This is a genomic window from Rhizobium sp. BK650 (genome assembly GCF_014195325.1).
In the GTDB taxonomy this organism is placed as follows: Bacteria; Pseudomonadota; Alphaproteobacteria; order Rhizobiales; family Rhizobiaceae; genus Rhizobium.
Window position 1 is genome coordinate 1 of record NZ_JACIBK010000001.1, and the last position, 56,987, is coordinate 56,987.

General features: G+C 58.9%; 55 protein-coding genes and 1 tRNA gene (1 of these 56 running past the window's edge). 27 read left to right on the forward strand and 29 right to left on the reverse strand.

All coding sequences use genetic code 11. The features are described 5' to 3' along the window. Positions 1-15: 15 nt before the first annotated feature. Positions 16-92, forward strand: a tRNA-Met gene (locus FHX15_RS00005). A 151-nt stretch (positions 93-243) separates the two neighbouring features. On the opposite strand, the gene FHX15_RS00010 is transcribed toward FHX15_RS00005, so the two are convergent. The 8 genes from FHX15_RS00010 to FHX15_RS00045 are packed head-to-tail and all read right to left on the reverse strand — an operon-like array spanning position 244 to position 9,672. Further along, a complete protein-coding gene (locus FHX15_RS00010; protein WP_184392563.1) occupies positions 244-999 on the reverse strand; it encodes a TIGR04290 family methyltransferase in 756 nt (251 codons plus the stop codon). A gap of 34 nt (positions 1,000-1,033) precedes the next feature. After that, positions 1,034-2,089, reverse strand: coding sequence for a UDP-glucuronic acid decarboxylase family protein (locus FHX15_RS00015; protein ID WP_184392565.1), 1,056 nt, complete (start codon positions 2,087-2,089; stop codon positions 1,034-1,036). A gap of 10 nt (positions 2,090-2,099) precedes the next feature. After that, positions 2,100-3,215 (reverse strand): glycosyltransferase, encoded by a 1,116-nt coding sequence (locus tag FHX15_RS00020; RefSeq protein ID WP_184392567.1) that lies wholly within the window; start codon positions 3,213-3,215, stop codon positions 2,100-2,102. Then, on the reverse strand, positions 3,212-4,300 hold the full coding sequence (locus tag FHX15_RS00025) for a glycosyltransferase (protein WP_184392569.1): 1,089 nt from the start codon (positions 4,298-4,300) through the stop codon (positions 3,212-3,214). Before FHX15_RS00025 ends, FHX15_RS00020 begins: the two co-directional genes overlap by 4 nt. Next, on the reverse strand, positions 4,297-5,427 hold the full coding sequence (locus FHX15_RS00030) for a glycosyltransferase (protein WP_184392571.1): 1,131 nt from the start codon (positions 5,425-5,427) through the stop codon (positions 4,297-4,299). The genes FHX15_RS00025 and FHX15_RS00030 overlap by 4 nt, the downstream gene beginning before the upstream one ends. Beyond that, positions 5,424-6,503 (reverse strand): glycosyltransferase family 4 protein, encoded by a 1,080-nt coding sequence (locus FHX15_RS00035; protein WP_184393952.1) that lies wholly within the window; start codon positions 6,501-6,503, stop codon positions 5,424-5,426. Before FHX15_RS00035 ends, FHX15_RS00030 begins: the two co-directional genes overlap by 4 nt. Positions 6,504-6,526: 23 nt before the next feature. Next, a complete protein-coding gene (locus FHX15_RS00040) occupies positions 6,527-8,569 on the reverse strand; it encodes an NAD-dependent epimerase/dehydratase family protein (RefSeq protein ID WP_184392573.1) in 2,043 nt (680 codons plus the stop codon). Continuing rightward, positions 8,566-9,672, reverse strand: coding sequence for an NAD-dependent epimerase/dehydratase family protein (locus tag FHX15_RS00045; protein WP_184392575.1), 1,107 nt, complete (start codon positions 9,670-9,672; stop codon positions 8,566-8,568). The genes FHX15_RS00040 and FHX15_RS00045 overlap by 4 nt, the downstream gene beginning before the upstream one ends. 262 nt (positions 9,673-9,934) lie before the next feature. On the opposite strand from FHX15_RS00045, the gene FHX15_RS00050 reads away from it, so the two are divergent. The 10 genes from FHX15_RS00050 (at position 9,935) to FHX15_RS00095 (ending at position 19,944) form a co-directional block, all read left to right on the forward strand. Continuing rightward, a complete protein-coding gene (locus FHX15_RS00050) occupies positions 9,935-10,921 on the forward strand; it encodes an MDR/zinc-dependent alcohol dehydrogenase-like family protein (protein WP_184392576.1) in 987 nt (328 codons plus the stop codon). Further along, a complete protein-coding gene (locus FHX15_RS00055; RefSeq protein ID WP_184392578.1) occupies positions 10,921-11,982 on the forward strand; it encodes a Gfo/Idh/MocA family protein in 1,062 nt (353 codons plus the stop codon). Before FHX15_RS00050 ends, FHX15_RS00055 begins: the two co-directional genes overlap by 1 nt. A gap of 142 nt (positions 11,983-12,124) precedes the next feature. Then, positions 12,125-12,343 carry a helix-hairpin-helix domain-containing protein gene (locus tag FHX15_RS00060; protein ID WP_184392580.1) on the forward strand — a complete coding sequence of 73 codons (219 nt, stop codon included), beginning with the start codon at positions 12,125-12,127 and terminating at the stop codon, positions 12,341-12,343. A gap of 313 nt (positions 12,344-12,656) precedes the next feature. Beyond that, positions 12,657-15,056: an FdhF/YdeP family oxidoreductase gene (locus FHX15_RS00065; RefSeq protein ID WP_184392582.1), complete on the forward strand. Its 2,400-nt coding sequence runs from the start codon at positions 12,657-12,659 to the stop codon at positions 15,054-15,056. A gap of 20 nt (positions 15,057-15,076) precedes the next feature. After that, positions 15,077-15,682, forward strand: a complete 606-nt coding sequence (locus FHX15_RS00070) for a c-type cytochrome (protein ID WP_184392584.1) — start codon at positions 15,077-15,079, stop codon at positions 15,680-15,682. Further along, a complete protein-coding gene (gene coxB, locus FHX15_RS00075) occupies positions 15,679-16,665 on the forward strand; it encodes a cytochrome c oxidase subunit II (protein ID WP_184392586.1) in 987 nt (328 codons plus the stop codon). The genes FHX15_RS00070 and coxB overlap by 4 nt, the downstream gene beginning before the upstream one ends. Continuing rightward, positions 16,662-18,575, forward strand: a complete 1,914-nt coding sequence (ctaD, locus tag FHX15_RS00080) for a cytochrome c oxidase subunit I (RefSeq protein WP_184392588.1) — start codon at positions 16,662-16,664, stop codon at positions 18,573-18,575. Before coxB ends, ctaD begins: the two co-directional genes overlap by 4 nt. Continuing rightward, positions 18,572-19,174 carry a cytochrome c oxidase subunit 3 gene (locus FHX15_RS00085; protein ID WP_184392591.1) on the forward strand — a complete coding sequence of 201 codons (603 nt, stop codon included), beginning with the start codon at positions 18,572-18,574 and terminating at the stop codon, positions 19,172-19,174. Before ctaD ends, FHX15_RS00085 begins: the two co-directional genes overlap by 4 nt. A 113-nt stretch (positions 19,175-19,287) precedes the next feature. Then, positions 19,288-19,482, forward strand: a complete 195-nt coding sequence (locus FHX15_RS30830) for a hypothetical protein (protein ID WP_246778838.1) — start codon at positions 19,288-19,290, stop codon at positions 19,480-19,482. A 54-nt stretch (positions 19,483-19,536) separates the two neighbouring features. Continuing rightward, complete coding sequence (locus tag FHX15_RS00095; RefSeq protein WP_184392596.1) at positions 19,537-19,944, forward strand: c-type cytochrome; 408 nt, start codon at positions 19,537-19,539, stop codon at positions 19,942-19,944. Position 19,945: 1 nt separating this feature from the next. On the opposite strand, the gene FHX15_RS00100 is transcribed toward FHX15_RS00095, so the two are convergent. From FHX15_RS00100 to FHX15_RS00110, 3 genes are all read right to left on the reverse strand, one after another. Next, complete coding sequence (locus FHX15_RS00100) at positions 19,946-20,926, reverse strand: c-type cytochrome (protein WP_184393954.1); 981 nt, start codon at positions 20,924-20,926, stop codon at positions 19,946-19,948. 34 nt (positions 20,927-20,960) lie between these two features. Next, positions 20,961-22,763, reverse strand: coding sequence for a thiamine pyrophosphate-dependent enzyme (locus FHX15_RS00105; protein WP_184392598.1), 1,803 nt, complete (start codon positions 22,761-22,763; stop codon positions 20,961-20,963). 129 nt (positions 22,764-22,892) lie between these two features. Then, complete coding sequence (locus FHX15_RS00110; protein WP_184394041.1) at positions 22,893-23,066, reverse strand: hypothetical protein; 174 nt, start codon at positions 23,064-23,066, stop codon at positions 22,893-22,895. Positions 23,067-23,453: 387 nt separating this feature from the next. Between FHX15_RS00110 and FHX15_RS00115 the strand changes: the two genes are divergently transcribed. After that, complete coding sequence (locus FHX15_RS00115; RefSeq protein WP_184392600.1) at positions 23,454-23,717, forward strand: hypothetical protein; 264 nt, start codon at positions 23,454-23,456, stop codon at positions 23,715-23,717. A gap of 74 nt (positions 23,718-23,791) precedes the next feature. On the opposite strand, the gene FHX15_RS00120 is transcribed toward FHX15_RS00115, so the two are convergent. The 6 genes from FHX15_RS00120 to FHX15_RS00145 form a co-directional block, all read right to left on the reverse strand. Next, positions 23,792-24,043: a hypothetical protein gene (locus FHX15_RS00120; RefSeq protein WP_184392602.1), complete on the reverse strand. Its 252-nt coding sequence runs from the start codon at positions 24,041-24,043 to the stop codon at positions 23,792-23,794. 70 nt (positions 24,044-24,113) lie between these two features. Beyond that, positions 24,114-24,374: a hypothetical protein gene (locus tag FHX15_RS00125; RefSeq protein ID WP_184393956.1), complete on the reverse strand. Its 261-nt coding sequence runs from the start codon at positions 24,372-24,374 to the stop codon at positions 24,114-24,116. A 110-nt stretch (positions 24,375-24,484) separates the two neighbouring features. Continuing rightward, complete coding sequence (locus FHX15_RS00130; RefSeq protein ID WP_184392604.1) at positions 24,485-25,012, reverse strand: DUF4142 domain-containing protein; 528 nt, start codon at positions 25,010-25,012, stop codon at positions 24,485-24,487. 199 nt (positions 25,013-25,211) lie between these two features. Beyond that, on the reverse strand, positions 25,212-26,051 hold the full coding sequence (locus FHX15_RS00135; protein WP_246778839.1) for a cytochrome c oxidase assembly protein: 840 nt from the start codon (positions 26,049-26,051) through the stop codon (positions 25,212-25,214). 165 nt (positions 26,052-26,216) lie between these two features. After that, entirely contained in the window at positions 26,217-27,215 is a 999-nt protein-coding gene (locus FHX15_RS00140) for an ABC transporter permease (RefSeq protein ID WP_184392605.1), read from the reverse strand. A 37-nt stretch (positions 27,216-27,252) separates the two neighbouring features. Further along, on the reverse strand, positions 27,253-27,993 hold the full coding sequence (locus FHX15_RS00145; RefSeq protein WP_184393960.1) for an ATP-binding cassette domain-containing protein: 741 nt from the start codon (positions 27,991-27,993) through the stop codon (positions 27,253-27,255). A gap of 253 nt (positions 27,994-28,246) precedes the next feature. Here FHX15_RS00145 and FHX15_RS00150 point away from each other — a divergent pair, with 253 nt between their 5' ends. The 3 genes from FHX15_RS00150 (at position 28,247) to FHX15_RS00160 (ending at position 31,231) form a co-directional block, all read left to right on the forward strand. Then, positions 28,247-29,227: an NAD(P)-dependent oxidoreductase gene (locus FHX15_RS00150; protein ID WP_184392607.1), complete on the forward strand. Its 981-nt coding sequence runs from the start codon at positions 28,247-28,249 to the stop codon at positions 29,225-29,227. A 48-nt stretch (positions 29,228-29,275) separates the two neighbouring features. Beyond that, positions 29,276-30,262 carry a substrate-binding domain-containing protein gene (locus FHX15_RS00155; protein WP_184392609.1) on the forward strand — a complete coding sequence of 329 codons (987 nt, stop codon included), beginning with the start codon at positions 29,276-29,278 and terminating at the stop codon, positions 30,260-30,262. A 186-nt stretch (positions 30,263-30,448) separates the two neighbouring features. Then, positions 30,449-31,231 carry a FadR/GntR family transcriptional regulator gene (locus tag FHX15_RS00160; RefSeq protein ID WP_184392611.1) on the forward strand — a complete coding sequence of 261 codons (783 nt, stop codon included), beginning with the start codon at positions 30,449-30,451 and terminating at the stop codon, positions 31,229-31,231. A 90-nt stretch (positions 31,232-31,321) separates the two neighbouring features. Here FHX15_RS00160 and pdxA read toward each other — a convergent pair whose 3' ends face one another. From pdxA to FHX15_RS00180, 4 genes are all read right to left on the reverse strand, one after another. Beyond that, entirely contained in the window at positions 31,322-32,320 is a 999-nt protein-coding gene (gene pdxA, locus FHX15_RS00165) for a 4-hydroxythreonine-4-phosphate dehydrogenase PdxA (protein ID WP_184392613.1), read from the reverse strand. A 27-nt stretch (positions 32,321-32,347) separates the two neighbouring features. Continuing rightward, positions 32,348-33,481 (reverse strand): iron-containing alcohol dehydrogenase, encoded by a 1,134-nt coding sequence (locus FHX15_RS00170; RefSeq protein ID WP_184393962.1) that lies wholly within the window; start codon positions 33,479-33,481, stop codon positions 32,348-32,350. A gap of 182 nt (positions 33,482-33,663) precedes the next feature. Beyond that, complete coding sequence (locus FHX15_RS00175; protein ID WP_184392615.1) at positions 33,664-34,848, reverse strand: sialidase family protein; 1,185 nt, start codon at positions 34,846-34,848, stop codon at positions 33,664-33,666. 10 nt (positions 34,849-34,858) lie between these two features. After that, entirely contained in the window at positions 34,859-35,764 is a 906-nt protein-coding gene (locus tag FHX15_RS00180) for a dihydrodipicolinate synthase family protein (protein WP_184393964.1), read from the reverse strand. A 277-nt stretch (positions 35,765-36,041) separates the two neighbouring features. On the opposite strand from FHX15_RS00180, the gene FHX15_RS00185 reads away from it, so the two are divergent. The 7 genes from FHX15_RS00185 (at position 36,042) to FHX15_RS00215 (ending at position 43,574) form a co-directional block, all read left to right on the forward strand. Continuing rightward, a complete protein-coding gene (locus FHX15_RS00185) occupies positions 36,042-37,676 on the forward strand; it encodes an ABC transporter substrate-binding protein (protein WP_184392617.1) in 1,635 nt (544 codons plus the stop codon). Between the two features lie 135 nt (positions 37,677-37,811). After that, positions 37,812-38,768 carry an ABC transporter permease gene (locus tag FHX15_RS00190; protein WP_184392619.1) on the forward strand — a complete coding sequence of 319 codons (957 nt, stop codon included), beginning with the start codon at positions 37,812-37,814 and terminating at the stop codon, positions 38,766-38,768. Positions 38,769-38,770: 2 nt separating this feature from the next. Further along, positions 38,771-39,730, forward strand: coding sequence for an ABC transporter permease (locus FHX15_RS00195; RefSeq protein ID WP_184392621.1), 960 nt, complete (start codon positions 38,771-38,773; stop codon positions 39,728-39,730). Next, on the forward strand, positions 39,730-40,734 hold the full coding sequence (locus FHX15_RS00200) for an ABC transporter ATP-binding protein (RefSeq protein WP_409526993.1): 1,005 nt from the start codon (positions 39,730-39,732) through the stop codon (positions 40,732-40,734). Before FHX15_RS00195 ends, FHX15_RS00200 begins: the two co-directional genes overlap by 1 nt. Further along, a complete protein-coding gene (locus FHX15_RS00205) occupies positions 40,734-41,726 on the forward strand; it encodes an ABC transporter ATP-binding protein (protein WP_184392625.1) in 993 nt (330 codons plus the stop codon). The genes FHX15_RS00200 and FHX15_RS00205 overlap by 1 nt, the downstream gene beginning before the upstream one ends. Next, the gene (locus tag FHX15_RS00210) at positions 41,723-42,784 is read left to right on the forward strand and encodes a four-carbon acid sugar kinase family protein (RefSeq protein ID WP_184392627.1); all 1,062 of its coding nucleotides are present in this window, start codon (positions 41,723-41,725) and stop codon (positions 42,782-42,784) included. Before FHX15_RS00205 ends, FHX15_RS00210 begins: the two co-directional genes overlap by 4 nt. Before the next feature lie 19 nt (positions 42,785-42,803). Further along, positions 42,804-43,574, forward strand: a complete 771-nt coding sequence (locus FHX15_RS00215) for a FadR/GntR family transcriptional regulator (protein WP_184392629.1) — start codon at positions 42,804-42,806, stop codon at positions 43,572-43,574. A 31-nt stretch (positions 43,575-43,605) separates the two neighbouring features. On the opposite strand, the gene FHX15_RS00220 is transcribed toward FHX15_RS00215, so the two are convergent. Next, positions 43,606-44,493: a LysR family transcriptional regulator gene (locus FHX15_RS00220; protein ID WP_184392631.1), complete on the reverse strand. Its 888-nt coding sequence runs from the start codon at positions 44,491-44,493 to the stop codon at positions 43,606-43,608. 78 nt (positions 44,494-44,571) lie between these two features. Here FHX15_RS00220 and FHX15_RS00225 point away from each other — a divergent pair, with 78 nt between their 5' ends. From FHX15_RS00225 to FHX15_RS00240, 4 genes are all read left to right on the forward strand, one after another. Further along, the gene (locus tag FHX15_RS00225) at positions 44,572-45,354 is read left to right on the forward strand and encodes an MBL fold metallo-hydrolase (protein WP_184392633.1); all 783 of its coding nucleotides are present in this window, start codon (positions 44,572-44,574) and stop codon (positions 45,352-45,354) included. A gap of 50 nt (positions 45,355-45,404) precedes the next feature. Beyond that, the gene (locus FHX15_RS00230) at positions 45,405-46,118 is read left to right on the forward strand and encodes an SDR family NAD(P)-dependent oxidoreductase (protein ID WP_184392635.1); all 714 of its coding nucleotides are present in this window, start codon (positions 45,405-45,407) and stop codon (positions 46,116-46,118) included. A 64-nt stretch (positions 46,119-46,182) separates the two neighbouring features. After that, positions 46,183-46,428: a 4-oxalocrotonate tautomerase family protein gene (locus FHX15_RS00235; RefSeq protein WP_184392637.1), complete on the forward strand. Its 246-nt coding sequence runs from the start codon at positions 46,183-46,185 to the stop codon at positions 46,426-46,428. A 68-nt stretch (positions 46,429-46,496) separates the two neighbouring features. Further along, positions 46,497-47,558 carry a nitronate monooxygenase family protein gene (locus tag FHX15_RS00240; RefSeq protein WP_184392639.1) on the forward strand — a complete coding sequence of 354 codons (1,062 nt, stop codon included), beginning with the start codon at positions 46,497-46,499 and terminating at the stop codon, positions 47,556-47,558. 11 nt (positions 47,559-47,569) lie between these two features. Here FHX15_RS00240 and FHX15_RS00245 read toward each other — a convergent pair whose 3' ends face one another. The 4 genes from FHX15_RS00245 to FHX15_RS00260 all read right to left on the reverse strand — a co-directional run bounded on the left by FHX15_RS00245 (position 47,570) and on the right by FHX15_RS00260 (position 53,412). Beyond that, positions 47,570-49,507 (reverse strand): mechanosensitive ion channel family protein, encoded by a 1,938-nt coding sequence (locus FHX15_RS00245; protein ID WP_184392641.1) that lies wholly within the window; start codon positions 49,505-49,507, stop codon positions 47,570-47,572. A gap of 339 nt (positions 49,508-49,846) precedes the next feature. Then, positions 49,847-51,058: an alpha/beta hydrolase gene (locus FHX15_RS00250; protein ID WP_184392643.1), complete on the reverse strand. Its 1,212-nt coding sequence runs from the start codon at positions 51,056-51,058 to the stop codon at positions 49,847-49,849. 268 nt (positions 51,059-51,326) lie between these two features. Then, a complete protein-coding gene (locus FHX15_RS00255) occupies positions 51,327-52,430 on the reverse strand; it encodes a glycosyltransferase family 2 protein (RefSeq protein WP_184392645.1) in 1,104 nt (367 codons plus the stop codon). Positions 52,431-52,500: 70 nt separating this feature from the next. After that, complete coding sequence (locus FHX15_RS00260; protein WP_184392647.1) at positions 52,501-53,412, reverse strand: glycosyltransferase family 8 protein; 912 nt, start codon at positions 53,410-53,412, stop codon at positions 52,501-52,503. Between the two features lie 239 nt (positions 53,413-53,651). On the opposite strand from FHX15_RS00260, the gene FHX15_RS00265 reads away from it, so the two are divergent. Then, positions 53,652-53,948: a hypothetical protein gene (locus tag FHX15_RS00265; protein WP_184392649.1), complete on the forward strand. Its 297-nt coding sequence runs from the start codon at positions 53,652-53,654 to the stop codon at positions 53,946-53,948. A gap of 29 nt (positions 53,949-53,977) precedes the next feature. Here FHX15_RS00265 and FHX15_RS00270 read toward each other — a convergent pair whose 3' ends face one another. From FHX15_RS00270 to FHX15_RS00280, 3 genes are all read right to left on the reverse strand, one after another. Then, positions 53,978-55,429 (reverse strand): hypothetical protein, encoded by a 1,452-nt coding sequence (locus FHX15_RS00270; protein ID WP_184392651.1) that lies wholly within the window; start codon positions 55,427-55,429, stop codon positions 53,978-53,980. Positions 55,430-55,562: 133 nt separating this feature from the next. Further along, positions 55,563-56,939 carry a polysaccharide biosynthesis/export family protein gene (locus FHX15_RS00275; RefSeq protein ID WP_184392652.1) on the reverse strand — a complete coding sequence of 459 codons (1,377 nt, stop codon included), beginning with the start codon at positions 56,937-56,939 and terminating at the stop codon, positions 55,563-55,565. Positions 56,940-56,947: 8 nt separating this feature from the next. Then, positions 56,948-56,987 carry the final stretch of a glycosyltransferase family 2 protein gene (locus tag FHX15_RS00280; protein ID WP_184392653.1) on the reverse strand. The gene runs 911 nt beyond the window's last position, so 40 of the gene's 951 nt are visible here — the last part of the coding sequence; the start codon falls outside the window, past its right edge; its stop codon occupies positions 56,948-56,950.

Below are 56,987 nucleotides of genomic sequence, written 5' to 3' on the forward strand. Positions count from 1 at the left end.
GGGATTTGCGCTGGACGCGGGGTGGAGCAGCCCGGTAGCTCGTCAGGCTCATAACCTGAAGGCCGCAGGTTCAAATCCTGCCCCCGCAACCAATCTTCCAATATCCCCTCGAACAATCTCTTAAGACCTTGCCGCAAGGCTTCTTGCGCTGCCGCAAAAACTGGTCCGCGCGGCGCTCAACATTGATCGGCTACCGGCCCCAGGTATGGCTTCAATGCCACAAAGAGATTGAAATATCGTCGTCTATAATGACGGTGGCGGCTCGACTGCATAATGGCGTTGGCCCCGACGGCATAGATAGACCTCGCGTTCGGGATGATCGTCGATCCGGAAGCCGGCGCTGCGCAACATTGCTTCGGCGGCGGCCTGGTTGGGGATGAACCAGTTGGTGGGATCAGACGCATAGCGTTCCTCTATGAAGAAAAGTTTTGGATATTCCGGCTGATCGAAGATGCTCCATTCGGAAAAGTCGTAGTCTTCCTTAAGATCGGGAATTCGCTCGTCACCGCGCTGGAGGCACTGAAACAGCATCATGTCGCCGACAGCGTGTTCATAGAGGAGATCCAGCGCCAAGAGTGGATGACGCAGGTGGTAGAGCACACCCATGAAGATCACCAGGTCGAATTTTTCCCCCAGTCGTCCGACATCATAGACCGACATCTGCCTGAACTCGATTTCCATGCCAGCCTGTTCCGCCGCAAAACGCGCCTGCGCCAGATAGTGCGGATCGGGATCGATGCCGACCACGCGGGCGGCGTTGCGCCGCTTCATTTCAAGCGCATAAAAGCCTGCATTGCAGCCGACGTCGAGCACGCTGAGGCTTCCAAGATCGGAGGGAAGCACGTGCTGAAAACCTTTCCACTTGAAGGTCGGGTAATCTCCGAGGAAATGATCGGGCGCGGTCATGTGGCCCTTGATGTTCAAATTCTGAAACCATGGCCCAAGTTCCGCAATTCGCCGCTGCAGATCATCCTGCTTTATCGGGCGTGCAATATCCATATCCATTCTCCTCATTACCGATGCGGCATTCGGCTCAGGCGCCGAGCGAGGCGCGTCCGGCTTTTGAAGGCCGCAGCAAGCTGGTGCGCCGGGCGACCTGCGTGCTATCGAAACGTCCATCAGGGCGCATTGATGCGGTGAACCAATCGGCTGTCAGGTGAAGACCTTCGGCAAGGGAAACTGTTGGTTGCCAGCCGAGAAGTTCTCTTGCCCGCGAGATATCCGGCCGTCTGCGCTGAGGATCGTCTTGCGGTAGCGGCTTGTGGACGACAGCCGATGCCGAGGGCACAATCGTCATAACCATGTCGACGAGCTCGTTGATCGTGAATTCGCCGGGATTGCCGAGATTGACCGGAACGCCGGGATTGGGATCAACATCCATCAAAGCCATGAGACCGGCGACGAGATCGCTGACGAAGCAGAAGGAACGCGTCTGGTTGCCGCTTCCGTAAATCGTAAGTGGTGCGCCGGAGAGAGTCTGGACGAGAAGATTGGAAATGATCCGCCCGTCACTCGGCTGCATCCGCGGGCCATAGGTGTTGAATATGCGGGCTACGCGTGCATCCGACCGGCCGGCACGAAGCATGTCGAAGCAGAGTGCCTCGGCTGCCCGCTTGCCCTCGTCATAGCAGGCGCGCGGACCGGTACAATTAACATTTCCGCGATAGTCCTCTGTCTGTGGATGCTCCACCGGGTCGCCGTAGACCTCGCTCGTCGACGCCTGCAGGAAAGAGGCACGGTTGTGTTCGGCCAGCGAAAGCAAATTGCCCGTGCCTGCAACGCAGGTCATCATCGTATGCACCGGGTCCGCTTGATACTGCGGAGGGGAGGCTGCGCAGGCCAGGTTGTAGATCTGGTTCACGGGCTCGTCGAGACTTTTCAGATGGCAAATATCCTTCTCGATCAAACGGAATTTGGGGTGGTTCATCAGCGGCCGGACATTGTCTTCCGATCCGGTGATATAGCTGTCGACGCAGATCACCCTGTTACCACGTGCCAGCAGCGCATCGCATAAATGAGAACCGACAAAACCGGCTCCTCCGGCAACAAGCACGGTCTTCGCTCTTCCGTTTCGTGTCCTTTGCAGCATTAGGTCTCTCCTAGGCTGAAATGGGTTGGGAGGTGGATCGGGTGTCGTTTATTCCTTCCGGCAATTCTCGCAGCGCGACGACAAGCTCTCGAGCTCGCTTCTCGCCAGTGTGGCGTTGCATGACCGTTGCCTGGGCGGCGGATGCCAATGCACGCCGGTCGGTCGGGTTCATCGTGGTCAAGGGCCCGACCACGTCTTCCGATCGACGAGCGATGATGATCGACCTATTGTCGGTAAAAAGCTCATCGAGCCCGCGCCAAGCGTCGCTGATAATCGGTGTGCCACAGGCTGCCGCCTCGAATAGCCGCACGCTCGGCGACCAGCCGGCTGCGATCATGTCGCTTCGGGTAACGTTCAGCGTAAACCGCTGCCGGCTGTAGAAACTGGCATGATCGGCAGGAGGCAGATGCTCGATCCGCTCGACGTTTGACGGCCAGTCGATATCTTCGGGATATTGGGGGCCGGCAACTGCAAAGCTGAGATGCGGTAGCCGCCTGGCGGGCTCAATCAGCAGCCGCTCGACCGTCGGCTGTCTGTCGGGGCTGTAGGTGCCGAGATAGCCCAAGTCCCAGTGGAAAGCTTCGCCTGTCGCCCGGTACCGGCTTGCATCAACGGAGCAATAGAGCGCCAGCGCCTTGCGCGCGCTGTAGCCGCGTTCAAGTTTGGCCAAAACGTCTCCGCCCGAAAACGAGAAATAGGTATCGAAGATCGGGAGTTGTCGGCGCGCCAGATATTCCTCATCCTTGCGGTCGAGCTTTGCGAGCGTAACTGGTGTGTCGATGTCGTAAAAGCATAGTCGGCGCGGCCTAAGGGCTGCGACCGCGTCGATAACCGTAACACCGGACGGGACATACGATCCCACGATTACGGCGTCTGCTGCTCTCATCAGGCCTGCATGGTTTTCGATCATCTCGCCAATGTCGGCGTAGTAGATGAGCCGGCAGAAGTCGGGCTCAGCCAGGTCGCGATTCGAAGCGTACCAGGGCACGTCTCTCTCCAGGAACGACACTCTATGTCCCTCTGCGTTCAATCCGCGGATGAGCGCACGGTATGTGGTTGCGTGGCCGTTGCCCCAGGACGACGATAGCGACAGGCCGAGAATGACAATATCGAGGGATTCCGTCATTCGGCCGCCTCCATTCGCGCGGCACCGGCGCGGAAGATGGCATCGGCCGTCGCGGCCCGATGCGCGTAAGTATGCTCCTCAAGCACACGTCTCAGCGCCCGCTGTCCTATTTCCTTGGCCCGCTGGCTTGTAAGGCCGGCTAAGAGTTGGGCGACATCCTGGCCGTCGCGTGCCACCAGTATTTCGTCACCGGGCTTGAGAAAGAGATCGATGCCGTCCCAATGGTCGGTAATCAGGCAGGCACCAGCGCCGGCAGCCTCGAAGATCCGGGTTGCCGGCGAAAAGCCGTTTTCCGCCATGCTGGACCGCGAAATATTGAGCACCGCCTTCGGCGTTGCGTTGAAGGCATTATGATCGCCGGTTGGGACATGGCCGAGATGGGTGACGTTCGAAGACAGCGGTTTGTCGCTCCAGCCCGAACCGCCGAGCAGGAACCTTTGCTGCGGCAAAGAGGCCGCCGGCTCCAGAAAGAATTGCTCGACCCGTGCTTCCCGATCAGGCAGGCGGTTGCCGAGAAAAGCGAGCTCCGCAGCGAAGCGAGCCTCTTTTTCCACCGGGTGATGGGTTTCGGGATCAAGCGCGTTATAGATCGGTATGCAATCCGCCGCCCCAAGACTGCGATAGGCGTCGATTACCGGATCACCGCCGCCATAGGTGAGGACAAGATCGATCTTTGGCAGCGACCTGCGAAGCGGGTGTTCGGGGCTCTGTCGCAGCTCGGAAAGCGTTGCCGGCGCATCCACGTCCCAAAATATCTTCAAGGCGCCTTGCCTGGCATGGCGAAGGATCTCCTGCAGAAGGAGATCGTCCTCGAAACCCACACCGCTTGCTTTGACGACGATGTGGGCATCGACTGCTGCCGCCGTCGCCGCCTTCAATGCTTCGGCCGTGCCTGGGTAAACCACGACCTTGCACCATTCAGGTGGATCGATGTCGCGATTCTTTTGCCGGTCATAGACATCGGGCTCGTAGAAGGTGATGTCGTAGCCCTTTTGCGCCAATGCGCGCAGCAAACCGCGATAGTAGGTTGCGGCACCGTTCCAGTAGGCGGAAAGTAGGCTCGATCCGTAAAACGCAATCTTCATTCGGCGGCCTCCTTTGCGGGCAGCTGGCTGACGACGCGCGCTGTGCCGCATCGTTCCAGAATGGCGAATAGTTCATCCACGCGATGCCGGCAGGTATGTCGCGCCCGGATTGTTTCGAGCCCAGAGGCGATAAGGGCAGCCGAAAGGGCATCGTCAGCCAGCACATCGCGCAGCAAGCGCGTCATCTCCCGGCCGTTTCCGGCAACGAGATAGTCTCTGCCGGGCCTGAAAAGTGCTTCGGCATCGTCCCAAGGCGCACAGATCAGCGGAATGCCGCAGGCAAGAGCCTCGAAAACACGGATCGTCGGAATGCCGGGGAGGTTTTCGACGTAGGGCCGTCGTGGAATATGCATCGTGACCTTGTGGCTGGCGAATGCGAGCGGCACTTCAGCGTTGGCGATCCAGCCGCCATAGGCGATGTTCGCGTCCTGAAGAGCGTCGAGCGCCTGCTGAGGGTAGCGTACGCCGCGTACGGTTGTTTTAAGCGTAAGTTCACGAGCGGGGCCGACGAGAAATTCCGCAATCTCGGAGGAGCGCTCGTCGTCGCCCCAATTGCCGATCCAGATAAGATCACCTGTCGTGGCGACCTCCGGCATCGGGCAAAACAGCGCCTCGTCAGCAGCCTCGTGCCAGGTGAAGACCGACCTGCCCCAGCCAGCCTGCAGGTAGCGTTGCCGCAGCGTTTCGCCGAAGGCCAGCACACCATCGTAATCCTCAAGCGTCAGTCCAGCGATGTCGCCCTTTGCCGAGACTGCTCGGTGATGCGTGTCGTGGAACAACAGCGTAAAGCCGGCGCCGTTGCGCCGCGCGCGACCGATCCGCTCCACCAGCGCCGGTTCAGTCCACTCGTGAACGATTACCACATCGGCATCGGCGATCGCAGTTTCATGATCGAATTGCTCTCCGTAGATTTGCGGCCGCAGTTGCGGGAACGCGGCGTGGAATTTTTCGACGGCCTGCGGCCCTTGATCATGCAAAAGATTGCAGCGGCTCCAGGAGTCTACATGTTCTAGCGCCAGTGCCTCGTGATGACGGCGGGTCAGCTCCCGCATCACGCCTCGCAGGAAATGCGCATTGCCATGGTTCCAATCGGAAACCAGCGAATGAGTGTAAAACAGAAATCTCATGATTGCTCCGCGGTTGCCAGATTGAGCGTGTGGTCCGTCAGATGCGCGTATGTCTCGAGCACCGATGCCGCCTGCCGTTCCAGATTGAACGCGCACGCACGCGCGAGCGACCTTGTCACCAGCTCTTTGCGTAGCTCCGCGTTGTCGTTGAGGCGCGTGCAGACAGATGCCAAGGACATCGGATCATAAGGATCGAAGAACAGCGCGCATCCGTCCCATAGCTCGCGATAGGTAGGAATATCCGACAGCACCAATGCTGCCCCGCATCGCGCTGCTTCTAGAGCAGTCAAGCCGAAGGGCTCGTAAACGGACGGCGATACGACGATTCGCGCGCATTGCATCAAGGCAACGGCCTTGGCATGCGACAGAGGACCACGTTCATCGGCGTTGCTGAATCGCAGCCTCTGGCCGGTGGGGCCCACGGAGGAGCCTGCGACGACAACGGGCAGCGACATCATTGCAGCCGCCCTGTCGAGCACCGCACCATTTTTGCCTTCGTCCCACCAGCGGCCGGCTGCGAAGACGAAGGTCTTCTTTGGATGCTGTCCGGCCTCAATCCGGCTGGCGTTGTAGACCACCCTGAGGCGGGAGATCGGGCCATAAGTGGCTTGCAGTGCAATCGCGTGGCTTTCGCTCGGCGAGAGCACCGAATCTGCGCAGTCGAAGCCTTCCCGGTTCACATCACGCTGCCAGGCCCAGTCGGGCGGCACCGGCGTTCCGCGCACGGCGGCAAACCATGTGACGACACATGAATGGGAAACCACGACGACGGGCAGGGGAGTGTCGATGCCAATGGCCTGCGATGGCAGGTTGAGATGTAGCAGATCGACAGCGTTGTCTCTGGCGATCCGAGCGATTTCGTCTGGAGCGCCGGCTATTTCAGCCCTGCTCGTGACCATCCAGTCGAGAGGAGCGTCAAGCCACACTAGTTTTCCTAGCGCCCTGGCCTCGCTGACCTGTGTCTCCGAGGGTGCAGGACCAAGACCCGCAAAGACGATTTCCACTCCTTCGCGCCGAAGTCCGGCCGCGAGATCCATGGCGTAGCGCCAGACTCCTCCGACCGAATCGACGGTCATCAATATGCGGATGCCCCGACCGATCATGCCGAAACCTTTCGATCGCGGCGCAAAACAGGCCGGCCGCCGAAACGGTTCTCGATAAGCCATTCCGCCAGGTGTTGCAGACCGCTCTTCCAGCCGACATGCGCACTCCAGCCCAGCGCGCTTTCCAATCTGCGTGTGTCTGCGACGAAGAAATATTGGTCTCCTGCCCGCCAGTCGCCGAAGGAGGTCTCGATTGGACGTCCCAGCAACCTGCCGATCTCGCGCAGAACCGCGAGGACACTGACGGCGTTTGCCGGGCCACCTCCAAGGTTGAAGGCGTTGCCGTTGATCCCGTCGATGCCGTTGAGCGCCGTGCGATAGGCGGCAACCGCGTCAGCAACATGAAGAATATCGCGGACTTGCTTGCCATCGCCGTAGATCGAGACGGGCTCACCGGCCAGCGCCCGGATGAGGAAGTGCGCCACCCAGCCCTGGTCTTCGGTGCCGAACTGGCGTGGGCCGAAGATACAGCTCATGCGCAGCACGGCCGTTGGAACACCGAAGGATTTCGAATAATCCAGGACATACTGATCAGCCACGCCCTTTGAGCAGCCATAGGGGGTGCAGAAATCGAGCGGCCGGTTTTCGCCGATGCCAAATGCCCGGATGGTTTCATCCACTGGCATATAGCGATCTTCGAACTCGCGCATGGCAAGGTCATCAAGCCCGCCATAGACCTTGTTGGTGCTGGCAAAGATCACGGGCGCGCGGCGTCCCGCCTTCCGCACCGATTCCAGAACGTTGATCGTGCCCCTTGCGTTCGCCTCGAAATCGTCGACGGGATGGATGAGGCTCGTCGTGACCGCGGTCTGGGCGGCGAAATGAAACACTGCCTTGGCATCGGTAAACGCTGCCTCGATGCTTCTGGCGTCTCGCACGTCGGCAAGCACCGGATGCACCCTTGCCCCATGCCGTTCAGTCAGCCAGCCTAGGTTCTGATCGACGCCGGATCGCCCGAGATTGTCGAGAACGACCACGTCTTCACCGTCCTGAAGGTAGCTGTCGGCGAGATTGGAGCCGATGAAGCCGCAGCCTCCGGTAATGACGATCGGTGCAGCTCCCTTGGCGAGGTTCGGAGCGGCAAGCCGCGTGACCTGCTTCAGGCGGTCGACGCCGCCTTCCATGAGCAGCCGCGCAAGCAGTTTCGGCTGGTTGTCATGGGTGACGGCTCCGAGGTGATAGTGCCGAGGGTCGAACCACAGGCCTTCCTGCACCGCAACATCCGGCGGTACGTCGCGCCAGGAATACCAGTACATCCTGTCGGCCGGCACGCTCAAAGCTTTCACGAAACGCCGTGCCTGTTCCATCTCGTCGTTGCGCCAGGTCGAATAGCCGGTTTCGGTAATCCAAATCTCGGCATCGCCATTGAAGCGGTCGATAATCTTTCGCATCTCGCCAAGATGCATGTCCCAGCCGCCCCAGGTGCCTTCCTCGCTGTCCCATGTGCCGGGGAACCCGTGGAAGCCAACGGCATAGACGACGCCAAGTACCCCGCGCTCGCCCATCAGATTGAGCCAATAGGGATCGAATGGGCACGGGCCACCGAGCACCGGTTTCCAGCCGCGATGCTTGGCCCAGTAGGCGGCACCGCCAACCATCTCGCAGAAGAGCAGGAAGTCCTTATCCTCTCGCCAGTCCCAGTCGAGCAGGTTGTTGGGCTCGTTCCACAATTCGATGTGGCCGAAGTACCGGCCGTATCGGGTAAGCACATGGTCGACGAAATCAGCGTATGATTTGAGATCGGCCGGTGGACCCGAAGACCGTCCCGTCCGGGACAAGGACGGCGGCGTGTAGTGAATGCAAGGAAGGAGATCGATTTCGCGCCCGAGCTTCGGGATCAGCCAGTCGAACCAGGCCTCACCACCGGGTGCAAGATATTCGGCCCATGAAAGATGCGTGCGGAGATAGCTTGCGCCGCTTGATCTGATGTCTGCGATCGTCTGTAAGGTCCGCTCGTGTTCACCTGGGCGGAACCACTCCACGAATCCGTAGGATCTCAGGGATCTATCGGCTTTGGCGGTCAATCCGGACTGGGTCATGACACCAGTCCTCTTTCTTCCAACTGCCGTTTCATCTCTCCCCCACGGTCGACCGCCCCAGTATGTCTTACCCAGTCGGCGAAAGGGCCTAGAGAGTTTTCGAGTTTGAAGCGCGACTCGAAACCGAGCAGCTCTCGCGCCTTGGAAATATCTGCGAAGCAGTTGCGGATATCGCCCGATCGTGCCTCGTGCATGATCTCGGGCCCTATCTCCGGCACGCCCATGGCCTCGGCAAGAAGTGTAGCCACCTCAGCGATCGTGTAGGCCTGGCCGCTGCCGATGTTGATTACATGCCCTGATGCATTGGGTTTTTCGAGTGCGAGGCGGAAGGCGCGGGCCACATCGCGCACGTGCACGAAGTCTCGCCGCTGCTGACCGTCCTCGAAGATCATCGGTGGCTGGCCGTTGGCAAGCCTCGAGGCAAAGTTCGCCAGCACGCCGGTGTAGGGATTGGACAAGGCCTGACCGGCGCCGAAGACGTTGAAGAGGCGCAGTGCCACTGCATCGACTTCGTAGGCATCTCCGAAGATCAAAACCTGTTTTTCCTGCGCATATTTCGTCAGGGCGTAGATCGAGGCGAGATCGACAGGTTTCTCCTCGTCCGTAGCGACGGGTCTCAAAGTCTTGCCGTCACCGCCGAGAATATCCCATTGCCCGGCCTTGATGCGATCACTCTTGCGCCTAACCAGGTCGAGCAGCGTGCCGTCGGCGGTTTGATAACGGCCTTCACCATAGACGCTCATCGACGAAGCGACGACGATGCGTTTCGGCCGGCGGCCAATCATCGCTTCCAGAAGAACAGCAGTGCCGAGGTCGTTGCTGCTGACATAACGGGCAATTTCATACATGGATTGTCCGACGCCAACCTCTGCAGCAAGATGGATGACGCCATCGACGCCAGATAGCGCACGCTCCACCGCGTTTTTGTCCCTGATATCGCCGCGCAGGAGTTCGGCAGCCTCGGGCAACGATACTTCAGCATCGCCATGAACCTGGTCGATCAAAGCGTCGAGGACCCGCACGTCGTAGCCATTTTCGAGAAGCTCCTCTACGACATGCCTTCCGATGAAGCCGCAGCCGCCAGTCACAAGGATCATCGCCATCAGATTTCCGTCCGCTCAGGTTGAAGATGACCTGCCGAACCAAGCTCGGCGGAGATTGTTCCTGGTTCAATGACATCTTCTTTGACATGTTCTTTGACATCATCCGGAACATCTGGCGGCGTCTTCGGTTAGACGGCCAATTCTTCGGCGGAATCTTCCTCGAAGATTTGAGAGCGGTAATCAAGGCAGGGTGGCCGGGCCGGGCGCATGTCCCGCAGCAACGATGCCGTCACTGACAATGTTCCAACCGGAGGAGCAGTTCATGACTATGTTGCCGAGACCGTCCGAGGGAAGGATCCGGGCGGCGATCATTACTGGACCGGGAAAGGTGTCCGTGGAGGAGAGGCCTTTTCCTCAGCCTGGACCGGGGCAGGTGAGGATCAGGCTTGAAGGCTCGGGCGTATGCGCCTCCAATCTCGGGCCTTGGGCTGGGCCGGAATGGATGATTTTTCCAACAGAGCCTGGCGCCCTCGGTCACGAAGGCTGGGGGAAGATCGACGCCCTCGGGCCTGGGGTATCGGCCTTCGGTGTGGGAGACCGTGTCGCCGCGCTTTCGTACCATGCCTATGCCACCCACGACATCGCGGATGCCGAGATGATCGTTCCGCTGCCATCAGCACTTGATGGACAGTCCTTCCCGGGCGAGCCGCTCGGATGTGCGATGAACATCTTCCGACGCAGCTGCATCGGTCCGGGCCAAACGGTTGCTATCATCGGGATTGGATTTCTCGGCGCTCTGCTCACGCAGCTTGCCAGCGGCGTTGGCGCGCGCGTCATCGCGATCTCTCGCCGCTCGTTTTCGCTGGAGATCGCCAGGCAGATGGGTGCCGCAGAAACGCTGGCAATGGACGACCACTGGCGGATTATCGAGGCCGTGAAACAATTGACCGACGGTGCCTTGTGTCAATGCGTCATAGAGGCGGTCGGCAAGCAGTGGCCGCTCGACCTAGCCGGCGAATTAACTGCGGAGCGTGGCCGACTGGTTGTGGCTGGATACCATCAGGATGGCCCCAGGCAAGTCAACATGCAGCTCTGGAACTGGCGCGGGCTCGACGTGATCAACGCCCATGAGCGCGACCCGAAGATCTATATTTCTGGCATACGTGAGGCGGTCAAAGCGGTGGTGGCCGGCAGGCTCGACCCGTCACGCCTGTATACGCACGTCTATCCGCTCGAAGGCTTGGGCGAGGCGCTCGACGCGACCCGCGACAGACCCGATGGTTTTCTCAAAGCGATGGTGACCTATTGATGAACACCATCATCGACAAGCGCTTCAACCAGACGAGGCTCAAACCAGCCAGGCTCGGATTCCTCGGTGTCGGCTGGATCGGTCGCAACCGAATGGAAGCGATCCTTCGCTCAAATCTGGCGGAGGCTGTCGCCGTTGCCGATCCCTCCGAAGCCATGGCGAGCGAAGCGCTTCGCCTCGCGCCCGATGCGAAAATCGTCACTGATCTCGACGCGCTCTTGTCACTTGATCTTGATGGCATAGTCATTGCAACTCCGAGCGCTCTGCACGCAGAGCAGTCGATAAGAGCCCTGCAGACCGGCGTTGCGGTGTTCTGCCAGAAGCCGCTCGGCAGATCCGCGACGGAAGCGGCTGCAGTCGTGGCTGCGGCCAGATCAGCCAACAAGCTATTGGGAGTCGATTTGTCCTATCGTCATACCATAGGCATGCAGCGTATCCGCGATCTGATCAGACGTGGAGAGCTCGGCAAGATCTTCGCCGCCGATCTCGTCTTTCACAATGCCTATGGCCCAGACAAATCCTGGTTCTACGACAAATCGCTATCCGGCGGAGGATGCGTGATCGACCTCGGCGTTCATCTCATCGACATGGCGCTCTGGTGTCTCGATTTTCCTCAAGTGGCTGAGATCACCAGCACTTTGATGAAAGCGGGCGAGTTTATCGATAGACTGGAGGACGTCGAAGATTTTGCCGTCGCTACGATCACCTTGGCAAATGGTGCTGTCCTCCGGCTTACTTGCTCCTGGCGACTGCAGGCGGGGTGCGATGCTGTGATCAGCGCCGACTTCTTCGGAACAGCGGGGGGCGCATCTTTCAAAAATGTCGGCGGTTCATTCTATGACTTTGCTGCTCAGCGCTTACGCGGCACTGCCACCGAAAGTCTCACTGAGCCGCCTGATGATTGGGGAGGTCGGGCGGCGGTGGACTGGGCGGCGCGGCTTGCCGGCGGTCAGCCCTACGATCCAGCCTGCGAACGGCTTGTCGACCTCGCGAAAATTATCGAGGACATTTACGGGAGCGCGAAACTGACCAGCATAACGCCAGAGACTGGCCCGATCTGACAGAATTGTTTGATGTCATCGGTGAATCGACTGGAACCGTCAGGCCTTCTGCCGGTTTTGGCGGTCGCAATTCATCTGCGGGATCAACATGGCCTCTCGACCAGCACGGATGACGTCGAAGCGGCGGGCAGCCTCGAGCGACATGCTCGCCCGCAGTAAGATTCCTGTCTGGATCGTAAAGGCACTTCTTTCCAATGGCGTCAAGCGGGTCAGTAAACTGGCGGCGATGACCGACGACGAACTTCTGGCAATTCCGGGTATCGGCAAACGGGCCGTTGAACTCATCCGGTCGGCTCTCAGTTCCCGCGATAGCGGGGAAAAGAAGAGGGTGGGCGGTCAAAAACTACCTGTTCGCCAATGAAGTGGATCCTCGGCCGAGGTGAATAGCAACACGAAACCCTGGATCTTGCGGGGGCGCCGGAATTGCCACGATGTTAACGCTTCTTTTTCTTGGCATTCGCTTCAACAAAGCGACACGCGATGCGCTAAGCCACGTAGCTCGTTCGCGGAACAACCTGCCCTTTCCGGAGTTTGGTAGCAGCACTGCTCCCGGCATCAGAAAGTGCATCGCGGATGGTTCCGTCGGTGTTGGCTTCTCTGCAGGGAGTGCTGTTCCATTCAGCACGTGCGCCGAGGTCCGCCGGGACCGCAACTATCTGCAGGATGTTTCAATCATGACAGCAAGACCTAGAAAGAAACCGAAGATCGGCTTTGATAGCGGACCGGTGGGTGGGTGGGGTTCAGCAAAATCGGTGGGAGAAATTCTTATCCGCGAACACATTCCGGTTTCTGGTCCCGCGCTGCTGTCACATCAAAACAAGCCAGACGGATATATGTGCGTCAGCTGCGCCTGGGCCAAGCCGGCAAAGCCTCATCCGTTGGAATTCTGCGAAAACGGCGCCAAGGCGACGATATGGGAGACGACGAGCCGACGTGCGGATCGCGCGTTCTTCGCGGCGCACTCCCTGACGGAGCTGGAAGGGTGGCTCGATCACGATCTGGAGGAGCAGGGGCGTCTTACCCATCCGATGCGATGGGATGAGGCAACGGACAAATATGTTCCAGTCTCATGGCAGTCCGCATTCGAGGAGATCGGCCGCGAGCTGCGTGGCATTCCGCCGGAGAAGGCAGAGTTCTATACTTCCGGCCGCGCCTCGCTCGAAACCTCATATATGTACCAGCTTTTCGCTCGTATCTTCGGCAGCAACAATCTGCCCGACTCTTCCAATATGTGCCACGAGAGCTCGTCCGTCGCGCTGCCGGAAAGCATAGGCGCTTCCGTCGGTACGGCGGTCCTCTCCGATTTTCAGAACTGCGATTGCATTTTCTATCTGGGGCAAAATGTCGGAACATCGTCGCCGCGGCTGCTTCACGATCTTCAGGATGCTGTCGACCGCGGCGTGAAGATTGTCACTTTCAACCCGCTCCGAGAACCTGGTCTCGAACGTTTCATCAATCCTCAAGCGCCGAGCCAGATGCTGACCGGCAAGGAAACGCCGATCTCCAGCGAATATTATCAAGTGAAAAATGGCGGAGATATTGCGGCTCTCTTTGGCGTCTGCAAAGCGCTGATAGAAGCAGACGATGCCCTGCATAAGCCAGGCCTCAGCAAAGTCTCGGGTTCAGACGCAGAGCCGGACGATCCTGCCAATGCCGCGGCCGTAGCCTTCGCCGCCTCAATGCGGGCGGCAGATAGAAAACATGTCCTCGATCATGATTTCATCGCCGAACATACATCGGGGTTCGAAGAGTTCGCTGCCGCCGCGAGGAACTATGAATGGCGGGAGCTGGAGCAGGTATCAGGGCTCACGCGCGAGCAGATGACGCAGGCGGCCCACACCTATGCCTCTTCCGACGCGGTACTCATGGTCTATGGGATGGGACTGACTCAGCATGTTATGGGCGTCCAGAACGTTCAGATGGTGGTCAATCTCGCCCTGCTGCGCGGTAATGTAGGCAAGCCGGGCGCCAATATTTGCGCTGTCAGAGGCCACTCCAACGTACAGGGGCAACGAACGGTCGGCATTACGGAAAAGCCTGATCTTGCGCCATTGGACAAGCTGGCGGAGCTCTATCATTTCGATCCGCCACGCTGGAAGGGCCATGGCACTGTGGATGTGTGCAAGGCCATTCGCGAAGGGGAAAGTCGGGCCTTCATCAGCCTTGGCGGCAATTTCTTGCGTGCTGCACCTGATACAGTGGCGTTGGAAGCCGCGTGGCGAAAGCTGCGTCTGACCGTGCAGATTGCCACCAAGCTCAATCGGAGCCATGTCATTCACGGTGAGATCGCTTACTTGCTGCCGTGCCTGGGGCGATTGGAAATCGACACGCAGGCGAGTGGCCCGCAAGCGGTCTCCATCGAAAGTTCCGTGGCGCATTTCCATGGTTCACGGGGCAGGGCAGCACCTGCCAGTTCCGAATTGCTATCAGAACCCGCCATTATTGCCGGGCTGGCCAAGGCAACCTTGGCCGAAAGCAGCGTGCCCTGGGATCGCTGGGTCGCAGACTATTCCCAAATCCGCGACGCAATCGAGCGGACATATCCGGAAACCTTTAAGGGATTTAACCAGCGGCTCTTCCAGCCGGGCGGCTTCCCCCGACCGCTGCCAGCGAGGGAGCGCCGATGGGTGACGACGAACGGCAAAGCCAACTTCATCACGCCGCCACGCCTGTTTCCGCAGTTCGAAGGCGTCGAGGATGAAAGTATTCTTCACCTTGCGACCTTGCGTTCGAACGATCAGTTCAACACGACGATTTATGGATACAGCGATCGCTTTCGTGGCGTCGACGGTACTCGCCGCGTCGTTTTTTTAAATTCCGCTGACATCGCCCGCCTAGGCTTCGTCGACGGAGACCGCGTTGATCTCTCGACTGCGATCGAACCGGAGACGAAGCGCATGATCTCAGGCTTCCGGATTGTCCCCTATGACATTCCGAAAGGATGTTGCGCAGCCTACTATCCAGAAGCAAACCCGTTATTCCCGCTCAGCCATCACGACGAAAAAGCAAAAACGCCGGCATACAAGCTGTTGCCCGTGCGCCTCAGCCGGTCTGAAACAGCGCCGCTCGAGTGAATGGCGCAGGGGATCAGGCGATGCCGGAGAAGATCTGGAAGCGGAAACTTGGCTGGTGTTCGGGCATCGTTGTTCTGGTCCTTGCCATGTGTCTGGTTGCTGCGGTCGGGTGGTTGCGTGAGCCGAGGCAATACCGCGCTGATCCACCTGTTGCGGATGCGCTCGGAGGCATACGGTTAATGGCCAACGGAATCGGAGGCACGCCGCCAGAAGTATATTTTGCTCTCAACAAACCATACGAGACGAACGGCTACGATCTTAGCCAGGGAAAGCGGCTCTATGCCTGGTTCGGCTGCTCCTCCTGCCACGGTGACGGCAGAGGCGGAATTGGTCCGTCCTTCCTCGACGGGTGGTGGCTATATGGTCCCTCCATGGTCTCGATCGTCGCCTCCATCCGCGATGGGCGTCCGCATGGGATGCCCGCCTTCAAGGACAAGATGACGATCGATCAGATTTGGCAGCTCGCCGGCTACGTCAAGGCGGTCGGGTCTTATACCGCCAGTTCCGTTGCACCCGGCCGTGACGACGACCGTTACACGCGCCCAGCCGAAAACCGCGCACCGGCTGCCATTTTTTTCGAGCAGGGTCCGACAGCCTTGAAACCTGACCAAGGTCCATCACCGTGAACAACCGCTCTTTGCCCGCGCTCCTGCTCCTGCTTTCCGGATGCAGCAGTCCGCAATCGGTTCTCGACGCATACGGTCAGGCTGCCATCGCTCTGAAGGAGCTGATCGTCTTCATCGTCGCGGTCGCAATCATCATCTGGCTCGCGGTGGTGGTTTTCATGGCGTTTGCGCTTCTACGCCGCCAGCGCCAGCCAGTTCTGGATTCTCGATCAGAGCGGCGGACAATGATTGTCGTGGCAACCGTCACCGCAGCTACCGCTCTCGTCGTTGCCATCCTGACCGTAGCGAGCTTCTATACGACGCGTGCCTTGAATAGCGATGGAACCGCCGATCTCACGATAACTGTTCGTGCTCAGCAGTGGTGGTGGCAGTTCATCTATGCCGATCAGGATCAAAGGCAGATGTTTCAAACCGCTAACGAGCTTCATATTCCGGTGGGCAGAACTGTCCGCCTTCACCTTCAGGCCAGCGACGTGATTCATTCTTTCTGGGTGCCGAGCCTTGCCGGTAAGCTGGACCTTATCCCAGGCCGAGACAATATCCTGACCCTGCGGGCCGAAAAGCCGGGCGTCTATCGCGGTCAATGCGCCGAATTCTGTGGCCTCCAGCACGGCCATATGGCCTTCCTCGTCATCGCCGAAGATGATGACGCCTACCGGCATTGGTCCGACAGGCAACGGCTTGACGGAGCAGCGCCAAGCGGGGCTGATGCCATCGCCGGTCAGGCAGTTTTCCTGGCCAAACCATGCGCAGCCTGTCATACGATACGCGGAACGCTCGCGTCGGGATCGACCGGACCTGATCTCACTCATGTCGGAAGCCGACGCACGATTGCAGCCGGTTTGCTTGAGACCACCCGCGGCTCGCTTGCCGCCTGGATAGCCGATCCCCAAACGTTAAAACCCGGAAACAACATGCCGGTCGTGCCGCTGAGTGCCGACGAACTGCGGCAGCTTTCCGCCTATATGGAAAGCCTCCGATGACACAGGATCAAGCTTCCGCCGCTCCGACAGATATCGGACTCGCCGATGCCGAGGTCGAGCGCCAGCTCTCCGTCACCTGGGGCTCGCAGCCGGGTTTTTGGGGCGCCATTGCGACTGTCGACCACAAGGTCATCGCAAAACGTTATCTCGTGACGGCGTTCGTCTTTCTCATCCTCGGTGGAATGCTTGCGCTTGCCATGCGCCTGCAGCTGGCCCAGCCGGAAGCCCGGTTCATCGGCCCTGACCGGTACAACCAGATCTTCACAATGCACGGGTCGAACATGATGTTCCTCTTCGCTGTTCCGGTGATGGAGGCCATGGGCGTTTACTTCGTCCCCCTCCTGGTCGGTACCCGCAACATTGCCTTTCCGAGACTGAATGCCTTTTCTTATTGGATATTCCTCTTCGGAGGCATCCTGCTCTGGCTATCCTTTGCGCTCGACACGGCCCCCGACGTCGGATGGTTTGCCTACGTGCCGCTGTCGGGACCCGAATATGGCTCCGGCAAACGCGCCGATATCTGGGCGCAGATGATCACCTTCACTGAACTCTCGGCGCTCGCGGTAGCGGTCGAGATCGTGGTCACCGTCTTCAAGCAGCGGGCGCCGGGGATGTCGCTGGACAGAATTCCCGTGCTGGTCTGGGCGATGCTCGTCATGTCGTTTCTCGTCATCATGGCAATGCCGGCGATCATGTTCGCCAGTTCGACGCTGATCCTCGACCGCCTCGTGGGAACGCAGTTTTATAATCCGGCAGAAGGAGGCGACGCGCTGCTGTGGCAGCATTTGTTCTGGTTTTTTGGCCATCCCGAGGTCTACATCATTTTTGTTCCGGCCGTCGGGATGGTGTCGACCATATTGCCTGCTTTCGTTGGACGCCCGCTTTTCGGTTACGTGCTCATGGTGATGGCCCTGATTACCACCGGAATTCTATCGTTCGGGCTCTGGGTGCATCACATGTTCACAGTCGGATTGCCCCGGCTGGGAGAGAGCTTTTTCACCGCCTCCAGCATGGCAATTTCAATCCCAGCCGGCATTCAGATTTTCTGTTGGCTGGCAACGATGTGGGCGGGACGACCGGTCTTTCGAACGCCCTTCCTGTTCGTCATCGGGTTCATTGTCACATTCGTCATCGGTGGCCTCACCGGCGTCATGGTCGCATCGGTCCCCGTCGATACGCAGGTGCACGACACCTATTTTGTCGTCGCACATTTCCACTACGTTCTGATCGGCGGTGCTGTCTTCCCGCTGATCGGCGCCATTTATTACTGGTTTCCGAAGATGACCGGAAGAATGATGAGTGAACGGCTGGGCCGCTGGGCCTTCTGGCTGATCTTCATCGGTTTTCACCTGACGTTTTTTCCGATGCATATACTTGGCCTGGTGGGCATGCCGCGCCGCGTCTACACATACCAGCCCGAGCTGCCATGGGGTGGCTTGAATCTGTTCGTCAGTCTGAGCTCCATCGTCCTGTCGCTTGGTTTCCTGATTTTTTTCATAGACGCGCTTCGCAGTGGGCGCTCTGGCGCACTTGCCGGCCCCAATCCCTGGAATGCAACGACCCTGGAATGGACGACATCCTCGCCGCCGCCCCCTTATAACTACCGACGCATCCCCGTCGTTGACGCGCGGGAATTGCCATTGCCGGCCGATGGCCAGATCGCGGTTGCGAGCGGGCTGAGAACCGATCGCCGCGAGCTGTTGGTGACGAGTGTCGTTGAGGCGCTGCCGGAAGCGCGCGAGTCGTCGCCAGCCGATAGCGTCTGGCCTTTCTGGGCGGCCATTGCCACCGCAATCATGCTGATCTGGTCGATGTTCTCGCCCTGGGCCGTCGTCTGGGGCTCCATCCCGATCGCAATTACCCTCATCGCGTGGTTCTGGCCCAAAGGCAGCCCGGAGGATGAATCATGAAGGACCGGGTCGTGCTCGACGTTTCCCACTTACCGTTGCACGGGATGGGCTCTGCCTCCCCGACCTGGTGGGCAACGGGGGCATTCATGCTGATCGAAGGATCAGGGTTCGGTTTGGCCATTGCGGTCTATTTCTATCTGATGAGCCTGGCGCCGCAATGGCCGATCGATGCGCCGCCTCCTGACTTGCTTCCCGGTACGCTCCTGACGGGACTGCTGCTCGCCAGCGTCATCCCAAACATCATGGTGTCGCGATGGGCTGAGCAGAAGAAATTGAGGAAAGTGCAAATTGGCTTGGTGGTGATGTCACTCTTTGGTATCGCTCCGTTGGCTGTACGCGCGTTCGAATTTCCCGCGCTGCATGTGAGCTGGGACGACAATGCCTATGGTTCGATCGTCTGGACCCTGCTTGGGCTGCATACGACCCATATCCTCACCGATCTGATCGACACGCTGGTGCTGACATGCCTGATGTTTACCCGCCACGGCGACAATGCGCGTCGCTACGGCGACGTTCAGGACAATGCGCTTTACTGGAACTTTGTGGTCATCACTTGGCTTCCCCTCTATATCTGCATCTATTGGGTGCCTCGACAATGAGTGTCGCTATAGCAAGAACTTCCGGATTGACCCTATCGCCGGCTGCCTGGGCGGTGAGCAGCCAACTTGGGCAGATGCTCCCCAACGCAGATTGCGGCAGGGGAACCATATGGATGGTATTCGTGGCCTTCCTCGCGACCACTCTAGCTGTCGCCGGCGCGATAATTTCATGGCATGGCTACCAGTCAACGGCATCGCGCAGTGCGCTCTTCATCAGCAGCGTGGGAGTGCTCTCCGGATTTGGTTTTGCCTTTGCATTGTTTCTTCAGGGGGCAGCCACGCTGCTGCTGAACCCATGCCTCCGGTGATCGCGCCCATCATGCCGATCTCGTCGATCGACGTCGTAAGCAGAGGAGGCGTCCGTGCAAATCGCGTTCACTCGCCTTAACTATGCCTTGGCCGCCCTCGTTCTGGCCCTGGCCTTTATCGGTTTCGCAGCCGATCGACTCAGGGACAAAGAGAAACGCCAGACGGTGGCGACCGCCATGACGTCGGGCGATGCCTCCCGGGCACCAGCAATCTTTCGTCGCTATGGATGCGGGGGATGCCATGTCATTCCTGGCATTCCGGGCGCGGATGGGAAGGTTGGCGGGCCGTTGGCCGATCTGCGGCAACGTATCTATATCGGTGGCGTCGCCAGCAATACGCCAGAGAATCTCATACAGTGGATCGTTCTCCCGCAGCGCTTCTCCGCGAATTCCGCAATGCCCGCAACGGGGATTTCTGAAGCCGAGGCAAGGGATCTGGCTGCCTATCTCTACGCGCAGTAGATCAAGGATGGGGCGTCGGCCGGGGCGGCAGCGACTTGACGTAGCGTGCAATTGCATCTCGGTCACCCTGAGGAAGCTGTGCCGTATTGGCGACGACATCCGCCATCGATGAACCGACCCGGCCGTGGTCCGGCGTCTCGCCGGTGCTGAGCATGGTAGCGATCTGTGCTTCGGACCAGCCGCCAATGCGGCTCGGGGTGATATTGGGCACAAAGCCAGTGCCTTCGGGGTCAGGCCCTCCAGCAAAACGCGTCGAAGGTTTGATTGCGCCCAGCATGTTGCGGGTCGAGTGACATTCGGCGCAGTGACCGAGGGTCTCGACCAGATAGCCACCGCGGTCGTGCATAGCATCGCCGTTGAAGGCAGCCTCGGACTTGCCCTCATGAAAAAACAAAAGCTTCCAAAATGCCAGCGGCCGGCGCAACCTGAACAGCAACGGCAGTTCATGCGGCGGAGGTCGTCCGGTTACCGGCGGCAGCGTTCGCAGATAGGCGTAAAGATCCTTCACATCGTCGAGCGACATTCCAGTGTAGCTTGGATAGGGGAATGCGGGATAGTAATGTTCGCCACGAGGCGAGACGCCGCCGATCAACGCATTTGCAAGATCGGCGACCGACCACGATCCGATGCCATCCACGGGATCGGGCGAAATGTTTGGGGGCCTGAACATCCCGAACGGTGAGGCGAGCGCCAAGCCGCCGCCCAGTTTCAACCTGTCCGGCTGACCGGGTGTGGCGTGGCATGAAGAGCAGTCGGCGGCGAGAAAGACCAGCTTTCCTTTCACAGCGTCGCCTGCCGTCAAGGCGGCATCCTCGGGACTGAAACGAGGATGGGCTTCCGTGACGTAGAAGAAAAGAAGCGCGGCGATCAACGTGCAACCGATTCCGCCTGCAATCAGCCAAACCGCCGCTGATGACAGCAAGTTTCGAACGCGAAGACGAGCGGTGCGGAGATTGCCATCGACTGAAGACGAGCTGCTCATCATGTTCTTCCGCCTGACCGCATCCTCCGGGAGTTCAAGGGGTGCCCGGGAGATCAGTTGTGGTTTCCGATAGGTCCTTTTCCTCCTCTCCCGCAGCCATCATCTCGCGAAGCGGCGAGCGGGACAGATTTTTCTCGATCGCTTCATGACCCGGCGTATCGGGAAGCGCATCGCGGAAGTTCCTGGCGTAATCTTTCGGCATTTTCGGCGGCATCATCGGCTCATATTGGTCGACGAGGGCCTGAATGACGACCGGGCCAGCCACAGAAAACGCGTCTGCAAGCGTTGGCTCTATCTCGTCGAACCGCCTGATCGTAAAGCCACGACCTCCCATTGCTTCTGCCGCCTTGGCAAAATCGATCGGCGCCAGTTCGCAGGCAAATTGAGGGTTTCCGAGAAACATCATTTGCTCCCAGGCGATCTGATTGAGCATTCCGTTGCAGATGACCAGCAATTTCAGGGGAAGGCCGAGGCGAACGGCCGTCGAAAACTCTCCGAGCTGCATGCCGAAGCCGCCATCGCCGACGATTGCATAAATTGGTCGCTTTGGATCGGCTAGGCCGGCTGCGATCGCATAAGGCAAGCCGGAGGCCATCGAGGCGAGGGCGCCGGAGACGGCGAACTGGTTTTCAGTGCCAAGATCTATATGCCGTGCCGCCAGCTCTGTGTTCTGGCCGGAATCGGCTACCACGACGCCATTCATCGTGATGCGCTGCCCGAAAGCTCGAACCACGGCCTGCGCCTTCAACGGGGCGCTCTGATCCGTCTCCATGGTGTTCATTTTTTGGCGCCAGGAGGACATCGCCCTTTGCGCCTGTTCGAGAAATGACCGATCCGCCTTTCTCGTCAGCTTGCTGTTGAGGAGCCGAAGCGATTCTTTAGCATCCCCCACAAGACCGGCATCAACAGGGAAGCGCAGTCCCACCCGTTGGGGGTCGCTATCGATCTGTACGCCGCGGGCGGCCTCGGGCCGTGGGTAGTATTCGATGTAAGGAAACGACGAACCGACGATCAACAGGGCATCGCATTGTTCCATGACCGCTTGCGACGGTTCAGTGCCCAAAATGCCGATACCGCCTGTGGTCAGCGGATCGTCGTCGGAGAGGGCCGTCTTGCCGAGTAGGGCTTTGACGACCGGCGCCGCCAGCAATTCGCCAGTCTGGCGTAGTTCCTCCTGTGCACCGATAGCGCCCCGGCCAGCGAGGATCGCTATTTTGCGCGCATCGTTCAAGATCTTGGCTGCGTGATCGAGTTCGATGTCGTCGGGTACCTGGCGACCCTGGAAATAGCGGTTCGGCACATGTTTTGGCCGATTCCGTTTCGACCGGGATTTCGAATCCATTTCCTGAACGTCGTTGGCAATCGAAAGATGCGCAACGCCGCGGCGCGAGAATGCCGAGCGGCAGGCGAGGCTGGCGACGTTTTCCATGTGCGATGCGTCACTGACATGCGCATTATAGATTGCGACATTGTCAAACACGCGAGTGAGGTCAACGTCTTGTTGCGTAAAGGTTTCGATCAGGTCATGAAACTGCGTCCCGGTAATCGCAAGTACCGGCATCTGGTCGAGCTTGGCGTCATAAAGGCCCGTCAGCAGATGAGTGCCGCCCGGCCCAGACGTCGCGAGACAAACGCCAAGCTTGCCGGTGAACTTTGCATAGGCGCTCGCCATGAAAGCTGCCGATTCCTCATGCCGAACCTGTATGAACCGGATCTGATCCTGGCGTTTGCGCAACGCCTCCATCACGCCGTTAATGCCGTCTCCGGGGAGGCCGAAGATGACTTTGACGTCCCAATCGATCAGGGTATCGATCAATATGTCTGCGGCATTGGGCATCGAACTGGTCCTTTGCTTGTCAAAGACTGCAAACCTCTTTCGCTATCAAAGGTTCCGACGCGCTCACCTGAAGCATCCGCTGGCATGCGACGGGCGAAAAATAGGACAGCAGGATCCCCACCTCTCTGGTCACGTGCTATGCAGCAGGCCGTAGACGAGGATCGCGACGTAGAGCAGGAAGGCGATGGCGGCTACGGTGGCGATCAAAACGACGATCATCCGCCCACCTTTCAGGCTTTTTTGCTGCTGTTCAGCGGTGGGCCGGTTTGCCTGGATGGGATCGTCTTTGGGGTTTTCCATCAAAGGGGCTTTCCCGTCGAGAGCTGTGCAGACTTATCACCTCTGCTGCCTGCTCTCATTGTCCCAGTCTCGAGAGACAGGACGGTTCCGATGTAGGTGATTAGCGGTCGGTTCGATTTGTGGTTCATCTGCCTCTCCTTATGTTCCACGAACCATGGAACCCGCTCAATGTTCCTGGCAGCAGGCCTCAATGTGCTTTCTCCGCGTCGGGTCGCACGCTGCCGGATTTCTTCAATTTGCTAAGTGGCCGGATCAATCGCCCATTGGCTGGAACTTTAGCCGGTGGCATCGGTTCGATTCCGTGCCACGCGATCACGGCGAAAATGCCAAAAACATTGAATCCGAAAGGTGCGCTGGAGGGCGTGGGATGCAAGTGAAATGGAGGCTCCAATGACGACAGCAAATACGACGACCAACCATGCAGCAATTCGCAAGTGGGTGGAGGCGCGCAAAGGGCATCCCTCCCGTGTCAAGGGTGCCAAACAGGGAGGCATATTGCGCATCGATTTTGGGGAGCCGGAAGAAAATCTGGAAGAAATTTCCTGGGATGAGTTCTTCGCCATTTTTGACGAAAACGAACTTGCTTTTCTTCATCAGGAAAAGACGGAGGGTGGTGAGAAGAGCCGCTTCAATAAATTCGTCAGTCGCAACTGACGACGGGACACTGGGCGGCAAGCTCTAGCTTTCTTCCGTCCAGCAGTCGCCCGCGTTTTGCGTGACATCTGGCATTAACGCGGCGCCAACCGATCGGGTCTGTTCTTCCAATCCTTGTAAGGGACCAGCATCTGACCCGGAAACCGCTTTTCGATTGCCGTTTCCGCAAGGACGATTTTTGCGAATACGTCATCTTCTGGCGAGGCTTGCTTCGAAGCTTCACTCCGCCTCTCCAAATCGGCCATCAGTTCGAAAAGTTCCTCATCCGTCATCGTCTCGAGCGCTGAGGCGAATTCACGCTCCGGGATAGTGGCAAAATTCGTCATGAGCACCTCCTGCCGATAGGTCACCTGGTCTCCATCTCATCAGTGCGGGGACCGATGATGTCGAAAGGCATTATTTTTCTGGGTCGTTATTTTCGGTGGTTGCAGCTGCCGGAAGCCTGTTCTGAGTTCCTTCCCTGTCCGGCGGCTGTGAGGGTGCTGTCGGGGCACTGGCGACGTAGAGACCAAGCCCAAGAGCGCCGGCAGCAACGACAAAGGCACCGGCTATCGCCACAACGGATCGCTGCCCGTCCTGCTTGATCATTCCGAAAGCGAGAGCGATTCCAAGGAGTGCTGCTCCGCCTGCGATTGCAAAAAGCCAGAGGTAATTGATCATCGTCAGCCCCAATATCGGTCCCTCAATCTGGAAATGTACGAAGGTTCCCGAGCGTCTTCGTTGGTGGCGCAGCCGGTCGCGAACCATCTACGACCGGTAGTGATCGTCTACTGGTTCAGATCCTTTGCCATCTGCAGATGATGTTCAAGCGCCGGCCTTGTGCCTGCGGCCCAGGCTTTCAGCTCGGCATTATCGCCGCCATCGCCGTAGCGCTTGAAGAGGTCGACCGCGTCCTTGTGCGCGGATTCCTGATCCGAATGATATTGCTTGATGAAATCGTCGCCCTGAAGGCCCTTCAGCTTCGCCAGCATGTCCTGCTGGGCCTTGGGCATAGAACTCGGTAACTGAGCTTGCACCTTCCCGCCGGAAACCAGCGCCTTGAGTTCTCTGCTCGTCTTTTCATGATCCGTCACCATCTGCTGAGCGAAGGTCTTGGTCGCAGCATCACCGCGCTCGAGCGCCAGCTTGCTGGATTGGATCTCGAACATGTCGCTGGCCGCGGCTTCCTGTACAAAGTCTTCCGTCTTCGGTGCCACACCGATCAGCGAGTTGACCCCTGTCTTTTCCGCAGCGGATTGGGCCATGACGGGTCCGGCAAGCGAAACGGCGAGTGAAGCGATGATGACTTTCTTCATGTTTCTGGTCTCCTGTTTGGTGCGACCAGAACTTCAAAAGCGCCAAAGTGTTCCCGGTTCGTGGAGTGCCATTGTCGTGGCTTTGGCATTCTGACTAGGAGAGAGTGCGGCGGCGAGCGTCCACCGCTGCCGTAGCTCCAGCATGCTGTTGCAGGCAAGCGCTGAAAGCTTAATGCAGCAATCTCGACGCGGCTGCGGTTCATCCGGCGAATAGTTCATGGGGTGGTTGCGTGAGCGCTCGAGCGATCCTGAACAGAAATGCTGCTGCAAAGGGTAGTGAAGCCGGTATCCACATCAGAAGTCCGGCGAGTTGCTGATCTTCAAGAGGCGACAGGCCATAGGCTTGCGACGTGAGAAAATGCGGGCTGAAGAGAGGGTGCGATGCAAAGGTCAGAAACGCACCGAGCGCCGTCATCTGCAGGAGCGTTGCGGCGGAGATGATGAGCGCGCCGCCTGCAGGTCGTCTGACGTCAAGAATTTCCTTCCAGAGCCACACGGCCGACAGGAAAAGCGGGAGTTCCATTATCCAGTAGGGAGCATTTCCTGACAGGGCCCAAGCATAAGGGATGGGCAGATGCCATAACCAGAGCATCGTCGTGTGAAAGACGAAGACGAATATCAATGGCACCCGATCCAAGAACGTCTCCCGGCTGAAAATAAAGCGCCAGATAAACGGTGCAGCGAGCGAGATAAGTACGAAGTGATGAACTGCTCTTGCCGAGAACAATGCTGAACTCAGCGCGCACAAGGGAGAAACGAAGGCGACGACAAGGAGAAGGATAGCGACCAGCCATTGCCGGATGCGACTGTCCCGACGTGCCCGGATCCAGGTTAATGCCGCGACGAGGCTTATCGCGAACATCAGGTAAGGATCGACATTCCAATCCGACATCAACAGTTGAGGCGATGGCGCAGTGCCGCAGTATGGATCGAGTTCGAAAGTCATGGCACCGCCAAACATTGTCGCTTCGGCCACTAAACACTGGCTATCAGGGTTTGTTCCGGCGACAACCCTCCAGATACCGATAATAACCGCCAAGGCGGTGCTTCCACTCTGCTGGATCAAGGAACAATGTGTTAAATCGCTCAGGAGAGTGATCGTGAGATGGCCAAGGAATTCGCCGGGCAGGCTGGCAAAGATCGCTGGGCGATAGAGCGACGGAGGCGATGTCGAACCGAATGGCGGCGTAAAGAACGGGTTGGCTTACTCATCGCGTCGCAAGTTGCGAATTCGGTCGAAAAGAACAGCAAGTACAATTGCACCGCCAATAAAACAGCCTTGCCAGAAGGCGTTGATGCCGAGCAAGCCCAGACTGTTGCGGATAACCTCGATGAGTGCTGCACCGATCAACGCCCCAAAGGCGGTGCCGACGCCGCCGGCAAGGTTGGCGCCGCCGATAACCGCGGCAGCTATGACCTGAAGTTCCATCCCCGCGCCGATATTTGTGGTAACAGCACCGAGCCAGCCGGTTTGGATGATGCCGGCAATCCCCGCCGACAGAGCGGAGATCATATATACGATGACCTTGATCCTCTGGACGGGAACGCCTGTCAATGTCGCCGCGTGCTCATTGCCGCCGATGGCAAAAACATAGCGGCCGAACTTCGTCCAGCGCAGCACAAAACCGGTCATGAGCGCCAGCACGATCATGTAAAGCACTGGATTGGCGATACCGAAAAACCAGGCGCCGCCACCCAGCGCCAGCAGCTTGTCGTGATCCGGCCCGAACTGAAAAACGACAGTGTTGTTGGATGCGACCATCGCAAGGCTGCGCGCAATAGACAGCATGCCGAGCGTTACGACGAAGGGCGGAAAGCCTAGATAGGCAATCAACAGGCCGTTGAAGGCGCCCACCACAAGAGCAGTCCCGATCGAAGCAGCGATGCCGATTTCAATGCTATATCCCGCGTGCATGACGACAGCCAGCACCATGCTGCACAGGCAAAGCACCGACCCAACGGACAAATCGATGCCCCCGGTAATGATGACCAGTGTCATGCCCAGCGCGATAATGGCGACGAAAGTGACGTTGCGGGTGATGTTGTAGATGTTTTTCGCTGTTGCAAAGGAATCCGTTGCCATAGACAGGAAAACGCAGGCGAAAATGACTGCGATCAGAACCCAGAATGTCTGGCCGCTCAAAACGGCTGCAAGCCAGCTGCGCTGCTTCTGCCCAATCGTCTGGTCAAGTGTAATCGCCATCGTCAACCTTCTTTTCTGCCGCAACTGATAGCATCGATCACACCTGTTCGATGGCGCCTGTGATGAGCCCCGTCACTTCCTCGGGCGAACTTGCTGCAATTGGCTTGTCAGCTACCTTCCTGCCTCGTCGCATCACGATCACGCGGTCCGCGACCGAAAAGACGTCGGGCATGCGGTGGCTGATCAGGACGACGACGATGCCCCGGTCACGCAATTGGCGGATCAAATTCAGAACTTCGGCCACCTGGCGCACGGAAATGGCTGCCGTCGGCTCGTCCATCAGCACGATTTTCGCTTCCGACAGCATCGTCCGGCCAATCGCGACAGCCTGCCGCTGGCCGCCTGACATTTGCTTGACGAGGTCGCGTGGCCGCGTTTCTGATTTGAGTTCGCGGAAAATCTCGCCAGCGCGTTTGTACATGGTCTTGTAATCGAGGATGCGGAAAGGCCATATGCCACGCCGCAGTTCCCGCCCGAGAAACACATTCGCCGCCGCTGTAAGATTGTTACACAGCGCCAAATCCTGGTGAACGATCTCTATGCCATGCTGGCGTGCCTCTTTGGGCCGATGAAGCACGATCTCGGAGCCGTCGAGACGTATGGTTCCGTGGCTCGGACGAAAGTTGCCCGCTATCATCTTAACCAATGTGGATTTGCCGGCGCCGTTATCGCCCATGAGGCCGACCACTTGCCCCGCCTCAAGTGAGAACGAAACATCGTTAACGGCCTGAATGGCACCGAAATGCTTGGAAATATTGGTGAGTTCAAGAACCGCCACCAGCCACCCGGCCTCCCAAAACACGCAGCTACTCCGCCGCTCCAAACCAATTTTCTTGGCATTAGGCTGAGCGGATTCGCCTTTCCCATATCCTCCCAGGAAAAGCGATTATTAGCATTTACGCAAAACCTAACGAGAGCGTCAACTCATTGTCCAGGGTACTGCGGCATTTGTAGCAAAAATCTGTTTTGTCGGACAAATATCAATTGACGGAAGTCGTGCTCGAATATTAGCTATTGCTGGGAGAGAGAGCATGCTGATCCTTGTTACCGGTGCGACGGGCAAGGTCGGGCGGCGCTTTATTGCGGGGCTGCTTGACGATCCGAGATTTTCCAAAGCCCGTATTCGCGCGCTTTGTCATAACCGTTTGTGCGACGCGACCGACCGTGTCGAAGTCGTTCGCGGCTCGATCGCCAATCGCGATGTCGCGGCAGCAGCGGTGCGTGACGCTACCCATGTCGTGCATCTTGCCACCTGCAAGGAAACCCCTGAAGACATCATGGATGTTGCGGTCAAAGGCCTCTTTTGGCTGCTTGAGGAGTTCCGCACGAACGTCACGGCGCGCCAGTTCATCCTGATCGGGGGCGATGCGGGCATAGGGCATTTCTACTATCGCCATGACGGGCCGATTACCGAGAGCGTCCGCCATTGCGCCTATCCGGGAAGTTATGCGCTCTCCAAGGTGCTGGAAGAGGTGATGCTGGAGCAGTTCGGCATTCAGTACGGCCTCAACGGCTGTTGTCTGCGTGCGCCCTGGATCATGGAAAAGGACGATTTCAAATATTCGCTGTCCTTCGGAGACGACGTCTTTGGCGGCCCGGACTGGAAGACGCTTGTTCCCGAAGAAGCCGCACGGCGCTATGCAGCCATGGGTACGGTGCCATTGCTGCTCGACGCTGACGGCCGTCCGCTGAAACGCAACTTCGTGCATGTCGATGACCTTGTGTCTGCAATATTGGCAGCGATCGACAACCCTCGGGCGGAGCGGCAACTCTTCAACATCTGCATGGATCGACCTGTCGACTATGCTGAAGTCGCTGCCTACCTGTCGCGCACACGAAATCTCGGCTCTGTCGAGATACCAAGCCGCTTTCATTCCAACTGGATGGACAACAGCAAGGCGAAATACCTGCTCGATTGGCGGCCAAACTACGATCTCGAAAAGCTTATCGACTCGGCATGGCAATACGAGCGTTCGGAGGAGGAACCTCGCGTCGTCTGGTATCCGGGTTGATTTCGGATGGCGGGCACGCGATGCCCGTCTGTTTCAAGGGAGGAAACCATGAGGAAGGCATTACTACTTACTGCCGCAGTTTTAGCGCTGACAGCCGGGCAGGCCCTGGCGAAGAAGCAACTCGTCATCGTCGTCAAAGGTCTCGACAATCCGTTCTTCGAGGCGATCAATCAAGGTTGCCAGAAGTGGAACAAGGAGAACCCAACGGCTGAATACGAGTGCTTCTACACCGGTCCGGCATCGACATCCGATGAAGCCGGTGAAGCGCAGATCGTCCAGGATGTATTGGGCAAGGCAGACACGGCTGCGATCGCAATTTCGCCGTCAAATGCAAAGCTCATCGCCCAGACCCTGAAGACCGCTAATCCGACGGTTCCGGTGATGACGCTTGATGCCGATCTTGCAGCCGAGGACGCGGCCTTGCGCAAGACCTATCTCGGCACCGACAACTATCTCATGGGCGCACGCATCGGCGAGTATATCAAGAAGGCGAAGCCGAAAGGCGGTAAGATCTGCACGATCGAAGGCAATCCGGGGGCAGACAATATTCTGCGCCGCGCGCAAGGGATGCGCGACACGCTCACCGGCAAGAAAGGCCTTACCGCGCTGAAAGGCGAGGGCGGTTGGACAGAAGTCGCCGGTTGCCCGGTGTTTACCAATGACGACGGCGCCAAGGGTGTTCAGGCAATGACCGATATTCTCGCGGCCAATCCCGATCTGGACGCATTCGGTATTATGGGTGGCTGGCCATTGTTTGGCGCGCCGCAGCCCTATCGCGATCTGTTCAAGCCGATGGCTGCCAAGATCGCCAGCAATGATTTCGTCATTGGTGCCGCCGACACGATCGGTGACGAGGTTGCTATTGCGAGGGAAGGGCTGGTGACTGCGCTTGTGGGCCAGCGGCCGTTCGAGATGGGCTACAAAGCACCTACGGTGATGATGGATCTGATCGCCGGCAAGAAAGTTGACGATCCGGTGTTCACTGGGCTCGATGAGTGCACGAAGGACACGGTCGATACCTGCATTCAAAAGTAGGCCCTCGGTTGGGGCACCCGGTTCAAAAGGGTGCTCCGGCCTCCCTGGCGAGACGGATCGAAAGATCCGGAGGCTTGACGCGCCCTGAATTCCGCTTCCTTTTGTCAGGGTCAATCGCAGGCGACTTCCTCGTTATTACGATTGTTTTTGCAGACAGTCGAAAGAATGCTGAGGCAGTAGAAATAGATGCCTGACAAGAAATCGGGAAAGCCGATGACTCCGGTCGAGGTGGTGACGGTTGACCACTCGGCCACCACAAGGCGCCCAAATGCTCCCCGCATGACTGGGGCGAGTGTTCATGTGTCTTTGGCAGGCGAGATCGGCCTTCGAATCGTGCGCGGCGATTATCCGCCGGGCACGATCCTGCCCAACGAAGCCAAATGGTCGGAGGTCTTTGAGGTCAGCCGATCGGCGGTGCGCGAAGCCATCAAGATGCTGATGGCCAAGGGGCTGCTTTCGTCCCGTCCGAAAATCGGCAGTTGGGTCGAGCCCAAGGAACGATGGAACCTGCTGGATCGAGATGTATTGGGCTGGTATGCGGTATCTCCCGATCGGGAAGCCTTTCTGAGGACCGTGCAGGAACTCAGACATATGATCGAGCCGGAAGCGACTGCGCTTGCGGCGGAGCGCCGAACCGAGGAGCAGATGAGCGCGATCAGTCAGGCGCTGCATGATATGGGGCAGGCGACGTCACTCCAGCAGCGAACAGAATCTGATACGCGATTTCACATCGCTATCTTGCACGCCTCCGGAAATGATCTGCTTGTGCCGCTCGGCGTGTTGATCGAATCAGCGCTGAACCATCTCTTCACCCATGTCACGCGAGAAGAAGACGACTTGCGATACGTGCTGAAACTTCATGAGAACATTGAGAAAAACATCCGATTGCAGCGACCGAGCATGGCGCGCAATGCAGTCCGCAAGGTGCTGGCAAACACAGACCAACTCATCACGCGTTGGTCACGATAGGTTTTTTATCCTGCCCGGCTGAGGACACTGCTGCCAGCGTTCGTATCTTGAATAGCTACCCGTCAAATGCTGAAATCGAAAATGCGTTGCTCAGGAAGCCAATGTTGTGGTCCCGCGCGGCGATCTCGCCATCAGCCGCGCGTAGGCAATCGCCGAGAGCATGTTGATGTGGTTGGCGCGGCCGGTTCCAGCGATATCGAAGGCTGTGCCGTGGTCGACGGAGACGCGGTCGATTGGCAGGCCGAGGGAGACGTTGACAGCGGTTTCGAAAGCGACGAGCTTGATCGGAATGTGGCCTTGATCGTGATATTGAGCGATGACGAGGTCGAAGGCGCCGTTGTAAGCGCGAGCGAAGACCGTGTCGGCGGAGATGGGGCCGACGACATCGATGCCCTTCGCCTGCGCCAACTCAACGGCGGGCGCCAGGAATTCCGTGTCTTCGGTTCCGAAGAGGCCGCTTTCTCCGCAATGCGGGTTAAGACCGGCAACAGCGATGCGCGCTTTCTTGCCGAGGCGCATGAAGTGATTGTGGCCAGCCTCGATTGTCGCCAGCACGCGTTCGGTCTTCGCCCGTTCGATCGCGCCCTTCAGAGAGACATGGGTGGAGACGTGAATGGTATTCAGCCGTTCGGAAGCGAGCAGCATGAACGAGCTCTTTGAACCGGTCAGATGCGCCAGAAGGCCGGTATGGCCGTCGAAATGATGGCCGGCCAGATTCATAGCCTCCTTGTTGATCGGCGCCGTGACGATGACATCGGCTTCCTTCGACATTGCGAGATCGACTGCGCGGGCGATGTAACGGACAGATGCATCGCCCGCCACCGGGCTCACCTTGCCGATTTCGGGGAGCGCAGCGCCAAGCGGCACCTCGTCGACGGCAATCGTGTTCCCGTCGTCAGAGGCGGAGGGACCGAAACCCAGAGTGACGCCGGTCGCGCGTGCGGCCCGTTCCAGCGCTTCTCTATTGCCGACGATAACGAAATCACGCCGTTCGGCCGCTGGCAACGCCGCCAGCGCCTTTACGATCACTTCAGGCCCAACGCCAGCGGGATCGCCGAGGGTTACTGCCACTTTTGCATTTCGGTCCATCGGTCAGTTCCTCTTGAAAGCGCGGCCTCAATAGGCTGCTTCGTAGATCGAGCGTATGTCAGTGCGCGTCAACTCGCGCGGATTGTTATCCAGGAGCCTGCGAATGGCGAAAGCATCGTCGGCCATGGCGTCGAGATCGTTTTTCGCCACGCCGAGACCGGACAGAGTCATCTCGATACCGAGTTCGGCGCAGAAGGCGTAGGCCGCATCGAAAACCGATTTGACGGTCTGGGATGTGTCGTAACCGAGCGCTTCCATGACCGCCTTCGTCTTTTCCGGCACGGCCGGGGTATTGAAAGCAAGAACGTGCGGGAAGATCAGCGCATTTGCGGCTCCATGCGCGACATGCCAACGGGTGCCGAGCGGATAGGCGAGGGCATGGCCGCCGGCCGTATTGACCGGACCGAGGCAGAAACCGCCATAGAGGGATGCAAGCGAAAGCCCAGCGCGGGCTTCGGCATCCGAGCCGTCACGAACGGCTCGCGCAAGATATTTGCCGACCAGTCGCGTTCCTTCGATCGCGTACATGTCGATCATTGGATGCGCCTTGCGATTGGTAAAGGCCTCGACGCAATGTGCCATCGCATCGACGCCGGTCGCGGCAGTGGTGCGGGCTGGGACGGAAAAAGTCAGCGACGGATCGATAACGGCGATATCGGCGAGCAGATGAAGGCTCTCTACCGCAAGCTTGGCCTTTGTTTCGGGATCGGTGACCAGCGCGCGGATGCCGGCCTCGCTGCCCGTGCCTGATGTCGTCGGCACCTGCGCGAGCGCTGCCTTGCGCGCCCTCTGCACCTTGTTCGGGCCGACAACTTCGCGAAGCGTCTGTTGCGAGCCGGCGAGTACGGCAGCGAGTTTGGCAAGATCCATGGCGCTACCACCGCCGAAGCCGACGATGAGCTCAGCCTGTGTCGCTTCTGCCGCGGCGAGCACTTTGTCGAGATTGGCAATATCCGGCTCGGGCGTTACATCAGAGAAGACCGAAACCTCACCCTTCAACTGCAAGACATCGATGCGTGCGGCATTGAAAGCATCCGAGATAACCAGCGTTCTGGAATAGCCCTTGCTGGCGGCCCAGGCTCCGAGCTTCCCGGCGGTCCCGACACCGAATTCAATCAGATGTGGCCGAACAACGGTAACAGGTGAATCCAAGCTGACCATATTAGGTTCTCCGAGCGTGACGGTCAGGGCCGTCAGCGATTCAAATTGGTTACGCCGCCTGATGACGGCGAGAATGAGTTTTGGCCTTTCCTGCTTGGCGAAGAGTTCGTCCGAGGTGCGCCTGAAAGCGCTGATCGCTTTCACATACCGGCGCTCCCCACACTTTCCCCATTCGCTAACCCTTAGGCGATTGAGCCCAACGGAAGACGGACGTATTTGATGGAGCGCCGGTAATAGGTATAGGCCACATGAAGGGTGCCGTCCGGTCCCTGGGTGATCGAGGGATAGGAGAATTCGCGATTGAGCATGTCTTTCGAATTGTTGCTCAAGCAATAGCCATCGCCGCTATCCAGATCTAATTTATGCTCGAAGTGCGCCCCGTTATCCGTGGACACTGCAACGCTTAGTGGCGCGCGTGGAACACCCCAGACCGCTTTTTTAACTGTTGCACCGGGAGTCTCAGCAACAGGAGCCTTGGTGGTTTCCACCTCGTCATAAAGCGATTGGCGTCGGGCGTCGGAAGAAGGAGCGTTGCTGTGGTTGTAAACCATCGCAATCCTCCGGTCTCGGAGGCTTATAGCTTGGATCGACGAATTATTGTTGGGCAACTCGATCGGCTTGGGCGTGCTCCAGGTTTCTCCTTGATCTGACGACTGAGATGCATGGACATTCTCCGCATAGCGATCACGGAAAAAGGCGATCATTCTGTCGTCTTCAAGCGGCACGATATTCATGTGAACGGCGCCCAGGCTGTTGTCTATCTCATTAATCTGCCAGGTTTTTCCTCGATCGCCTGAGATCATAACGCCTGCCGTGTCCGCATCGCCGCTCCAGCGCCGACCGGGCAGGCTGCCGCAGCGGAAGATCGGGAGCAGCCATTCGCCCCTTGTGTTGACCACAATCTGCTGGCGCACGAAGGTGCCAGGCAGGTCGCAAAGTATAGAGGGCGGTGCAAAACTCTTGCCGCCATCTGCCGAGATCCGGCATTTGACAACTGCACCGTCCTGATCGCCTGATGTTTGGGAAGTATAGAGCAACCAAACCCGACCATCCGGCGCATTGAAAATCAAGGGGTTCTGCTCGGACTTTGCGGGATCGTCAGACATTTTCTCCGGTGCGGTCCAGCGCTCTGTGCCGGGTGCCAGCCGCGACATGTAAATCGATATGTCGCCCATGCCTTCCATTGTACCGCCGAACCAGACGCACGTCAGCGTCCCATCGGCCAGAAAAGCGAGATTGGCAGCATGGTTCTGGACGCAGGGCGAGGGTAGATAAGCATCAAATCGGCCAGTCTGCGCGGTATTTGCCCTGAGGATGCCGTCCATCAACGACGGAACTTCTTCGGGTTTTAAGCCTGTCGACTGCATGTTATCCTCCTTACGGCAGCTTTGCGTAACCTTCGGCGAGCGCCGCATATTCAGCATCATTGAGTGGTACGAGAGGCGGGCGTGTGCGCCGCCAGCCGGCATTGCCGGTCTTCAGGCCGACCATGGCCTTGATCGTCGGGATTTGGACATAGGAGTTCGACAGAGTGCGAAAGGCATTGATACGTGCCTGCGCGGTCTCGACTTCTACACTCCTCGTCTCGTCATGCACGTGGTCGTAAACGGTGCGTAGCGAATGTGCGACGAGGTTCGAGGTGGCGGTAATGCAACCGGCGCCGCCCGCCTTCAGCAGCGGCAGCAGAAGCGGATCGGCGCCGCAGAGTACAGAGAAGCCGGGGCAGGCTGCTACGATCGCCTGCATATTATTGAAATCGCCGGCAGATTCCTTAATGCCGACGACTGTTTCCGGAAATGCTTCAACCAGCCGGCAGAGAAGCGGAATGGAAAGTGGAACGCCCGAAACCTGCGGAATATGATAGAGGATCACCTGAAGCCTGCTATCGCCTATCTTCTCCAGAACCTGCGCATAGGCGGCGAAGAGGCCTTCGTCGGAGACGCCCTTGTAGTAGAAGGGCGGGAGCATAACCACCTTGGTAACGCCAAGCGAAAGCGCATGCTTCGTCAGTTCGACTGTCTCGGGAATGGCAACGACGCCCGTGCCTGGCAAGAGCTCATCGGCGGAAATGCCGGCTTCCAGAGCCGCCTCGAGGATTGTGCGGCGTTCGGTGAGAGAGAAGGAGTTGGCTTCGCCTGTCGTTCCAAGCAGTGCCACTCCGTGGCATCCTTCTTCGATCAGCCGCTCGCAATGTTCAGTGAAGAGTCCGAGATCGGGGCTGCCATCGGCGTTGAGAGGGGTGGTTGCGGCGCTGTAGACGCCTGTAATCTTGTGATTGTTCAAGAGATCCTCCTCGTCGATCTCGGCGCTCCGGGCAAGTTCCTCGCTGCCTGTATTCATCTCAGTGCCGTGCTGTTGTCAATCTAACAAATTTCGTTTTTGTTCTTATTGCGAAACAAGTGTTTGAATTAAATAAATAAAAATTTTATTCAGCCGATGCAATGACTTCATATCAAGATTTTTCATTGACATGTTTACATTATGAAGTGATTGTCTGGTCTCTGTCGCGCAGCTTCGGGGAGGTCTTTCGAAAGGGCGCACTATTTGCCAGGAGGAGCAAATGACATTTGGTAATGAACAAGACTTTTCGCAGATTTCCCGCCGTAACGCGCTCAAGCTCGGGCTTGCGGCCGGCGTCGGTTTCTCGCTCTTCGGTGCGAGCGCTCGCATCGTCATGGCGCAAGATGGGCAGGTTCTGAAGGCTATCAATCCAGCCTTCGATCAGGATTGGTCGCCGTTACGCGGCGGCGGCAGAACCTTCCGTTGGAATTCGTTCTGGTGGGCCTCGCCAATGTATTTCGACGCCGACGGCAAAATCCAACCCTACGTCTTCACGAGCTGGGACTCGCCCGACAAGAAGGTGTGGACGTTCAAGATCAACCCGAAGGCAGTTTTTTCCGATGGCAGCAAGATCACCTCGGCCGATGTCAAAGGCTCGTGGGAGGTTTCGGCCATGCCCGGCACCAAGAACCAGCGCGTTGATCAGGTGTTGAGCAAGGTTACCGGCTATAAGGAAGTTTCCGCCGGCTCTGCAAACGAGTTGACCGGCGTTTCGACGCCTGATGAATCGACTGTCGTCTGCACGCTGGCGGAAGCCGACCCCATCTTCTTCATGCGCCTTGCAAACCACATCGTGCCGATCACCAAGGCTGCCCAGTCGCGCGGCAGCGATGGCGAGGAAGTGGCTGACTGGTACAAGCCCGACAGTGGCGCCGTCTATTCAGGCCCCTTCAAACTGACCGCGCTCGATATCGACGCCGGCACGGTGACCTTCGAGCCCAACGAGAATTTCTTCGGGCCGAAGCCGAAGCTCGCCCGCATCGAGATCAGCTCGATCGAAGACAATGTCACGGCGACCTCGCTGATCAAGTCCGGCGAATATAACGTTCATACCGAGCTCGTCACCTCGACCATCATTCAGGATCTCGGCCCGGAATTTTCTGCCGGCCCGCTCATCCCGACCAGCCAGCATTTCTGGTTCAACACCTCGCGCGCGCCGATGGACGATCCCAAAGTCCGCCAAGCCCTGATCATGGCGGTCGATCGCGACGGCCTATTCAAGGCGTCTTATCCGGATGGTCCGCACAAGAAGGCCGACCAGATCCTGAATTCGGTTCCGGGTGCCGATAATTCCGGCTTCGAGCCCTATCCTTATGACCCGGCAGCGGCCAAGAAGCTGCTTGCTGAATCGAGCTATGGCGGACCTGACCGTCTTCCCAAGCTTATGTTTGTCGGGATTTCGGGGCCAGCCATCCAGGCTGCTGCGCAGTTCATCGCCGAACAATGGCGACAGAACCTCGGAATAACGTCCGTCGACATGAAGCCGCAGCAGGATGGGGGACCGAACCAGAACGCGGTGCAGATCTTGCGAGACGACGTCGGCACCCGTGTTCCCGATGCCGTCTCCTATCTCACCGGCTGCATCGCCTCCACCTCGTCCCACGCCCAGAACAAGCTCGGCAAGTATAAGAACGATAAGGTAGACAGTCTGCTTGCAGAAGCTGCAACCAAGGCTGCCGACGATCCGGATCGCGTGAAACTCGCGCAAGAGGCCCAGAAGGCATTCCGCGAGGATTGGGTGTTCATTCCATGGTATTCTCAAGCCATGTCCCGCTGGGCGAGCAAGGAGGTCAAGGCCATGGAAAAGAACCTCGACTGGCAGGTCGTCGCTCCCTGGGACGTATCGATCGGCTGATTGAGACGGTAAGCCAATTCTCGATAGCTCAAGCAATCGCGCGAAGGCCGCGAGGTCTTCGCGCAAGTTCAAGAAGGGTAAGCGTGATCCGCGCAGCTTGCGGAAAGCGCTCCTGATAAAAGGTGGGAGGTGGTCTTGCTTCGTTATATACTAACGCGATTTGCCATCTGGATTCCGTCCGTCCTCGTCGTGATGATGGCAGTCTACGCGATGGCTTTCTACGGTGCGGGCGATCCGATCAAGCTGATCTTTCTTCGTGCGCCGGGGGATGTCGCTTATAATCCGGAGCGTATCGAGGCGATCCGAGAAAGTGCTGGCCTCAACAACCCCTTCGTCGAGCAGTTCGGCTATTATATCTGGAACCTGCTGCATGGTCAGTTCGGCAACTCGCTGACGTCAGGCCGCTCCGTCTGGGCAATGGTTTCGGCGGCCGCACCCGTTTCCTTCCAGCTGGCGCTCTGTTCCATCATCCTGACGACTGTCGTTGCGATCCCGCTCGGCATGCTCGCGGCCCTGAACCAGAACAACCGCGTCGACTATACGATCACCGGTACCGCGCTTTTCCTCTGGGCGATCCCTGCCTACGTGGCCGGTCCGCTGCTGATGGTCGGCCTCATCGTGCTCTTGCCGATGATCAAGGTGCCTTACGGCTGGGGTGGCGTCTTCGACGCGCGCATCATTCTGCCGCTCATCGTGCTTTCCTTCCAGCCGATCGCGCTGATCGTGCGCCAGACGCGCGCCGCCGTCATCGAAGTGCTGTCCGAAGATTTCGTCCGCACAGCGCGCGCCAAAGGCGTACCGGAAATCGTGGTTGCGCTGAGGCATATCCTGCGCCCGGTGCTGACACCTGTGGTCACGCAGCTCGGCCTCATCATGATCACGATCGTCAACGGCGCCATCTTCGTCGAGCTCGTCTTCGGCCTGCCGGGTCTCGGCCGGTTGACCGTACAGGCGCTCACCAATTCCGATTATCCCGTCATTCTTGCAATTACCCTGATCGGATCCTTCCTGGTCATGATGTCGAACCTGCTGGTCGATGTGCTCTATCCACTGCTCGATCCGCGCGCCAACGATTCCAGAAGGAGCCGCTGATCATGTCCGCTATTCCTCTTTCGACGATCGATACGGCCGAGGAGCCGCCGGTCAGCCTGTGGCGCGATGCCTGGCAACGCCTGAAGCGCAACAAGCTTGCGATTTTCGGCCTGATCGTGATTGTCATTCTCGCTTTCGCGGCAATCTTCGGCCCCGCACTGACCCCCTACGACTATCTCAGCCAGGATCTTGCTTCACGCAACGCGCCGCCGTCGCTGGCGCATTTCTTCGGCACTGATGACCTCGGGCGCGACGTCTTCAGCCGCATCGTGTTCGGTACGCGCACGGCCTTCCTCGTTGCCGTCATCGTCACGTTCATCGCTGTCGTGATCGGGCTTCTGCTTGGCGCGGTCGCCGGCTTTTTCGGCAATCCCTTCGACCGGGTTATCATGTGGCTGACGGATGTGACGATGTCGGTGCCGAATCTGCTGCTCGTCGTCGTTATCAATGCATCGCTGAAGACGCCGATCACCAAGTGGATGGAGGCGCAGTATCTTGCGACCCTCAATCCCTTATATCGCCAGGCGGTCTGGGTGGATTTCATCCTGGTCTTCGGCTCGATGGCGCTGATCTCCTGGCCACCTTATGCACGTCTGGTTCGCGCCCAGGTTCTGTCAATTCGCAATCGTCCCTATGTCACGGCGGCCCAAGCACTCGGCCTTTCCAACTGGATCGTTATCCTGCGCTATATCGTGCCGAATGCGCTTGGTCCGCTGATCGTTTCCGTCAGCGCCGGCCTCGGTACCGCAATGGTGCTGGAAAGCGCCTTCAGCTTCCTCGGCGTCGGCGTCAATCCGCCGACCCCCAGCTGGGGCAACATGATCTCGGACGGCCTGCGCGTCTGGCAGCATTATCCGCATCTCCTCGCCGCTCCGGCCGCCGTGCTCGGTCTTGCCTCGGTGGCCTTCAGCTTCCTCGGCGACGGCCTCAACGACGCACTCAATCCGCGGGGCAGCAAATGATGAATGCAACAAGCAATGAACGCCTGCTGGACGTGAAGGATCTCACCATCGAGATCGATACGCGCCGTGGCCCGGCCGTCGTCGTCGATGGCATCGATCTCTACGTCAACAAGGGCGAGACGCTCGGCGTCGTCGGCGAATCCGGCTGTGGCAAGAGCCTGACGATGCTGAGCCTGATGCGGCTCCTGCCGAACAAGATCAAGGTGGCGAAGGGCTCGGCGACATTCGACGGGCGCGATCTGCAGAAGATGTCGAATAGGGACCTGCGCAAGGTGCGCGGCGGCGATGTCGGCTTTGTCTTCCAGGATCCGATGACGTCGCTCAATCCGGTCATGCGCATCGGCGACCAGATCTGCGAGCCCCTGATCTATCACCGCAAGATGTCGAAGGCGGATGCGCGCGCACGCGCCGTGGAGCTCCTGCGCCTCGTCGGCATTCCAGGCCCTGAAGAGCGGCTGATGGCCTATCCGCATGAGCTTTCAGGCGGCATGCGCCAGCGCGTGATGATCGCGATCGGTCTTGCCTGCAACCCGAAGCTTCTGATCGCCGACGAACCGACGACCGCGCTCGACGTGACCATTCAGGCCCAGATCGTCGACCTGGTGAAGGATCTGCGCGCCAAGCTCGGCATGTCCGTCGTCTGGATCACCCACGACCTCGCGCTGATCGCCGGTCTCGTCGACCGCGTCGCCGTGCTCTATGCCGGCACAGTCGTGGAAGATGCGCCGGTGGACGAGCTCTACGCTCGTCCCAGCCATCCTTACACGCGCGGCCTTTTGTCCTCGATCCCGAAGCTTTCGGATGCGCCGGCAAGCCGCCTGTCCTCAATCGGTGGGACGCCTCCGGAGCCTGGCCGCCGGCCGAAGGGTTGCCCCTTTGCGCCGCGTTGCCCGCTTGTGGAAGCCGTCTGCCATGAACGGGTGCCGCGTCTAGAGCCGGTTTCCGGCGACAGCGCGCATCGCGCCGCCTGTTTCGTCGTCCAGAGAATGCAGGAGGCTGCGTGATGGGTGCTCAACCGCTGCTGAAGGTCGAAAACCTCGTCAAGCATTTCCACGTCAAGCTCGGCGCTTTCGGCGAACGCTCGGCGACCGTTTATGCGCTCGACAATGTCAATCTCGAGATCATGGAAGGCGAGACGCTGAGCCTCGTCGGCGAATCCGGCTGCGGCAAATCGACAACCGGCTTCACCATTCTCAATCTCTACAAGGCGACCAGCGGCAAGGTGGTCTACAAGGGCCAGGACATAGCCACGCTCGATGAAAAGCAGATGCGGCCCTTCCGCCGCGACCTGCAGATCGTCTTCCAGGATCCCTATTCGACGCTCAATCCGCGCATGACGGTCGGTGAGGCGATCGGCGAGCCGATACTGTTCCACAAGCTTGCCACCAAGGCGGAGCTGAAGGACAAGGTCGCAGCCCTGCTCACCGATGTCGGCCTGCCGACGCGTTTTGCTCAGCGTTACCCGCATGAGCTCTCGGGCGGCCAGCGCCAGCGCGTCGTCATCGCCCGTGCCCTTGCCTGCCAGCCGAAGTTCATCGTCTGCGACGAAGCAATCTCGGCGCTGGACGTATCGATCCAGGCGCAGATCATCAACCTGCTCCTCGATCTGCAGGAAAAATATGGCCTGACCTATCTCTTCATCGCGCACGATCTAGCCGTCGTTCGCCACATCAGCACGCGCGTCGGCGTCATGTATCTCGGTCGGCTGGCCGAGCTCGCAACGCGCGAAGAACTCTTCGATAATCCGCTGCATCCCTATACGAAGGCGCTGCTGTCGGCAGTGCCGGAAACCGATCCTGAACTGGAGCGCAACCGCAAGCGCCAAATCCTGCAGGGCGACGTGCCGAGTCCGCTGAACCCGCCGTCAGGCTGCCGTTTCCACACGCGCTGCCCGATTGCCATGGACGTTTGTTCCAAGGTCATTCCGGAATGGAAAGAGGCGAAGCCCGGCCATCTCGTCGCCTGCCACGCCGTCAATCCGGGGCGGGCCTCATGACACTGAAAGTCGCCATCATTGCCGATGATCTGACCGGCTCGCTCGATACGGGCACCCCTTTTGTCGAGGCTGGGCTGTCGGTCGCCGTCGCGATCGATGTCGAAGCGGCCGGACAGGTGCTTCAAACCGGAGCAGAAGTCGTTGTCGTCAATACAGCCTCGCGCGATCTGCCTGAGGAGGAAGCGGGGGCGCGCGTGCGGGCCGCTGCCGAGGTCCTGCGCGCTGCCGGCACTCCAATCTTCATGAAGAAGATCGATTCCCGGCTCAAAGGCAATGTTGCCGTCGAGAGTATTGCGCTGGCCGATGCGCTTGGTCTTGAGAGCATCCTGCTGGCGCCTGCCATTCCCGATCAGGAGCGGATTACTTATCGTGGCTGCGTGGTTGGGCGTGGCGTCGAGCATCCGTTGCCGATCACCGATCTCTTTTCCGGATATGGTCGCGACGTGACAGTTGCCGATGCCGAGGACGATACCGATCTCGATATGATCGTAGCCGAAAACGACTGGCTTTCGGTTCTCGCCGTCGGCGCTCGCGGCCTGGGCTCCGCGCTCGCGCGCCGGGTCGGTGAGGCGGCACGGTTGGCTCCGGAATTCCTTGCAACGCGGAAAACGCTTTTTGCCTTCGGTTCGCGCGATCCGATCACTGCTGCGCAGATGGACCGCCTCGAGGCCTCGCGGGCGCTCCGCATCGTCGTCGATGCGCCGATGGGTGTAGTCGAAAGCGGCGAGGGGTTGGCGCTGCCGGCACTGCTGCGTTGCACGGGCGAGACGAACGTCGATGCCGCGCTTGTCGCCGCTCGCTTTGCGCAGGGCGTGAAATCGGTCATAGATGATACGAAGCCGGATATGATCATGGTGGGAGGCGGCGATACCGCGCTTGCCATTTTCCGCGAACTGGGCGTCACGGTCTTGTTGCCGAAGGGGGAAATCGAGGCCGGCGTTCCCTGGTTCGAGATCAGGGATATCGACGGGAGGCAGTTCCGGTGTGCCGTCAAGTCGGGGGGCTTCGGCAATCCGGATAGTTTGCTAAGACTGATCATTCGGAATCAGGCGGCTTGAGCGTATGCCAGCGGGGAGAATGAGAGTGGATGAAGCGAATAGTGGATCGGTGAATCCGGAAGCTGCGGCTCAGGCGCGGCCCGAGCGCGGCAGGGCCGTGAAGCTGGTCGATCGCGTCCTCGACCAGTTGATGGAACGCATCCGCGCCGGCAACTACCCGCCGGATTCACGCCTTCCGGGCGAACACGAACTGGCTTCGATGCTCGGTGTTTCGCGCCCGATCGTGCGAGACGCGCTTGCGCGCTTGCGCGAACAGGGGATCGTCTATGCAAGGCAGGGCGCCGGCACCTTCGTGAGTGCGCATGGCTCGCCGACAGCCCAGCTCGCCTATTCGCCAGTGAAGACGATTGCCGACATCCAGCGCTGCTATGAATTCCGCCTGACGATCGAGCCGGCGGCCGCCTATTTTGCAGCGAAGCGCCGCGACGATGCGGCGATCCGGAAGATTGCCGCAGCACTTGCAGATCTGCGGGAGGCGACCAGCCATCAGCTACATCGCGTGGATGCCGATTTCGTTTTCCACCGCGCCGTCACTGAGGCCGCCAACAATCACTATTACACCGCCTCCATGGATGCCCTGAAAGCGCATATTGCCGTTGGCATGCACCTGCACGGGCTTTCGCTGCTCGGTCCGCGGCCGGGCCTGGAGCAGGTGTACCAAGAGCACAATGAAATCTATAAGGCGATCGCCGAAGGCAGGGCCGAAGATGCCCGCGATCTGATGCGTACGCATCTCGAGGGTTCCCGCGACCGCTTGTTTGAAGGGCGCGTGCTCGACCTGTCTTTCTGACAAGGACCAGATCCAGACAGGACGCGCACCCTTATTCCTCGAACAAGGCACGTTCCATCGTGAAAATCTTGGTGATGTATTCGGCAACGGTCCGGATCGGCAGGTCCTTGCGGTGCTGGCGGCGGGTGAGAAGCCAGGCCTCCCTTGGCGGCGGGACTGGCTCTAGCGGGCAAGGGTGCAGGCCCTTCTCCGTACGGCCGATATAATGGGGCAGCAGCGCTAGACCGGCGCCTGACTTGGCAGCCATTGCCTGGGATACCTGATTGTTGGCACGGAAGGATACCCGCGTATGCGGAAATTGCCGAGCGAGCCAGGTCGCCTCCGGCACGTAGCCGCTCACCTCGTCAAATCCGACGAAGATTGGCTCGGCGCCGTTTTCGACCTGCCGACAGACTTCCTGCGTGCCGTAGTAGCCGTATCCAATCGTTGCGAGCTGCTTGGCGATGAGATCTCCATCCAGCGGTTTTCCCAGGCGGATGGCGATGTCCGCTTCGTGGCGTTCGAGACTGATGGTGCGAAGGTCGGTTGCAAGATCGATGTCCAAGCCGGGAAATTGCGTCGTTATCGTCGCCAGCCGAGGGATAAGGAACCCCTGCGAGAGCGCGGGTGAGGCGTTGATCCGTACAAGCCCTTTCGGCGTATCGTCCTGCCAGCCGCGTCCGAGCGTCTGGACCGAGGCTTCCATGTCGCTCGCTGCCGTCAGCGCGCGTGTTCCGGCGGGTGTTAGTACGTAGCCATCGGGGCGGCGCTCGACCAGTTTTTCACCAAGCGTCTCCTCCAGCGAATGCAATCGGCGTGCGATCGTAGCGTGGTTGACGCGCAGCGTGCGTGCGGCGGCAGAGAGGCTGCCATGTCGTCCGAGTGCGAGAAAAATCCTGATGTCCTGCCAGTCCGGCTCTGTGCGTTTTTTATCAGCCATTGGCAAAGAATAGCGAATTTCTCGCAGAAGGGAACGGTACTAGATAGATGGCGACCTCGAAATAGAAAGGTTGCCAACATGAGTTCTTCCAGTCTCAAACTTACGCTGATCGGCGGACCGACCGTGCTGATCGAATATGGCACGCTCCGGCTTCTTACCGATCCGACTTTCGATCCGCCGGGCCTCTACAGAGAAGAGCCCGTTCGTTTCGAAAAGACCTCCGGACCGGCTTTATCGGTTGAAAAGATTGGCCGGCTGGATGCCGTTCTGCTCAGCCACGATCAACACCTCGACAATCTCGACAGTGCTGGCCGGGCGATGCTGCCGACCGTTGGCACCACTTACACGACCCAAGCCGGCGCGGAGCGGCTCGGCGGCAATGCGCTTGGCCTTGCTCCGTTCGAAACGGTCACGGTAGAAGGCGCTGATGGCGAAAGGTTGCTGATCACGGCAACGCCAGCCCGTCATGGGCCTGTCGGCATCGAGCCGATTTCAGGCGATGTCGTGGGCTTTGCGCTTGGCCGAGAAAAGCCGGGTGACCTTCTTTACGTGACCGGTGACACGGTCTGGTACGAGGGTACGGCTGAGGTCGCGCGGCTCTTTTCTCCCAAAGTGGTGCTGTTGTTTACCGGTGCAGCCGAGCCCCGCGGTCGCTTCCATGTCACGATGGGCAGCGAGGACGCATTGGAGGCGGCACACGCCTTCCCGAACGCGCTGCTCCTAGCAGCGCACAACGAGGGCTGGGTGCACTTCCGCGAAAGTCAGGATCAGCTCGCGCACACCTTCTCCGTCTTCAACCTCGAAGATCGCTTGAAGCTCTTCGAAAAAGGCAAACCCGTCACCGTCGACCTGACGGACTGAGCATACCCTCAAATGTGGGCGCAAAGCGCTATCTCTCAAGGAGACATACAATGAGCAATGAGCAAAAAGTCGCAATCGTCACCGGTGCCTCGCAGGGTATTGGCGCCGGCATCGTCGAAGCCTATCGCAAGGAAGGCTATGTCGTCGTCGCCAATTCCCGCAGCATCCAGCCGTCCTCCGATACGGGCGTGATTGCGGTGCCGGGCAGCATCGGTGACCGCAGCGTAGCCGAGAAGGTGGCCAAGACGGCCATCGAACGTTTCGGCCGGATCGACACGCTGATCAATAATGCCGGTATCTTCATAGGAAAGCCGTTTACCGATTACACGGTGGAAGACTTCAACAACGTCATCGACGTCAACGTTGCCGGCTTCTTCCACATCACGCAGCTTGCGATTGCCGAGATGCTGAAGAAGGGCCATGGTCACATCGTTCAGATCACGACCGCACTTGTGGACCAGCCCATCGCCGACGTTCCGACCGGCCTTGCCACCCTGACCAAAGGCGGTCTCGACGCCGTCACCCGCGGACTTGCCATCGAATATGCCAAGAGCGGCATTCGCGTGAATGCAGTGGCGCCCGGCATCATCAGGACCCCTATGCACGCACCGGAAACGCATGCTTTTCTAAGTGCCCTGCATCCGGTCGGCCGTCTGGGTGAGGTGAATGAGGTGGTCGATGCCGTGCTCTACCTGGAACGGGCAGGCTTCGTAACCGGCGAAACGCTGAATGTCGATGGCGGTCAGCACGCCGGCCGCTGGTAATCTATTGACAGTAGGGAACGATCGGCGCGCGCTGAGTAGCGCCCATCCTTCAAGGAGAACGACAATGCCTTATGTGAATATCAAAGTAACGCGCGAAGGCACGGCTCCTGGTGCCAGCAGCACCACGCCGGAGCAGAAGGCTGCACTGATCAAAGGCGTCAGTGACTTACTCTTCGACATTATGGGCAAACCGCACGACAGTACCTTCGTCGTCATCGATGAGATCGAGATGGAAAATTGGGGTGTCGGTGGACTGCCCGTTCCCGAATATCGCAAGCAGCTTGCGGAGAAGGCAGCAAAGCAGAAATAATCGCGTGGCGGTCCTTGCGGCCGCCACGCGCTTCATGAGCGAGCGAAATGCTTGGGAGTCTTCAAACCATGAGCAACTGGCAGGACAATCTGATCGTCGATCTCTTCGGGATCGAGCTTCCAATCATTCAGGCGCCGATGGCTGGTGCGACGACGCCGGAGATGGTGATCGCGACGAGTGAAGCCGGCGGCCTCGGGTCGCTTCCCGCGGCACTTCTGACGATCGAACAGACGAAGGCCGCGCTCGACCAGATACGCTCGGCGTCATCGAAGCCGATCAACGTGAATTTCTTCGCCCATACCAATCCGGCCGCCGATTCTGTCGCCCAGATGGTCTGGCGCACAACCCTTGCGCCTTATTATGTCGAACTGGGGCTTGATCCCTTAGCGCCGGTTCCGGCGGCGGGACGAGCACCCTTCGACGATGATTATTGTGCGCTCGTCGAAAACTACCGTCCCGAAGTCGTCAGCTTCCATTTCGGCTTGCCGGAGCCGGATCTGCTGGAGCGCGTGCGGCGCACCGGCGCGAAGGTTATTGCTTCGGCAACGACCGTAGCTGAGGCGCGCTGGCTGGCGGAACGCCGTGTGGATGCGGTCGTCGCCATGGGTCTGGAAGCCGGCGGCCACAGGGGCAATTTCCTCGATGACGACATGATGACACAGGTCGGTACGATGGCGCTGGTGCCGCAGGTCGTCGATGCCATTTCCTTGCCGGTCATCGCGGCTGGCGGCATCAGCGACCGGCGAGGTGTTCGCGCCGCTTTCGCGCTCGGGGCATCCGCAGTTCAGGTGGGTACGGCCTATCTGTTCACGCCGGAGGCAAAGATCACGACCTTTCATCGCGAGGCGCTGAAGTCAGCGCGGGACCACAATACCGCCTTGACCAACATCTTCACCGGTCGCCCAGCACGCGGCATCGTCAACCGTATTATGCGGGAGATTGGCCCGCTGTCGAAGGCCGCACCGGCATTCCCGACCGCCGGTGGTGCGCTTGCGCCACTGCGGGCGCTGACCGAGAAGGAGGGCCGGCCGGATTTCAGTAATATGTGGGCCGGGCAGGCCGCAGGCCTTGCTCGCGAAATGTCGAGCGCCGAACTGACCCGGTATCTCGTCGAAGCCGATCAGCAATAGACGCTACGACTTCAGCCCTCCGCGCCGGCTGCCTTCGCTTGCTGGGCCGTCCGCAGCGTGGTCGCGGCGGCTGCAGCGCCGCCGTTCTTGTCGTCGCCGCCGACCTGCACCATCGGCTGAGCGAATTCAATGCCGTTGTTTTGGAATGCTTCACGGATTTTGGCGTAAGCCTTGCGGCGGATATAGGTTTGCATGCCGGGCACCGTCGTCATGGCGAAGCTCAAGACGATGCCGTAATCGCCGAATTCCTCGACACCTTTCATCTTGAGCGGTTCGATGAAAAGCGGGCCGACCTCGGCGTCTTCTCTTAGTTCCGCGCCGATAGCCTTGGTGATTTTGCGCGCCTTGTCGATGTCGGTGTTATAGGCGACAGAGATGCGGAACTTGTCGATCACCCAATCGCGGCTCATGTTTTCCACTGCGCCGAGTTCCCCGAAGGGCACAGTGAAGACAGGACCGCGATGGTGGCGCAGGCGCACCGAGCGCAGGCTGAAGCCTTCCACCGTTCCCTTGTAGTTCTTCGCCTGAATATATTCGCCGACGCGGAATGCATCATCGAACATGTAGAAAACGCCGCTGATGATGTCCTTGACGAGTGTTTGCGAGCCGAAGCCGATGGCGACGCCGAAAATGCCGGCGCCCGCAATCAGCGGGCCGATCTCCACACCGAGTTGGGAGAGAACGATGAGGGCGGCCATGACGGCGACCATCACGGCAAGCGCATTTCTGAAGATCGGCAGCAATGTCCGGAATCTCGCACGTTTGGCCGCTTCGGCAGGGGCGAGGCCGGTTGCATCCCCAGAGGTTCTGATAGTGCGGTCGATCCAGCCCCTGGCTAGCTGCCAGAGGAGATCGGCAATCAGGAGCACGATGACGCCCTTCAGCAGCCCGTTGAGGATGGCCGATATTGTCGTGTTCTGATTTGCAAGAGAACTTGGGTTAAAGCGCAAGACCAGAGCCAGCCAGCCAACCGCGAGCGCGATCACGATTGCACGGCTGCCGCGTACAAGCAAAATGCTTTTGGGACTTTCAGGTGGCGCCGATGTGAGCGTTGCTGCAGCCCTGCCGACGGCACGCAAGAGTCCAGGCAGCACGAGTGAGAAAATACCGATCCAAAAAGCACCCTTCAGACCCAGGCACCAGAGAAGCCACAGGAGACCGAGAAAGACGGTGAGGCCTGCCTTGACGGCGATCGGATAGGTCAATGCCGACCAGACCGCTTCGATCGCAAATGCCAGCAAAAGAACCGAGAAGCAGTAGGAGATGGCTTCGGAAACGGCGGGATCGACGCCTAGCGGGGCTCCAAGCGCCGCGGTTGCTCCAGCAAACAAGGCGATGCCAAGAAAGATCCGGGCGCGCACCGCGAATGCGCGACGATTGCTTTCCGCAAGGCCAATCAACACCGCGGCAACCCGATAAGCAATGAAGGCGACCAGATAGGCGAGCAGCACAATCCGGGCAAGTGGTGGCCATTCAACGGCGAAGAAGATAATCGCGATAACCATGGTGAAGACCGCGACGGGAAGAAGGCGGGCAGCTGCACCGATCGACGGAGACCGGGCGCGCCTGAAGAGCCATTCGGCGGCCGCGCCTACTGCGACCAAGCCGGCAAAAATCAGGAAGATGGGCGCGTAGCCATGCGATACGGCGTCCCGCCGAGCACGAGCGGCGGCTTCGGATATTTCGGAGGGGATGCGCGGAACTGCAGTGAGAATACTGTCGATGCGCGAGCGCGCGCGCGATTCCCAGGTCGCAAAATCTGATGACTGGGCAGCCGCGGCAGTTGCATCCTGCTCCTTCTTCCGGCTTTCCAGCCAGGTCTGGATCTCGGGGTCCTGCAGCAGGCCTATCAACTGGTCGATCTTCTGCTGTGGCGGCGATGGTGCGGTTTGCGCCGCCGCCGAGGTCACGACGAGCAAAGCCAGAAGAAATGCCGCTAGCCTGATCATTCGCCATGTCTCCTTTCACGGAGGAAGGATGAGCACAGCCGATGCGTCTTGGGGAGTATGTTACCGTAAACTCCGGCGTGATCACCGGCTACTGACTGAGGTGCTTGCCGAGATTGAGAACCGTCGCGGGCCGCATATGCACATGGATCTCATGAGTTGAATGGGACTGGGTGCGGCAGGATTAGCGGCATCCGTTATCGTGTCGTGCAGGGCAGACCCCACCCGAACTGGATCGTGACTATTCGACGAGGGAGAGATTTCTACCTTCAGGTCATTGGCGGAAGTACGTTACCGCAAATGCCCGTGTTACAAGATGTAACAGCCGTGTAAATCAAGCCCTTACTGTGTCAGTGGCTCGGATTGCGGGTCGGAGTGCAGCGTATCTTCAACCTTCACCGGCTTTGCAGCGACCGGCGGATGTTCGGCGATCGCCAGCGGGGCTGCGACCGCCGTACCAGCGACCTTGCCCACTGTTTGCACCGTTCCACCGACGACGGCAGCAACACCTTCGCCCAGGGTTATATTGGAATCCGTCAGCGGCTGGCCGGTCATCAGTCGCTGGCCGATCAGCTGGACGATCTCGGGGCTTTCGGCAAACTTGCCGTGGTTCAGCTTGTCGCCGGTGTCGACCTTGGTTAGATCGATTGCAGTAATGCCCGCCTCTTCCAGCCTGCTGCGGTAAGGCTCCTTGGATGGATCGATTGCTCCCAGCCGGGATACTTTGCCGGTGATGAGGCTCGATACCGCCAGGGCCCGATCATCCTGCGAAACAAAGATCGTGAATTTTGGATGGGGCGTGCCCATCTCTACGAATTGCTTGGCGAAGACCTGGATGTCGATATCGGGTGAGGCAAGTATGACATCTCGGATCTTGGGGTTCACGTGCCCGTCGCGGATACCCATCTGACGCAGGGATTCCATGGCGAGCCAGGTTCCCATGGAATGGGCAAGGATGGTGATATCCTTGACGCTTGGATCCTGTGCGAGGATGCGCAAGGCCTGCTCAAGTGCAGTGCGCGAATAGTTCGTGCTTTCCTTGTCGTATTCATAGGCTGTCAGCCGGGCCCGCGATGGCCAGGTAAAAAGGACCGGTGTGGCCTTCATGCCGCTGTCGTGAACGATCTGGGCCAGCCGGAAAACGGAATCCTCATACGTGTTGTTGAAGCCATGCACGAAGACGAGAGCGTGGCCGTCTACGAGATGCTGTTTGAACCAGGCACGTCCCTCGGTTCGCGTTTCGAGTTGTTCGACCCGCGTCACGGCGAAATCGGTCGCGGGGTTGGGCGGCAACCGCTCAGGCCATTGAACCGTACCCGCTGCACGCTTCGGCGGAATGGAAATGGCAATGTCCGTCAGGTAGGGCTTGGGACTGCGCTCGCCATTGAAAAGCGTTGCAGGATCGCCGGACTGCTGGCGCGTGGTGGCCACCAGCATCTCGACCTGCGAGGTCTTCGGAGTTTTGGCCGTGAGTGCGACAGGAGTCATCACCCCCGTCGGATGGCCGCAGCCTGCAAGCACGGTAAGCCCGGCGAGGAGAATGCGTTTCAGCATAATTGTTTCCTGGTTTCATCGGAACGCACCATAGGGCGTACACGCGCGTGCGGAAGTAAGTTACCGTAAACGCGGGTGTTAATACAGGCGCCTGCGGCAGGCTTTAGTTGGTTGATCGCCTTTTCGGTAACCGCAACACCGAGGCCCAAAATCGGTCGAGATCCAGACGTGATGCCGTCCGGCTCGAACGGCGGCATCGGATGCCTCCTCGGCTTTGATTGGCGCAGCGAACGGCAGAATGAGCAGCTTCGGCGGAAGGCCAATATTCTCAGCGGGACGAAATAACGTTATCTGGAATCACGGAGGGCAGGGAAACCGCCGGCGGGATCAGTTCGCCTGCCGGGAGAATTTTTTGCCTGATCTCAGCGTCGGAAAGGCTGCGCCAATGCTGCCAGCCTTCACCCTGCAGGAGGCCGCTGTCCGAAAAGTCCTTCCAATGGCTGTAGCTGCCGGTGCCCGCGTAGACGAAGTTGCGGGCATCTTCGGGGGAGGAATACATCGTGTACTCGGCAGTGTGCTCCGCGCGGTTCGCGGTGTCGGCGACTTTGTGCAGGAAACTCGACAGGAATTTGAAGTGCAGAAGAGCGCCGGTGATGCCGACGGTACCGCGCATTTCGCCGAGATTGAGGGAGAGCGGCCAGACCTGGTGCGAGGATTTGAGATAGAGACGTTCGCCGGATACGTAGATCAGCGGGATCTTGTTGAGTGCCGGACCATCCCAGGTGCGGCCGCGGAAGTAGACACGGGCCCGCACGCCGCCCTTGATCCAGATGGTACGGCTGCTCCTGTCGAAATGCGATTCATAGCCTGACCTGTCAAAGAGGCTGCAGACATCGAGTGGATTGCGGCCGGGCTCGCAGATATTTTCGCTGACGGGATTGCGGCTGTACATGTCGATCATCACCGAGCGTAGCGAATGAGCCCCGACGGATTCCATGTAGGCCGTCAATTGGCTGATCGAGCGCGTATCGCAATGCGGATAGACGAAAAACTCATCCGCATCGACATAGAGAACCCATTTTTCCTGGCAATGGCGGTTCATGACCGCGTTGATCCAGTCATTACCGAAGCGTGCAGCCTTATAGGAGCCGGTGGCCGAGAGCAGCGAAACGTCTTCCATGGCGGACAAGAGCTCGGCCGTGCCATCGTTGGAACCATTGTCGATGCAGATGAAGTGCTCGACGCCGAGATCGCGATAATATTGCAGGAAGAACTCCATCCGGTGTCCTTCGTCGCGGATCACGCAAATGAGGACATGGCGTGCCTGCTTCAGGCTGTCGCGTAGGCCGGCATAGCCTACCTGTCTTGCCTTCAATGATCGGCGCAGCCGCGCCTTGGCATAGTGCGAGATGCTGCTGGTCAACGCGCTCATTTCTGCTCCTGAACACTCGTTCCGGTGTCAAACGCCGGCTTCGCCCGCAAAAAATAGGACCAATGTCGCGTCAGCAGACATAGTCGCCGACGAGCAAGGTGCGAACATGCGGATTGGGTGTCCTGTTCTGCAGCGCATGTTGCATGCGTTCGCGGATCGAACGGTATTTGTAGACAACCTTGCGGTCGAAGCTGATGCCTCGGTAAAGCGCGTTATAGGCAGGGTGCGTTTTGCGCAGATCGATATAGACCTGGCTTTCAGTGGCGCTCCAGGGAAAGAACGTGCCGTGCCAGGGCTTGGGGTGCGCCATGTAATGAACGATGGCGAGCGAGGCCATGTCCACCAGGTGCAGGAACTGCTTCGGGAAGTTCCAGCGGTTCGAGACGAGGATGAGCGAGGAGCCGCAGACATAGTTCAGTGCACCCTGATCATGCTTGCCGTCGCAGGCTTCGGGGTTCGTAGCAAAGAGCTGCAGCGCTTCCGGCCCGATCCAGCCTTCGCGGTGGAATTTCAGGACGCCGGCATTGAAATAACTGCTGTCCTTGCCGTTCTGCAGCAGGCCATGGATGGACGTGTAATCGCGCGCTGCGAAGAACTTTCCGGGGGGAACGAAGGCATTTTCGAGATCGGCAAGGCTGCTGACGATCTGCGTGTCGCCGTCCAGATAGATGATCTGCGTATAATTGTCGGGCAGGATCTGGGCCAGCACGAGCTTGGCCATGGTGCTGACGCTAATGCGGCCCATGAAATGTGAACCGTCGAGCTTGCCGAGAGATTCGTGCAGCGCTTCCGTTGCATCCATCAGTTTGACGCCGCTCAGCGCCAGCAGGCTTTTCAGCTCCTCGAAATTGTCGAGTTGTTCCGACATGAGAACGCAGACATCGGTTTCCGAACTTGCAAATTTCCGAGCCTGAAGCGCAGAAAGAATGGTCGGAAAGGAATATTCGACATCCGTAACGTAAGCCACGCACTGATTACTCATGGTACAGTCCTTCTCGTAGTTCTTGGTCGGGAAGCGTCTTGGCTAGGCCCGTTACAGGTTTCGCGCTGCCGGAGCGTTGATCTGCCCGCCTTACTGGCGTCTCGGTTATGGCGGATTGTGAGAAAATTAACCGCTCCTATCGCTCCACTACGAAAAGCTGGGTGTTGTGGATCGACCCCTGTAATGTGAAGATCGGCATGGGGCGCATGCGGGACGATAGAAAGGGATAAGGCATCACAATGCTGAACGGCACGATCGTTGTGATACTGGTTTCGCTCGCAGCTGGAATGGCCATTCGCGCCTGGGCCTTCGCGATTTTCGCGATCGTCGTAGCCCTTGGCTTTGGCATCGCGGCCCATCAGAGCGTCTCGCTGCTTGACGCGGCACTTTACGGGTTGGGCATCCTCGTGCTGATGCAGGTCTGCTATGTGACAAGTGTCTTTGTGGCCGGTCTCTGGCGCCGCAGTCGCAAGCCTGCCAAGGAAAGTGCGATCGCCGATCCAGCGCCTGTACCGAGCAAGCAGCGGCAAAGCTGACGTCACCGACATCTTTTCCGCCCCGTACATCATCGTGATGCAAACACCGGCGTACTCATCAGAGACGTCGGCGTCCTCTGCAGGCGGCTCGTCCGCTGCGACGATGCGTAAGGGACGGTCAGGCAGCCACTTGCGAGGCCGGCCGTGATGCTGAACAGCAGGCCGAGGTCTGTACTACTTCCGGAGATCGTTGCCGAAGCAATCTGCGCGACGGAAGCGAAGACGGCCGCCATTCCGATTGCCCGGTTTTCGCGGCTCACCAGCTTGCTGCGGCCAGCGGCCATCAGCAGGCTGTAGAGGAAGAGCAGGAAGAGCGCCGTGCCGGTCAAGCCGACATTCGACAGAAGTGCCGCAGCGAAGCTTGATGTGCGTACAGTGCCGAGGCCTGCTCCAAACGTCGCCGTTTCCACGAAGGAGATCAGCGCCAGCGTGTTCCAGGCAGCGCGTTCCTCGCCGGATTGCGACTCCATTTTATTGGCCAGGGTAACGTTTGCCAGATCTCCGAGAGCATTCCATGCACTCGGGATCAGGGCTACGGCCATGATCACGCAGGGCACCATAAGCAGGGTTATCAAAAGGAAGATGGCATAAGGGCGTGTCGCCTGTCCGCTCAGCAGCCGCTTGAGGCTGAACAAGACTGCGACGCCAATCATGAAGAGACCGGCGACATAGGCCGTCGTCGAGGTGCAGAGGATCAGGGTTAGGCCGATCGATATCGTCACGAGACCGGTGAACCGGATTGGAAAGCGCTCAAGCCATAGAATGAGCGCAAAGCTGAAGAATACCAGTGCAGCTGCGCCATAAGCGCTCGCTTCCGGAAAGGAGCCGACGATGCGTTTGAAGCCGCCGATCACCTCGGCTGTGTGCATCGTGTAGTTGGCGTTGCGGATGAAATCGAGGAGGTCAGGCTGTCCAATCGTGAATGTTGCGATATCAAGGAGGGCAAAACCCAGGCAGACGAGCGCCGTCACGATAAGCTGGCGAGCGATGAAACGACCGTATCCGAGCCGCGCAAGACCGCAGACGATGGCGAAGCAGACGAGATCGCCGAGCAGGTAGACGGATTGTGTCAGATTGGAAGAGCCTGGCGCAAGCGGCGACGCCATGATCGACATCAGACCTGAACTGCTGCGGGCGGAAGAATAAACCAGCGTCGCCCCGGCGAAAATACGCGGCAGGAAGAAGGCTGATACGGCAGAAAACAGAACATAGGCAGCGAACCAGAAGCCGGGGCCGGGATAGGCCAGGCTCATCAGGGCCGCCTGCTTCTGGCGCGGTCTCAGTAATACACCAATCGTGACGAAGAGGAGCAGCAGGTGGCTTGGCTGAATACTGCTGCCACCCAGTGCCGGCAGCTGGAAGGCCGCAGCTGCGCCGAGCACCGTAGAAATGCACAGTGCCGTAATCGCGAAGCGGGATCCATAATAAACGAGCGCCAGGCCGAGCAGAAGAACGATGAAGCCGATCGGTTCGATACTCATGCCGGGATCTCCGACCCAGACCGAAGATTCGTTGCCGTCATACCGCACAGACCCGGCGTGCGGCGCAACGAAACGCTCAATGCAGGCATGAACTCAATTCTTACGCTAACAGGCATGTTCCTACCGCGGTCTCCTAGTTCGATCCGGTCTGCGATATCCAGTTCGGAGCAGGCGCGTCGCTCCGGGCGATATTGGGAACAAGGGCGGCAGCCGGCTGCTGGGACTGGGGTGTCGGCGATGCGGCTGACGAGGTGTCGACAGCGGCCTGGACGCCGATTTCAATGATGTCGTGCGGCAGTAGAGCCGTGTTTTCATCTGCTACTATATTGCTGTAGCTGCCGTCCTTATTGCGGCGAACGATCTTGAAGTTCTTTTTTGTCGTGCCAAGGAGTGTCGATTCCGCGCCCATGCGGGCGAGTTCGGCGCTGTAGCCGGCCTGATCGCCGAGGAGCTGCGCCACCTGCATGTCGATCCCTGCCTTGTTGATCGCGAGGGTGATCGTATTCAGTTCCTGCTGATTTTCGGCATTGCGCTTGTTGATGACGTCAGCCTTTTCGCGCTGGCTCTCATTCAGGCCCTGACGGGATTTCGTGAGCGCGATCTCCAGATCCAGCAATTCGCTCTGGGTCTCTGCTAAGCTCCGATCGACGGAAAATTGGCGGGTATTGCTGGTCAAACCCTTGCTGACGAGGCTGTTGACGTTGTTCAGCTCCTGCTGTGCAAGATCGATCTGCCGCTTCTGGGAGACGACCTTGGCTTCGAGAGACTGGATTTCCTGGGTGTAAAGACGGCTCAGATCGTCAGCCGCTTCGACCTTGCTGTTGGTCTCGACAGCTCGCAGGCGCATCAGGTTCAGTTCCTCTGCCTTGAGCTTGCCGATATCGGGCACGGCGGCGATCTCCGAGGGAATGTCGAAATCGGATTGGCCGGCGATCTCGGCGCGCAGGCGTGCAGCACGCATCAAGAGATCGCGGCGATTGAGGACGGCTGTACGATAATCGCCAGCCGCCTGAATGCGGTCCCGATCGTAGTAGGTGCTGTCGTCACGTGCCCGCATGTAGCCGCCTGCGATGCTGACGGCTTTAATGACGGTCATATTGGCCTCGAATGGATAGCGTCCAGGCCGTTCGATGCTGCCGTTGACGAAGATCGGTGCGTGCTGGTCAATTTCGACGGCGATGAAAGGCCTTCCGGGAAGGTCGGCTTTTTCGGCCAGCGCGTCCGAAATGGCATCCGACAGCTGTTCGGTCGTTTGACCGGCAGCGCTGACCTGGCCGGCGATAGGTATCGAAAGATTGCCTGCATCATCGACGGTGTAGGTTCCATCGAGCGCTTCCCAGCTCGCGTATTTGGAATCGATAGAACGCCACTCCACAATCCGCAGCTTTATCTTATCCTCCGGGACAAGCGTATAGCTGTCGGCATGAGCAGCGCTCCATCCCATCGCGCAGGTAAAGAGGCCAACAAGGCCAATGAACGGAAGACGGTCAAGCAAAGAGATGGGCCGCATAACGTCTGTTACCTCCGTTTTGCCGCGATGGATGGCGAAGACATCTCG

Coding starts and splice junctions, on each gene's coding strand:
- FHX15_RS00010 (WP_184392563.1), bottom strand. CDS start 999: ATGGATATTGCACGCCCGATAAAGCAGGATGATCTGCAGCGGCGAATT.
- FHX15_RS00015 (WP_184392565.1), bottom strand. CDS start 2,089: ATGCTGCAAAGGACACGAAACGGAAGAGCGAAGACCGTGCTTGTTGCC.
- FHX15_RS00020 (WP_184392567.1), bottom strand. CDS start 3,215: ATGACGGAATCCCTCGATATTGTCATTCTCGGCCTGTCGCTATCGTCG.
- FHX15_RS00025 (WP_184392569.1), bottom strand. CDS start 4,300: ATGAAGATTGCGTTTTACGGATCGAGCCTACTTTCCGCCTACTGGAAC.
- FHX15_RS00030 (WP_184392571.1), bottom strand. CDS start 5,427: ATGAGATTTCTGTTTTACACTCATTCGCTGGTTTCCGATTGGAACCAT.
- FHX15_RS00035 (WP_184393952.1), bottom strand. CDS start 6,503: ATGACCGTCGATTCGGTCGGAGGAGTCTGGCGCTACGCCATGGATCTC.
- FHX15_RS00040 (WP_184392573.1), bottom strand. CDS start 8,569: ATGACCCAGTCCGGATTGACCGCCAAAGCCGATAGATCCCTGAGATCC.
- FHX15_RS00045 (WP_184392575.1), bottom strand. CDS start 9,672: ATGGCGATGATCCTTGTGACTGGCGGCTGCGGCTTCATCGGAAGGCAT.
- FHX15_RS00050 (WP_184392576.1), top strand. CDS start 9,935: ATGACTATGTTGCCGAGACCGTCCGAGGGAAGGATCCGGGCGGCGATC.
- FHX15_RS00055 (WP_184392578.1), top strand. CDS start 10,921: ATGAACACCATCATCGACAAGCGCTTCAACCAGACGAGGCTCAAACCA.
- FHX15_RS00060 (WP_184392580.1), top strand. CDS start 12,125: ATGCTCGCCCGCAGTAAGATTCCTGTCTGGATCGTAAAGGCACTTCTT.
- FHX15_RS00065 (WP_184392582.1), top strand. CDS start 12,657: ATGACAGCAAGACCTAGAAAGAAACCGAAGATCGGCTTTGATAGCGGA.
- FHX15_RS00070 (WP_184392584.1), top strand. CDS start 15,077: ATGCCGGAGAAGATCTGGAAGCGGAAACTTGGCTGGTGTTCGGGCATC.
- ctaD (WP_184392588.1), top strand. CDS start 16,662: ATGACACAGGATCAAGCTTCCGCCGCTCCGACAGATATCGGACTCGCC.
- FHX15_RS00085 (WP_184392591.1), top strand. CDS start 18,572: ATGAAGGACCGGGTCGTGCTCGACGTTTCCCACTTACCGTTGCACGGG.
- FHX15_RS30830 (WP_246778838.1), top strand. CDS start 19,288: ATGGTATTCGTGGCCTTCCTCGCGACCACTCTAGCTGTCGCCGGCGCG.
- FHX15_RS00100 (WP_184393954.1), bottom strand. CDS start 20,926: ATGAGCAGCTCGTCTTCAGTCGATGGCAATCTCCGCACCGCTCGTCTT.
- FHX15_RS00105 (WP_184392598.1), bottom strand. CDS start 22,763: ATGCCCAATGCCGCAGACATATTGATCGATACCCTGATCGATTGGGAC.
- FHX15_RS00115 (WP_184392600.1), top strand. CDS start 23,454: ATGACGACAGCAAATACGACGACCAACCATGCAGCAATTCGCAAGTGG.
- FHX15_RS00120 (WP_184392602.1), bottom strand. CDS start 24,043: ATGACGAATTTTGCCACTATCCCGGAGCGTGAATTCGCCTCAGCGCTC.
- FHX15_RS00130 (WP_184392604.1), bottom strand. CDS start 25,012: ATGAAGAAAGTCATCATCGCTTCACTCGCCGTTTCGCTTGCCGGACCC.
- FHX15_RS00140 (WP_184392605.1), bottom strand. CDS start 27,215: ATGGCGATTACACTTGACCAGACGATTGGGCAGAAGCAGCGCAGCTGG.
- FHX15_RS00150 (WP_184392607.1), top strand. CDS start 28,247: ATGCTGATCCTTGTTACCGGTGCGACGGGCAAGGTCGGGCGGCGCTTT.
- FHX15_RS00155 (WP_184392609.1), top strand. CDS start 29,276: ATGAGGAAGGCATTACTACTTACTGCCGCAGTTTTAGCGCTGACAGCC.
- FHX15_RS00160 (WP_184392611.1), top strand. CDS start 30,449: ATGCCTGACAAGAAATCGGGAAAGCCGATGACTCCGGTCGAGGTGGTG.
- pdxA (WP_184392613.1), bottom strand. CDS start 32,320: ATGGACCGAAATGCAAAAGTGGCAGTAACCCTCGGCGATCCCGCTGGC.
- FHX15_RS00170 (WP_184393962.1), bottom strand. CDS start 33,481: ATGGTCAGCTTGGATTCACCTGTTACCGTTGTTCGGCCACATCTGATT.
- FHX15_RS00175 (WP_184392615.1), bottom strand. CDS start 34,848: ATGCAGTCGACAGGCTTAAAACCCGAAGAAGTTCCGTCGTTGATGGAC.
- FHX15_RS00185 (WP_184392617.1), top strand. CDS start 36,042: ATGACATTTGGTAATGAACAAGACTTTTCGCAGATTTCCCGCCGTAAC.
- FHX15_RS00195 (WP_184392621.1), top strand. CDS start 38,771: ATGTCCGCTATTCCTCTTTCGACGATCGATACGGCCGAGGAGCCGCCG.
- FHX15_RS00200 (WP_409526993.1), top strand. CDS start 39,730: ATGAATGCAACAAGCAATGAACGCCTGCTGGACGTGAAGGATCTCACC.
- FHX15_RS00205 (WP_184392625.1), top strand. CDS start 40,734: ATGGGTGCTCAACCGCTGCTGAAGGTCGAAAACCTCGTCAAGCATTTC.
- FHX15_RS00210 (WP_184392627.1), top strand. CDS start 41,723: ATGACACTGAAAGTCGCCATCATTGCCGATGATCTGACCGGCTCGCTC.
- FHX15_RS00215 (WP_184392629.1), top strand. CDS start 42,804: ATGAGAGTGGATGAAGCGAATAGTGGATCGGTGAATCCGGAAGCTGCG.
- FHX15_RS00220 (WP_184392631.1), bottom strand. CDS start 44,493: ATGGCTGATAAAAAACGCACAGAGCCGGACTGGCAGGACATCAGGATT.
- FHX15_RS00225 (WP_184392633.1), top strand. CDS start 44,572: ATGAGTTCTTCCAGTCTCAAACTTACGCTGATCGGCGGACCGACCGTG.
- FHX15_RS00230 (WP_184392635.1), top strand. CDS start 45,405: ATGAGCAATGAGCAAAAAGTCGCAATCGTCACCGGTGCCTCGCAGGGT.
- FHX15_RS00235 (WP_184392637.1), top strand. CDS start 46,183: ATGCCTTATGTGAATATCAAAGTAACGCGCGAAGGCACGGCTCCTGGT.
- FHX15_RS00240 (WP_184392639.1), top strand. CDS start 46,497: ATGAGCAACTGGCAGGACAATCTGATCGTCGATCTCTTCGGGATCGAG.
- FHX15_RS00245 (WP_184392641.1), bottom strand. CDS start 49,507: ATGATCAGGCTAGCGGCATTTCTTCTGGCTTTGCTCGTCGTGACCTCG.
- FHX15_RS00250 (WP_184392643.1), bottom strand. CDS start 51,058: ATGCTGAAACGCATTCTCCTCGCCGGGCTTACCGTGCTTGCAGGCTGC.
- FHX15_RS00255 (WP_184392645.1), bottom strand. CDS start 52,430: ATGAGCGCGTTGACCAGCAGCATCTCGCACTATGCCAAGGCGCGGCTG.
- FHX15_RS00260 (WP_184392647.1), bottom strand. CDS start 53,412: ATGAGTAATCAGTGCGTGGCTTACGTTACGGATGTCGAATATTCCTTT.
- FHX15_RS00265 (WP_184392649.1), top strand. CDS start 53,652: ATGCTGAACGGCACGATCGTTGTGATACTGGTTTCGCTCGCAGCTGGA.
- FHX15_RS00270 (WP_184392651.1), bottom strand. CDS start 55,429: ATGAGTATCGAACCGATCGGCTTCATCGTTCTTCTGCTCGGCCTGGCG.
- FHX15_RS00275 (WP_184392652.1), bottom strand. CDS start 56,939: ATGCGGCCCATCTCTTTGCTTGACCGTCTTCCGTTCATTGGCCTTGTT.